This is a genomic window from Streptomyces sp. NPDC056600 (assembly GCF_042792855.1).
Classification (GTDB): Bacteria; Actinomycetota; Actinomycetes; order Streptomycetales; family Streptomycetaceae; genus Streptomyces.
Genome location: NZ_JBHTVQ010000038.1, coordinates 1 through 57,671, shown reverse-complemented (window position 1 = coordinate 57,671; position 57,671 = coordinate 1). Strand labels below are relative to the sequence as shown.

At 68.2% G+C, this 57,671-nt stretch carries 48 protein-coding genes, 1 tRNA gene and 1 pseudogene (1 of these 50 running past the window's edge); 42 read left to right on the top strand and 8 right to left on the bottom strand.

Annotation, left to right across the window (positions count from 1 at the left end; genetic code table 11):
• Both ACFRAV_RS19540 and ACFRAV_RS19535 read left to right on the top strand, forming a co-directional pair.
• On the top strand, positions 1-44 hold the end of the coding sequence (locus tag ACFRAV_RS19540) for a DUF4241 domain-containing protein (protein ID WP_382557217.1). The gene continues 661 nt to the left of window position 1, outside the view; 44 of the gene's 705 nt are visible here — the last part of the coding sequence; its start codon lies beyond the left edge, outside the window; it ends in the stop codon at positions 42-44.
• Positions 41-631 (top strand): SUKH-4 family immunity protein, encoded by a 591-nt coding sequence (locus ACFRAV_RS19535; RefSeq protein WP_382557214.1) that lies wholly within the window; start codon positions 41-43, stop codon positions 629-631. The genes ACFRAV_RS19540 and ACFRAV_RS19535 overlap by 4 nt, the downstream gene beginning before the upstream one ends.
• Here the strand turns inward: ACFRAV_RS19535 and ACFRAV_RS19530 are convergent.
• Both ACFRAV_RS19530 and ACFRAV_RS19525 read right to left on the bottom strand, forming a co-directional pair.
• Complete coding sequence (locus tag ACFRAV_RS19530) at positions 577-1,101, bottom strand: hypothetical protein (RefSeq protein WP_382557212.1); 525 nt, start codon at positions 1,099-1,101, stop codon at positions 577-579. The genes ACFRAV_RS19535 and ACFRAV_RS19530 overlap by 55 nt on opposite strands.
• A 199-nt stretch (positions 1,102-1,300) precedes the next feature.
• A complete protein-coding gene (locus ACFRAV_RS19525; protein ID WP_382557210.1) occupies positions 1,301-2,059 on the bottom strand; it encodes a DeoR/GlpR family DNA-binding transcription regulator in 759 nt (252 codons plus the stop codon).
• Between the two features lie 48 nt (positions 2,060-2,107).
• On the opposite strand from ACFRAV_RS19525, the gene ACFRAV_RS19520 reads away from it, so the two are divergent.
• From ACFRAV_RS19520 to ACFRAV_RS19510, 3 genes are all read left to right on the top strand, one after another.
• Entirely contained in the window at positions 2,108-2,527 is a 420-nt protein-coding gene (locus ACFRAV_RS19520; protein ID WP_382557207.1) for a DUF4406 domain-containing protein, read from the top strand.
• Positions 2,524-3,189, top strand: a complete 666-nt coding sequence (locus tag ACFRAV_RS19515; RefSeq protein WP_382557205.1) for an NUDIX domain-containing protein — start codon at positions 2,524-2,526, stop codon at positions 3,187-3,189. The genes ACFRAV_RS19520 and ACFRAV_RS19515 overlap by 4 nt, the downstream gene beginning before the upstream one ends.
• 244 nt (positions 3,190-3,433) lie before the next feature.
• Positions 3,434-4,495 carry a peptidoglycan-binding protein gene (locus tag ACFRAV_RS19510; RefSeq protein WP_382557203.1) on the top strand — a complete coding sequence of 354 codons (1,062 nt, stop codon included), beginning with the start codon at positions 3,434-3,436 and terminating at the stop codon, positions 4,493-4,495.
• A 179-nt stretch (positions 4,496-4,674) separates the two neighbouring features.
• On the opposite strand, the gene ACFRAV_RS19505 is transcribed toward ACFRAV_RS19510, so the two are convergent.
• Both ACFRAV_RS19505 and ACFRAV_RS19500 read right to left on the bottom strand, forming a co-directional pair.
• Positions 4,675-6,573 carry a hypothetical protein gene (locus tag ACFRAV_RS19505; protein WP_382557200.1) on the bottom strand — a complete coding sequence of 633 codons (1,899 nt, stop codon included), beginning with the start codon at positions 6,571-6,573 and terminating at the stop codon, positions 4,675-4,677.
• Between the two features lie 274 nt (positions 6,574-6,847).
• Positions 6,848-7,171, bottom strand: coding sequence for a hypothetical protein (locus ACFRAV_RS19500; protein WP_382557198.1), 324 nt, complete (start codon positions 7,169-7,171; stop codon positions 6,848-6,850).
• Between the two features lie 51 nt (positions 7,172-7,222).
• Between ACFRAV_RS19500 and ACFRAV_RS19495 the strand changes: the two genes are divergently transcribed.
• On the top strand, positions 7,223-7,924 hold the full coding sequence (locus tag ACFRAV_RS19495) for a DUF6308 family protein (protein ID WP_382557196.1): 702 nt from the start codon (positions 7,223-7,225) through the stop codon (positions 7,922-7,924).
• A gap of 93 nt (positions 7,925-8,017) precedes the next feature.
• A complete protein-coding gene (locus ACFRAV_RS19490) occupies positions 8,018-9,454 on the top strand; it encodes a DNA phosphorothioation-associated putative methyltransferase (RefSeq protein ID WP_382557194.1) in 1,437 nt (478 codons plus the stop codon).
• A 6-nt stretch (positions 9,455-9,460) separates the two neighbouring features.
• On the opposite strand, the gene dndA is transcribed toward ACFRAV_RS19490, so the two are convergent.
• A complete protein-coding gene (dndA, locus tag ACFRAV_RS19485) occupies positions 9,461-10,615 on the bottom strand; it encodes a cysteine desulfurase DndA (RefSeq protein ID WP_382557191.1) in 1,155 nt (384 codons plus the stop codon).
• 244 nt (positions 10,616-10,859) lie between these two features.
• On the opposite strand from dndA, the gene dndB reads away from it, so the two are divergent.
• Genes dndB through dndE form a run of 4 tightly spaced genes read left to right on the top strand, consistent with a single transcriptional unit; the run spans position 10,860 to position 15,960 of the window.
• A complete protein-coding gene (dndB, locus tag ACFRAV_RS19480) occupies positions 10,860-11,999 on the top strand; it encodes a DNA sulfur modification protein DndB (protein ID WP_382557189.1) in 1,140 nt (379 codons plus the stop codon).
• On the top strand, positions 11,996-13,576 hold the full coding sequence (gene dndC / locus ACFRAV_RS19475; RefSeq protein ID WP_382557186.1) for a DNA phosphorothioation system sulfurtransferase DndC: 1,581 nt from the start codon (positions 11,996-11,998) through the stop codon (positions 13,574-13,576). Before dndB ends, dndC begins: the two co-directional genes overlap by 4 nt.
• Complete coding sequence (gene dndD, locus ACFRAV_RS19470; RefSeq protein WP_382557184.1) at positions 13,563-15,590, top strand: DNA sulfur modification protein DndD; 2,028 nt, start codon at positions 13,563-13,565, stop codon at positions 15,588-15,590. Before dndC ends, dndD begins: the two co-directional genes overlap by 14 nt.
• Positions 15,580-15,960, top strand: a complete 381-nt coding sequence (gene dndE, locus ACFRAV_RS19465; protein WP_382557182.1) for a DNA sulfur modification protein DndE — start codon at positions 15,580-15,582, stop codon at positions 15,958-15,960. Before dndD ends, dndE begins: the two co-directional genes overlap by 11 nt.
• A 47-nt stretch (positions 15,961-16,007) precedes the next feature.
• Here the strand turns inward: dndE and ACFRAV_RS19460 are convergent.
• A protein-coding gene (locus tag ACFRAV_RS19460; protein WP_382557181.1) for an IS3 family transposase occupies positions 16,008-17,257 on the bottom strand; the annotation gives its coding sequence in 2 pieces (ribosomal slippage) (positions 16,008-16,919 and positions 16,922-17,257; 1,248 coding nt in all).
• A 692-nt stretch (positions 17,258-17,949) separates the two neighbouring features.
• On the opposite strand from ACFRAV_RS19460, the pseudogene ACFRAV_RS19455 reads away from it, so the two are divergent.
• From ACFRAV_RS19455 to ACFRAV_RS19425, 7 genes and pseudogenes are all read left to right on the top strand, one after another.
• Positions 17,950-18,625, top strand: a pseudogene (locus tag ACFRAV_RS19455) (IS5 family transposase); the annotation flags it as partial.
• 361 nt (positions 18,626-18,986) lie between these two features.
• Positions 18,987-21,077: a hypothetical protein gene (locus ACFRAV_RS19450; RefSeq protein WP_382557178.1), complete on the top strand. Its 2,091-nt coding sequence runs from the start codon at positions 18,987-18,989 to the stop codon at positions 21,075-21,077.
• A gap of 169 nt (positions 21,078-21,246) precedes the next feature.
• Positions 21,247-24,945: a sigma factor-like helix-turn-helix DNA-binding protein gene (locus ACFRAV_RS19445; protein ID WP_382557176.1), complete on the top strand. Its 3,699-nt coding sequence runs from the start codon at positions 21,247-21,249 to the stop codon at positions 24,943-24,945.
• Complete coding sequence (locus ACFRAV_RS19440) at positions 24,942-27,077, top strand: DEAD/DEAH box helicase family protein (RefSeq protein ID WP_382557175.1); 2,136 nt, start codon at positions 24,942-24,944, stop codon at positions 27,075-27,077. The genes ACFRAV_RS19445 and ACFRAV_RS19440 overlap by 4 nt, the downstream gene beginning before the upstream one ends.
• 42 nt (positions 27,078-27,119) lie before the next feature.
• Complete coding sequence (locus tag ACFRAV_RS19435) at positions 27,120-27,284, top strand: hypothetical protein (protein ID WP_358497052.1); 165 nt, start codon at positions 27,120-27,122, stop codon at positions 27,282-27,284.
• Complete coding sequence (locus ACFRAV_RS19430) at positions 27,281-29,338, top strand: AAA family ATPase (RefSeq protein ID WP_382557172.1); 2,058 nt, start codon at positions 27,281-27,283, stop codon at positions 29,336-29,338. The genes ACFRAV_RS19435 and ACFRAV_RS19430 overlap by 4 nt, the downstream gene beginning before the upstream one ends.
• Positions 29,335-29,814 carry a hypothetical protein gene (locus ACFRAV_RS19425; RefSeq protein ID WP_358497048.1) on the top strand — a complete coding sequence of 160 codons (480 nt, stop codon included), beginning with the start codon at positions 29,335-29,337 and terminating at the stop codon, positions 29,812-29,814. The genes ACFRAV_RS19430 and ACFRAV_RS19425 overlap by 4 nt, the downstream gene beginning before the upstream one ends.
• 575 nt (positions 29,815-30,389) lie before the next feature.
• Here ACFRAV_RS19425 and ACFRAV_RS19420 read toward each other — a convergent pair.
• Together ACFRAV_RS19420 and ACFRAV_RS19415 are read right to left on the bottom strand one after the other, a co-directional pair.
• A complete protein-coding gene (locus tag ACFRAV_RS19420; protein ID WP_382557170.1) occupies positions 30,390-30,596 on the bottom strand; it encodes a hypothetical protein in 207 nt (68 codons plus the stop codon).
• A gap of 337 nt (positions 30,597-30,933) precedes the next feature.
• Positions 30,934-31,005, bottom strand: a tRNA-Arg gene (locus ACFRAV_RS19415).
• A gap of 134 nt (positions 31,006-31,139) precedes the next feature.
• Here ACFRAV_RS19415 and ACFRAV_RS19410 point away from each other — a divergent pair.
• The 24 genes from ACFRAV_RS19410 to ACFRAV_RS19295 all read left to right on the top strand — a co-directional run bounded on the left by ACFRAV_RS19410 (position 31,140) and on the right by ACFRAV_RS19295 (position 57,599).
• Complete coding sequence (locus tag ACFRAV_RS19410; protein WP_382557288.1) at positions 31,140-31,604, top strand: response regulator; 465 nt, start codon at positions 31,140-31,142, stop codon at positions 31,602-31,604.
• 102 nt (positions 31,605-31,706) lie between these two features.
• Entirely contained in the window at positions 31,707-32,705 is a 999-nt protein-coding gene (gene nrtL / locus ACFRAV_RS19405) for an ArgS-related anticodon-binding protein NrtL (RefSeq protein WP_382557168.1), read from the top strand.
• Between the two features lie 71 nt (positions 32,706-32,776).
• Positions 32,777-34,168, top strand: a complete 1,392-nt coding sequence (gene lysA / locus ACFRAV_RS19400; RefSeq protein ID WP_382557166.1) for a diaminopimelate decarboxylase — start codon at positions 32,777-32,779, stop codon at positions 34,166-34,168.
• Positions 34,169-34,418: 250 nt separating this feature from the next.
• A complete protein-coding gene (locus ACFRAV_RS19395; RefSeq protein WP_382557164.1) occupies positions 34,419-35,711 on the top strand; it encodes a homoserine dehydrogenase in 1,293 nt (430 codons plus the stop codon).
• Between the two features lie 8 nt (positions 35,712-35,719).
• Positions 35,720-36,796 carry a threonine synthase gene (thrC, locus tag ACFRAV_RS19390; protein ID WP_382557162.1) on the top strand — a complete coding sequence of 359 codons (1,077 nt, stop codon included), beginning with the start codon at positions 35,720-35,722 and terminating at the stop codon, positions 36,794-36,796.
• A gap of 264 nt (positions 36,797-37,060) precedes the next feature.
• A complete protein-coding gene (gene thrB, locus ACFRAV_RS19385) occupies positions 37,061-37,984 on the top strand; it encodes a homoserine kinase (protein ID WP_351111744.1) in 924 nt (307 codons plus the stop codon).
• A 488-nt stretch (positions 37,985-38,472) separates the two neighbouring features.
• Positions 38,473-40,560 carry a transcription termination factor Rho gene (gene rho, locus ACFRAV_RS19380; RefSeq protein WP_382557157.1) on the top strand — a complete coding sequence of 696 codons (2,088 nt, stop codon included), beginning with the start codon at positions 38,473-38,475 and terminating at the stop codon, positions 40,558-40,560.
• A 295-nt stretch (positions 40,561-40,855) separates the two neighbouring features.
• On the top strand, positions 40,856-42,040 hold the full coding sequence (locus tag ACFRAV_RS19375) for an LCP family protein (protein ID WP_382557154.1): 1,185 nt from the start codon (positions 40,856-40,858) through the stop codon (positions 42,038-42,040).
• 222 nt (positions 42,041-42,262) lie between these two features.
• Positions 42,263-42,487 (top strand): 50S ribosomal protein L31, encoded by a 225-nt coding sequence (rpmE, locus tag ACFRAV_RS19370; RefSeq protein ID WP_108954369.1) that lies wholly within the window; start codon positions 42,263-42,265, stop codon positions 42,485-42,487.
• A 110-nt stretch (positions 42,488-42,597) separates the two neighbouring features.
• Positions 42,598-43,674 carry a peptide chain release factor 1 gene (gene prfA, locus ACFRAV_RS19365; protein ID WP_382557151.1) on the top strand — a complete coding sequence of 359 codons (1,077 nt, stop codon included), beginning with the start codon at positions 42,598-42,600 and terminating at the stop codon, positions 43,672-43,674.
• Between the two features lie 85 nt (positions 43,675-43,759).
• Positions 43,760-44,599: a peptide chain release factor N(5)-glutamine methyltransferase gene (prmC, locus tag ACFRAV_RS19360; RefSeq protein WP_382557285.1), complete on the top strand. Its 840-nt coding sequence runs from the start codon at positions 43,760-43,762 to the stop codon at positions 44,597-44,599.
• A 123-nt stretch (positions 44,600-44,722) separates the two neighbouring features.
• Positions 44,723-45,370, top strand: coding sequence for an L-threonylcarbamoyladenylate synthase (locus ACFRAV_RS19355; protein ID WP_382557148.1), 648 nt, complete (start codon positions 44,723-44,725; stop codon positions 45,368-45,370).
• Positions 45,367-46,014 (top strand): protein-tyrosine-phosphatase, encoded by a 648-nt coding sequence (locus ACFRAV_RS19350; protein WP_382557145.1) that lies wholly within the window; start codon positions 45,367-45,369, stop codon positions 46,012-46,014. Before ACFRAV_RS19355 ends, ACFRAV_RS19350 begins: the two co-directional genes overlap by 4 nt.
• A 594-nt stretch (positions 46,015-46,608) precedes the next feature.
• Entirely contained in the window at positions 46,609-47,853 is a 1,245-nt protein-coding gene (gene glyA / locus ACFRAV_RS19345; RefSeq protein ID WP_382557143.1) for a serine hydroxymethyltransferase, read from the top strand.
• Positions 47,854-47,943: 90 nt separating this feature from the next.
• Positions 47,944-49,380 (top strand): MraY family glycosyltransferase, encoded by a 1,437-nt coding sequence (locus tag ACFRAV_RS19340; protein ID WP_382557140.1) that lies wholly within the window; start codon positions 47,944-47,946, stop codon positions 49,378-49,380.
• 354 nt (positions 49,381-49,734) lie between these two features.
• Positions 49,735-50,172: a hypothetical protein gene (locus ACFRAV_RS19335; protein WP_351111760.1), complete on the top strand. Its 438-nt coding sequence runs from the start codon at positions 49,735-49,737 to the stop codon at positions 50,170-50,172.
• Positions 50,173-50,397: 225 nt separating this feature from the next.
• Positions 50,398-51,219, top strand: a complete 822-nt coding sequence (gene atpB / locus ACFRAV_RS19330) for a F0F1 ATP synthase subunit A (protein WP_351111762.1) — start codon at positions 50,398-50,400, stop codon at positions 51,217-51,219.
• A 79-nt stretch (positions 51,220-51,298) separates the two neighbouring features.
• Positions 51,299-51,526 (top strand): ATP synthase F0 subunit C, encoded by a 228-nt coding sequence (gene atpE, locus ACFRAV_RS19325; protein ID WP_108954361.1) that lies wholly within the window; start codon positions 51,299-51,301, stop codon positions 51,524-51,526.
• 41 nt (positions 51,527-51,567) lie between these two features.
• Positions 51,568-52,113, top strand: a complete 546-nt coding sequence (locus ACFRAV_RS19320; protein WP_351111764.1) for a F0F1 ATP synthase subunit B — start codon at positions 51,568-51,570, stop codon at positions 52,111-52,113.
• The gene (locus tag ACFRAV_RS19315; RefSeq protein ID WP_382557135.1) at positions 52,110-52,925 is read left to right on the top strand and encodes a F0F1 ATP synthase subunit delta; all 816 of its coding nucleotides are present in this window, start codon (positions 52,110-52,112) and stop codon (positions 52,923-52,925) included. Before ACFRAV_RS19320 ends, ACFRAV_RS19315 begins: the two co-directional genes overlap by 4 nt.
• Positions 52,926-53,070: 145 nt before the next feature.
• Positions 53,071-54,663, top strand: a complete 1,593-nt coding sequence (atpA, locus tag ACFRAV_RS19310) for a F0F1 ATP synthase subunit alpha (RefSeq protein WP_382557132.1) — start codon at positions 53,071-53,073, stop codon at positions 54,661-54,663.
• 21 nt (positions 54,664-54,684) lie between these two features.
• Positions 54,685-55,602, top strand: a complete 918-nt coding sequence (locus ACFRAV_RS19305; protein WP_351111770.1) for a F0F1 ATP synthase subunit gamma — start codon at positions 54,685-54,687, stop codon at positions 55,600-55,602.
• Positions 55,602-57,050 (top strand): F0F1 ATP synthase subunit beta, encoded by a 1,449-nt coding sequence (gene atpD / locus ACFRAV_RS19300; protein WP_382557129.1) that lies wholly within the window; start codon positions 55,602-55,604, stop codon positions 57,048-57,050. Before ACFRAV_RS19305 ends, atpD begins: the two co-directional genes overlap by 1 nt.
• A 174-nt stretch (positions 57,051-57,224) precedes the next feature.
• Positions 57,225-57,599 carry a F0F1 ATP synthase subunit epsilon gene (locus ACFRAV_RS19295; protein ID WP_351111774.1) on the top strand — a complete coding sequence of 125 codons (375 nt, stop codon included), beginning with the start codon at positions 57,225-57,227 and terminating at the stop codon, positions 57,597-57,599.
• Positions 57,600-57,671 lie beyond the last annotated feature (72 nt).

The window sequence follows — 57,671 nt, the reverse complement described above, 5'->3', positions numbered from 1 at the left end:
TGGCGACTGTGACCGTTGCCCCGTACCTCTCCTGGCTGGCATGAAGGCAGCCCTGCCGCAGTTGCCGAAGCCCAAGTTCGTCCTGCTTCGCATCGGGGTCCCACCCGAGGCGCCCACCTGGATCGCTGTCCACCTCGGGGACACCGGTATCCCCGTCGGGCTGATCGAATACGAGTACCGGCCGCTGCGCGAGGCGGTGTACCTCGGGGGGATCGGCGCGCGGGGACTGGTCGCCATCGCGACGAGTGGCCTGTTCGGACGTATCGGCGTCGACGTGGCCAGTGGTCACGTGGTGCGGGTCCCCATGATCGAGTCAGCGACGGCCACGCACGTGAACAGAGACCTTGACTCGTTCAGCCGATGCGCCGCGGCCGTGATCGCACGCTTTCCGTTCTACGCGGAGGACGACGAGGAGAGGTTCGCGGAGGCGGCGGAAGAGCTGCGCGATCTCGTCTCCGGCATCGACGAGACCGCTCTCGTGCGCGACGGGTTCTGGGAGACCTTCTGCGACGACGTGGCGATCGGGGACTACGCGGATTGCGGGGCGGTCCCGCCACCCGACCAGGGTCGAAGCCGCTACGACGCGTCTTCTGAAACCGCCCAGGTCAAGGGCTCGGGGAACGACCTGTAGGCGGATGCCAGCAGCCAGGTCTGCACCGGAGCGTCGGGGGAGGACTCAAGAGCGTGGAACCCAAGGGCTACTCCGGCCTTCGTCCGGATGGAACGTTGGCCATCGAACGTCAAGGTGCTGTCGGGCGTCCAGGTGCATCCGCACGCTTCGAGACGGGCGGTGACCATCTCCCAGGGGAAGGGGCCGGAGGGCTGGCCGGTCACGGCGCGGCCGAAGGCCGGGGCGCAGAACCTTCGATCCGTATCCGCATCGAATCCGATGAGCTCCACCAGGCCCTCGGGGGAGGCCCACACTTCAAGGCTTCCGTCTTTGAAGCCCGTCGAGCCCTCGGCCGGTTGCCCTCCGCGTGAGACCAGCCCAGTCTCACTGCCCAGCAGACGATCGGCTTCCCCGCTCGCCATACCAGGCCAGAGCCCAGAGGTCTCACCGGTTACCGCGAAGGAAACGATCATGTCGAGCACGGTGTCCACCGCCGGAGGCTATCGGGCTGCTGTCCGTCACGAGACAGCACCCAAGTTGAGAGGGACCGGCCCTCGTGCGACGGGATCTGTGACAGCGGGCCGATATGTCTACCTGTGGAAGCGATGCATCAGTTCGTGATCCGGGAGTCCATGATCATAGCTGCGGCCCGGATCGCCGGCGCGGTCACCACCTGCCGGGCCCGCCGCCTCAGTCCGCTGCCAGCACCTCCACCCCCAACTGCCGGACCCGCTCGACCGCCGGGTCGTGCGGGTCGGCGTCGGTGATCAACCCGCTCACCTTCTCCCACCCCAGCACGCGGTACTGCGAGGCCGTGCCGATCTTCTCCGACGAGGCGAGGACGTAGGTGTCCGCGGCCCGCGCCGCCAGGGCACGCTTCATCGCCGCCTCCTCCGCGTCCCCCGTGGTCAGTCCCGCCTCGGGATGCACCCCGGTGACGCCGAGCAGGAAGAGGTCGGCCGAGACGTTCTGCGCGGCCTCCACCGCCGCGGCCCCGCAGGTCACCGCCGAGTGCTTGAAGACCCGCCCCCCGAGCAGGAAGAGCTCCGCGCGCGGATGCTCCAGCAGCGCCGCGGCGATCGTCGGACTGTGCGTGACGACCGTGCAGTCGAGGTCCTTGGGCAGGGCCCGTGCGACGGCCAGGGCGGTGGTGCCTCCGTCGAGGAGCACCGAACCGCCCGGCCGCACCAGCCCCGCGGCGACCGAGGCGACCTTCCGCTTGCCGCCCGGTGCCACCGCCTGCCGCGCGTCGTAGTCCACCACCGCGGGTGACGCGGGCAGGGCACCGCCGTAGACCCGTTGGCACAGCCCCTCAGCGGCAAGCTCCCGCAGATCACGCCGCACGCTGTCCTCGGAAATGCGCAGCTCGGCGGCCACCTCCTTGGCCACGATCTTCCCCGTGCGGGCGAGCAGCCCCAGCAGGTGCTCACGCCGTTCAGCAGCCAGCATGCACGTTCCTTCCTGTTCCTTCTCGTTTCTGCATGTATCTTAGCCGTCATGACCGACAACCCCTTGCTCATCCTCATCGCGGGCCCCTACCGCTCCGGAACCGACGGCGACCCGCAGGCCATGGCCGCCAACCTGGCGCGCCTCGAAGCCGCGGCCTGGCCCGTCTTCGCGGCCGGCCACGTCCCCGTGATCGGCGAGTGGATCGCCCTGCCCGTCCTCCGGTCCGCCGGCGCCGGCCCCACCGACCCCCTCGCCGACCAGGTGCTGTACCCGACCGCCGACCGCCTGCTCGCCCACTGCGACGCCGTACTGCGCCTGCCCGGCGCATCCGCCGGCGCCGACCAGGACGTCGCCACCGCCCGCCGCCGCGGCCTGCCGGTCTTCCACGACGTCTCCGAGATCCCCCAGCTCACGGAGGCCCCCCTCCGCGCGGCGATCTCCCACGACGTCCCGCAGGAGACCGCGTGACGGGCCGCCCGGGCGTCGACCGCCCCGACCACCGGGGCCGCATCCACCTCGACCGGGCGGGCCGCGACCTCGACCGCAACCCCGACGTCGTGGTCCGCGACGTCGCGCTCACCTCCCAGGGCTGGCACGTCCTGCGCCGCACGACCTTCGACTTCCGCCGACGCGACGGACGGTGGGAGACCCAGCAGCGCGAGACCTACGACCGCGGCAACGGCGCCGTCGTCCTGCCCTACGACACCGAGCGGGGCTGCGTGCTGCTCACCCGGCAGTTCCGCTACCCGGCCTACGTCAACGACCATCCGAACGGCATGCTCATCGAGGCCGCCGCCGGCCTGCTCGACGCCGACGACCCGCCCAGCGCCATCCGGCGCGAAGCGGCCGAGGAGCTCGGTGTCACCCTCGGCCCGCTCACCCACGTGCTCGACGCCTACATGAGCCCCGGCTCGGTCACCGAACGCCTCCACTTCTTCGCCGCCCCCTACACCCCGGCGGACCGCACCGGCGCCGGCGGCGGACTCGAGGAGGACGGAGAGGACATCGAGGTCCTCGAACTCCCCTTCGCCGAGGCGCTCGTGATGACCCGCGACGGCCGCATCATCGACGGCAAGACCGTCCTGCTCCTGCAGTGGGCAGCCCTGAACGGCCCCTTCGCCCGCTCCTAGGACCGGCGGGCGCCCCCGTACCTCGGTCCCGTCGGCGGACGTACGAGGACTTGTCGTATCTCGGCAACGACACCCACCAACCCGTCATGCACACGCCATGTTCGAGCTCTGGTGCCAGCCCGGGTCGTACGCCAAGGTGATGGCCACTGGAGGCTGCCACCAGCCCTCAGGGCCCGGACGGCCCGTCGCACCCCGACGTGCCGCCCGGACGTCACGCCCGGCTCGTGGATGCATCGGAGGACTCATGCGGCTCGTGCGGCTCACCCGGTTACTCACCAGGCTCTCCCGCAGTGCCCGGCTCACCCTGGTCGCCGTGACGGCGGCAGGCGCGGCGGCCACGACGCTCACAGGTCTCCAGTCCGGCGGCCCGACCCCCACGGCCGACACCCAACTCGTCGCCGACGCCCGCGCGCTGCAGGCCGAGGCCGCGGCCACCCTCACCCCCGACGAGATGATCGGACGGGCGAAGACCTGGCTGACCGCCGACAACGGCGGACCCGTCCCGTACAGCATGGAAACCGTCTGGAAGGACGGCTACCGCCAGGACTGCTCGGGCTACGTCTCCATGACGCTCGGACTGAGCACGCCCGGCCTGAACACGGTCGGCCTCGCCACCACCAGCAGCGTCACCCAGCGCCTCAGCGGCGTCAGCCAGCTGCGGATGGGGGACCTGCTGATCGACTACAGCACCACCGACGGCGACTTCCGCCACGTCGTGATCTTCGAGAAGTGGGCCGACTCCGCGCACACCGCCTACTGGGCGTACGAGCAGCGCGGCACCTACGGCACCACCTACCGCCAGCTCAGGTACGGCATCGGCGCCGACAACTACGATCCCTTCCGCCCCGTGAAGCTCGGCGACCCCGGCGGCTCGACCCCGACTCCGACCCCGTCGCCCAGCGTGGCCTGGCCGGTCCTGAAGTCAGGCTCCCAGGGCGACGACGTCCGCGCCGCCCAGTACCTGCTGAACGCCGCCGGCCACCCGCTGACCGCCGACGGCAGCTTCGGCCCCGCCACCCAGGCCGCGGTCGTCGGCTTCCAGCAGTCCCAGTCCCTCACGGCGGACGGCGTCATCGGCGCGAACACCTGGTCCGCCCTCGTCCCCACCGTGAAGTACGGCTCCGAGGGCGACGCGGTGAAGGCGGCCCAGACCCAGCTCAACGTCTACGGCCACGGCCTCACCGTCGACGGCGCCTTCGGCTCCGGCACCCGGTCGGCGACCGTCGCCTTCCAGCAGGCCCACGGCCTCACGGCCGACGGCGTCATCGGGACCCAGACCTGGCGGACCCTCCTCGGGGCCCGCTGACGGTCCCGTCGACGGCTCACCTGGCCCGACCGGGCCGGCCTCCGACGTTGCCGACCCGGACCCGGAGGGGCACGAGGTCCGCTTCCGCTTCATCCGACTCCGAGTGGCCCGGGGGAATGCCGTTCCGCCCTCCGTGGCGCGAACGGAGACCCGATTGCACACGGAGGGCGGGGCACAGCTCAGCCGACGGGCTGTCCCAAGGGTGGGGCGTCGGAGGCCGCCGGGGGCGGTACCGGGCGATCGGTCGTGTGGGCGTCGAGCTCCTGACGGGTGCGGCGGATGATCTCGTCGCGGGTGCCACGGTGGTCTGCCAGGGTCACATCGATGGCCAGTCGGATGCGACGGGCTTCCGAGAGGGAGTAGGCGATACCGGAGACCTTCGCGCGGTTGCTCACCCTCATGAGGGTGATGCCCTGAGGCCGGTGCTCGTGGGTGAGCCAGCGCCCGTAGTCCCATTCCCTGCGCTTGGACAGGCCGACGAAGAGGACCCGGCGGTCGGTGACGGCCACCTCGCCACGGTCCGTCTCCTCCAGACTGGCGAGGCCCTGCTTGGTCCGGACCTCGACCAGTCGGGCGGTCGCCACCAGCAGGACCCGCTCGTCCTTCTTCCGGCGCCCCCAGCGGAACTGCTCCGCCGGGTAGACCTCGCCCGTGAGGTCGCGTGCCAGGTCGTGCAGCTCGGCCAGCCGGTCGTGCTCGGCCTCCCACACGGCCAGGTCCCGTTCGTAGCGCTCCTGCTCGCGCTGGAGCTGCTCCTGCCGGCGTGCGATCGCCCGCAGCTCGGCGGCCATGCGCGCGGCTTCGCGGCGACGTGCCCACCACCTGATGACCCGGCGTCGCCTGCGCCACAGCAGCAGCACCGTCACGCCGACGGCCAGGACGATGCCCACGGTCCACAACACGGCTCGGACGATCTCGGCCGTCGTCATGTCGTCCTGGACGGTGATCACGAGGGCGTAGGCGCGTTCGTTGCCGGCGCGGTCCTGCGCCGAGACGGTGAGCTCATGACGCCCCGGCGCCAGGTCCGGGGAGAGCCGCAGACTTCTCCGGTCCTGGTCCAGACGGCCGGACGCCACTGTTTCGGCCCCTTCGCTGAGCGTGACCTCCGTCCCCGGCTCGCTGGTGATCGTGATGGCGACCGCACCGTAGCGGGCGGCTTCCTCGTCGTAGCCCGCCTTCACCGCGGGCGCCTGCGTGTCCACGGTGACGGTGTCGCCGGTCAGCGTGCCGCGACGTCCGAAGCTGTCGACAAGCTCGACCTCTGGCCGGTAAGTACCGTCCGGCAGTTCGAAGGAGAGGTCTGCCGAGCCCTGTTCGCCCAGGGTGACCTTCTCGCTATCCGGCCCCATGCGTGCCGTGACCTTCGCCTCAGGCGGCCCCGAGACGGTCAGCGACACCGACGACGAGCGGGACATGTCCTCCTGCGTCAGCTCCGGTTCCAACGAGTCCAACTCGACGCTGAACGTCTCGGTACGCCGGGACACGTTGCCCACGGCGTCCTCGACAGTGACGGTGATCTCGTGGTCGCCGTCGGGCAGCCACAGGGCCGCCTCCACCGGCGAGCCGACACCGGCCTCCCCGGTGACCCTGTCCTTGCGGCCGGCCACGGCCACCTCGTAGTCGACCTTCTCATCCACCTCGAACGAGACCCCGACGGCCGCGGTCGTCGGGTCGGCGGAAGTGACGTCGAACGCGGCCAACTCGGGCTTGGCGCCGTCGGCCTCGACGGTGAACGACTTGCTCAGGGAGCTCTCGTTGCCGGCAGCGTCCGTCGCGGTGACCACGTAGGTCGCCCTGCCATCCTCCGTCCTGAAGGTGAGCGTCTGCGGCGACCCGGTGGCGGTCGCCTTCGCCACCTCCTCACCGTCGCCCTCGGTGCCTTCTTCGCTCTCCCCGGACACGACGATCGTGGCGCCCCGCTCGGCGGTGACCGTCACGGACACCTTCCCACCGGGCAGAGCCTTGGGGCGCTGGATCTTGGGCTTGGACGGCGCGTCGACGTCGGCGGGCTCGGCGGGCTCGACGGACGAACCTGTGCCGGAGCTGCCGGTCCCGCCGGTGCTGCCCGTCCCGCACATCGAGAAGTCGCCCAGGTCGCCACAGATGTAGGAACCCGTGTCCGAAGGGCAGGAATGCCGGGCGTGGCACCCGTGACGGTGAGCCGAAGCGGGAGCCACCGAAGTGAGCACGGCCGTCCCGGTGAGACAGGCGACGGCCAGTGCCGTCAAGGCACGCCGAAGCGGCGCAGAAATGAACACGGTAAGAAATCCCCCCACAGGACCCCGGCGTCGCGCACGCCGGAAAGGCGAAGTCTGACCCTGTGTCACGACCCTGTCAAACGTCGCGGGACGGTCATCCCACCCAGCAGTAGACACTCTGTCCCTGGCGCCGGGCACGGCGGACCAGGTCGGCCAGATCTCCCAGGATCGCGTCGGCGATCTCCGGGGTGAAATGCTCGCCCTCCTCCGCGCGCAGTCCGATCCACAGGGCCGCGACCTCGCACAACCTGTCACGCTCGGCATGCGCGAGCGCTTTCGTCAGACGCGGCGACACCGCGAAGACGAACGCACCGTCGCCGCCGCCCTGATCGGCGACCGCCCGAGGTTCACCGGCGTCGACGAGCTTCTCGGCCCTGTAGACGGCTGTTTGACGAGTACGGGTCCACACATAGTCCACAGCTCGTAGCATGCGTATGAGCATTGCTCGGGTCAGAGCGGCGGCGTTGCCGTGCGAATCGTTGAGGCCGCGGAGGGCTGTGTGAGGACCATTGGAGCACTGCGCGGTTGTGCGGGGAAGCATCTGCAGGCCTACACGGATCACCAGGGGCCCAGAGCCTTCCGCACGTATGACTGGCAGGGCGATCCGGAACGACTGAGTCCGCTGGACTGCTTGGCGCCGGCTCTGCTGAGTGTCCGCATCGACTACAAGCAGGTAGTCCCGCTGTTCCGACCTGACGGCCCAGGGGCTGAAATCCTGCAGGCCATGGAAGCGGTTCTTGCGGATAAGGCCTGTACGACAGCAGACTTTTTGGACGTGACGCTGGATCCGTCAACGGGGCCCTGGGCTCTGGTCGATCGAGCATTGGTTGCTACAGGTGAGGCCAGCGCTACGGGGCTGCGAGGCCTCAAGGCCGTTGCCGTCACTAAGATCCTCCACCGCAAGCGGCCTAACCTAGTGCCGATTTTCGACCGCAGCATCTACCAGTTCTACCTCGGCCAAAAGCCAGTTCCCGGAGCCTATAAGGACACCCCCCGCCGCTTGTGGCCGCTCCTGCAAGCAGACCTACGCCGTCACCGGGGTTGGATCCAAGACCTCATCGTCCCAATTCGTACGCCTGACGAGAGGCCTCTCAGCCTTCTTCGAGCGGCAGACATCATTATTTGGGAACACACGGCCAGCGGATGTACCTGCGTGACGGTGCCTTGCTGACACTTGAGGGACATGTTCGCCGTTGCGTGAGCACGCCGGGCGCCTGTCTTCTACCCTGCTGATCGTGTCGTTACCTGGATGCAGGTGCCTGTGATGCAGCAGATGTGGGGTAGTGAGCGTCGCCGAACAGCGATCGGGCGGATGGCGTTGTCGGTGCCCGCGCGCCAGGCTCTGGCGGACCGCCAGTTGCTACCTGAGCGGACGATCCTCGACTACGGCTGTGGTCGTGGTGACGATGTTAGGGCTTTGGAGCAATTGGACTGCCAGGTGGCTGGGTGGGATCCGTATTACCGCTCCGACACCCAGCTGGTCGCAAGCGACGTCGTGTTGCTGACCTACGTGTTGAACGTGATCGAGGATCCGGAAGAGCGTCGGCAGACGTTGGAGCAGGCGTGGGAGCTGACCTCGATGCTGCTGGTCGTCTCAGCTCGGCTGACCTGGGAGAAGTCAAAGGTCCACGGTCAACAGTTCGGTGACGGCCTGCTGACAAGTCGGCAGACATTTCAGCATCTATATGCCGCGAGTGAGTTGCGGGAGTACGTGGAGCAGGTGACCGGCGCGCGGGTGGTGGCGGCTGCGCCCGGAGTCGTCTACGCGTTCCGGGACGAGGGCGCCCGTCTGAGCTATCTGGCCCAGCGGGTGACCCCGGATGCTGAATGGCTTGCTTCCGAGGACACTGCCTCAGCGGTGAGTGCGGTGGTGGATTTCTTCGAGCGTAAGGGACGCCCGCCGCGTATCGAGGAGATGCCGCGGACCGTCGCGGAGCTGTTGGCTCACTTGCGGCCTGGCGAGGTCAAGCGCCTGGTGCGGGATGGTGCTGATCCTGAGCGAGCCACTGCGGGGGCTAAGCGATCAACGCTGAATACGTTGCTCTACCTGGCGGTGGAGCTCTTCAACGGCCGAGGACCGTTTGGCAGCTTGCCAGTGGGGCTGCAGCAGGACGTACGCACGTTCTTCAGCTCGTACAAGGAGGCCTGCCAGCGGGCTGACCGACTGTTGTTCAAGCTCCGTGACGACGGGTATGTGCGCAATGCCATGAACGCCTCCGTTGCTGGCAAGGTGACACCGACGGCGCTGTATGTGCATCGACGTGCGCTGGAGCGGATCCCGACGGTATTGCGCTTGTACGAGCACTGCGCATCGATCGCTGCCGGTCGCCCGGAGCAGTGGACCGTAGCCAAGCTCAAGCACCAAGGGCGAGTGGTGTCGTGGCTGGACTACCCGGACTTTGACAAAGACCCGCATCCGCGGATCCGGTCCTCCTACATGGTGGACCTGCAGACGCTGGAGGCTTCCCATCTCTCATACGAGAGCTCGGCCAACCGGCCGCTGCTGCACCGCAAGCACGAGTTCCTGGCACCGGATGATCCGGCCGTGCCGCGATACCGCCGGTTGACCGAGTCTGAGATGCGGGCGGGGTTGTATGAACGGCCGCACCTGATCGGGACCGAGAACGGCTGGGAGGCCGAGCTCGTCAGGTGCGGCCGGCAGCTGCGCGGGCACCGGCTGGTGCGTCGCTCGGAGGCGTAGGGCTGGTCAACCTTCCTGGGGCTGCATGCTGGCGATGGTCTCGGCGAGCGGGAGGGGATCGAAATCGGCTGCCTGGGAAGGGAACCAGGAAAGACGCAGCCCGTTGGCAGCCACCGCGTCGTCCAGGCCCATCGCCTGAAGGACATGGCTGGGGGTGTAAGAGGCGCTGGTGCAGGCCGAGCCGGTGGCGATGGCGACCTGGTCTTTGAGGCGGACGATGAGTGCTTCGGCATTCAGCTCATCGAAGCTGACGTTGAGGATGTGGGGGACGCTGTGCTCCGGGTCTCCGTTGAGGCGGAAGCGCGTCGCGCTGAGCGCAGCAAGGATCCGCTCGCGCATCGCCTTCGCCTCCCGCTCCCACGTTGCCCGGCTCTCGGTGAAGATCTTCGCGGCCTCGCACAGGCCCATGATCAATGGCACCGCGAGAGTGCCGGGGCGCAGTTTGCGCTCCTGCCCACCGCCGAACATGATCGGCTGCAGCGGCACCCTGTCCCATCCCCGTCGGCGGGTGATCAGAGCGCCGACGCCCTTCGGGGCGCCGATCTTGTGGCCCGAGATGCTGATCAGGTCGATGGGCGCCATCAGGTCGGCGGGGACCTTGCCGTAGCCCTGAGCGGCGTCGACGTGCAAATAGGTGGGCGTGACGCGCAGCTTCTCGGCGAGTTCGGCTACCGGCTGGATGACGCCGGTTTCGTTGTTGACGTGCATCAGCGACACCGCCAGGGTGTCCGGACGCAGCCGCTCCAGCACGGCGTCGGCGGTGATGCGGCCGCTGGGGCCGGGGGAGAGGAAGTCGACCTCGAAGCCGCGGGTGTCGCGTAGGTGCGTCAGCGGCTCCAGTACCGCCTTGTGCTCAATGGCGGAAGTGATGATGTGCTTGCGCCCCGTGAGCTCGCCGTGCGGCGCCAGTCCGAGCAGAGCGATGTTGTTGGACTCCGTCGCCCCGCTGGTGAAGACTACTTCTTCCGTTTTGGCGCCGACGGTGCCGGCGATGAAGGAACGCGCCTGTTGCACTGCCTTCTTGGCGCGTGCACCGTACTCGTGGGTGCGGCTGCCGGCGTTGCCGAAGTCTTCGGTCATCCAGTGCAGGACGACCTCAGCAACCCGCGGGTCCACCCGCGTCGTCGCCGCCACATCCAGATACGCCACCACGGCGCTCACCCGCCTCTTTGCACGCTTCTACAACAGGTCGTACGTCAAGTGATTAACGTACACGCTGGGACCGCAGTGCATGAAGCCGCCACCTCGGCATGTGGACACCGTCCTTGCGATGGCTGTTCCTGCCGTTCTGCAAGCTCCAGACGCACCGCGAGGGGGATGGGACGTCATTCTCCACACCTGGGTACGTCGAGACGAAGGTGACGTACGTTTCTCAGGAGACGTACGGACACGCTAGAGTGCACGGGTGCAGACTGAAGCGGCGAGTAAGGCTGCGGGGCGGGTCGTCTCGCGAGTGTCGAATGGCTTTGAGTACACCTTCCCCGCGATCCGCGGGGTGCAGGCGGGACGGGAGTTCTATGCGTCGATGTGCCCGCTGCGGCTCATCCCGAAGATCTTCCTCTTCGACGAAGACGATCTTTCTGCTGATCTGAGAGCCCAGCGCGTCCTGAACAAAGGACGCCTGCCGGCGCTCGCCCGCTACATCCTGGACAACCCCGAGGACTACGTGTTCAGTGCCCTGACCGCTTCCGTGGACGGGGACATGGTGTTCGAAAGCCAGGGCGCAGAAGGTGCCGCGCACCGTACGGGGCAACTGCGCATCCCGATGGATGCACGCTTCCTCATCAATGACGGGCAGCACCGCCGCGCCGCCATCGAGCTTGCGTTGAAGGAGAACCCCGATCTGGGGGATGAGACCATCGCCGTGGTCTTCTTCCATGACACTGGGCTCGCCCGCTCTCAACAGATGTTCGCCGACCTCAATCGGCACGCCGTCCGTCCGGCGCGCTCCATCGGTGTCCTCTACGACCACCGGGACGTCAACGCGCAGCTCACCCGGACCCTCACCGAACGCTCGGTCATCTTCAAGGGTTTTGTGGAGATGGAAAAGAGCACCTTGTCCGCCCGGTCCCGCAAGCTGTTCACCCTGAGCGCCTTGTACTTCGGCAACCAGTCCCTGCTCCAGGGACTCGAGTTGAAGCAGGAAGAGGCCAGCCGGCTGGCGCAGTCGTTCTGGGAGGCCGTGGATGCGGCGCTGCCCGAGTGGGCGATGGTGCGTGACAAGCAGCTGTCCGCTCAGGAGATGCGCCGGGACTTCATTCACAGCCACGGAATCGCCCTGCATGCGCTGGGTCGTGTCGGCAACTCCCTCCTGCGGGAGTCCACCAAGGCAACTGCGTGGAAGAAGCGTTTGGCTCCGTTGAAGCACGTGGACTGGAGCCGAACCAACGCAGACTGGGAGGGGCGCGCCATCGTCGGTGGTCGCGTCTCCAAAAGCCACCAAAACGTGACACTTACCGTTAATTACCTGCGCAAGCATCTGGGCCTGGAGCTGAGCCCAGAAGAACAGCGCGTGGAAGACGCATACCTGCGAGGCGAGGCATGACCACCATCCCCCTCAACCTCGGGCTCACCCCCGTACGTCGCAAGCCCTTCAACGGCCGTTCGCTGGCCGAGGTCGTCAACGAGCTCACCGAGGAGATCCGCGAGCTCTACACCGCCGACCAGGTGCCTTGGGTCATCGGCTACAGCGGAGGTAAGGACTCCACCGCCGTCCTGCAGCTGGTGTGGATGGCCCTCGCAGACCTGCCCGCCGAGCAGCGCACCAAGGCCGTGCACGTCATCTCCACTGACACCCTCGTGGAGAATCCCGTCGTCGCCGCCTGGGTCTCTGCTTCTCTAGGCACCATGCAGGACGCGGCGCAGGCGCAGAGCCTGCCGATCGAGCCGCACCGTCTTACGCCGGAGATAAAGGACACCTTCTGGGTGAACCTGATCGGCCGCGGCTATCCGGCCCCGCGCCCGAAGTTCCGCTGGTGCACCGAGCGACTGAAGATCAAGCCGTCGAACAGCTTCATTCGCAGCGTGGTCGCTGCCCACGGCGAAGCGATCATGGTGCTGGGCATTCGCAAGGCAGAGAGCCAAGCCCGCGCCCGCGCCATGGAGAAGCACGAGAAGCGACGCGTGCGCGACCGCCTCTCCCCCAACGCCAACCTGCCCAACTCCCTCGTCTACAGCCCCGTTGAGGACTGGACCAACGACGATGTCTGGGAGTTCCTGATGCAAAAGCCCAACCCCTGGGGCTACAACAATCAGGACCTGCTCACCATGTACCAGGGTGCATCCGGGGACGGCGAATGCCCCCTCGTGGTCGACTCCACCACCCCCTCGTGCGGCTCCAGCCGCTTCGGCTGCTGGACCTGCACCCTCGTCGAGCAGGACAAGTCCATGTCCGCCATGATCCAGAACGACGAGGAGAAGGAGTGGATGCTCCCCCTGCTGGATCTGCGCAACAAGCTCGATGCCCCCTTCGGCCACTACGAGGAGGGCGACCCCGACCTTCCGCCTGGCCGCAAGGCACCGTTCCCGCGCCCGGACAAGCCGGCCCGTGACTTCCGCCGGATGAACGGCAAGGTAATGCTGTTCAACGACGGAGCCATCCATGGCCCCTACCTGCAGTCCTACCGCGAAGAGTGGCTCAAGGAGCTGCTCCAGGCGCAAACATGGATCCGTGCCCACGCCCCCGAGCACGTGCAGAACATCGAACTCATCACGCTCGACGAACTCCATGAAATCCGCCGGATTTGGGTGTTCGACAAGCATGAGGTCGAGGACAGCTTGCCGCGGATTTACCAGGAAGCCACCGGCGAGCCGTTCCCGGGTGGACCATTGGATGAGCAGATTGTCATGGGGTCCGACGAGATGGACGTCCTCAAGCAGGTCTGCGACGGTGACGACCTGCACTACAACATGGTCCGCGAACTCCTCGCCGTCGAGCGGAAGTACCGCACCATGGCCCGCCGCTCCGGCCTCTTCCAGGCCCTCGAGCAAGCTGTGCAAAAGGGCTACTACGACAACCACGAAGACGCCGTGGAATTCGCTACGCGCAAGAAAAAGTGGCGGGACGACATCGCCGAGAACCTGACCTTCGACGACGAAAACGAACTCGATGCTCCTGCGTAAGATCACCCTCGAAGAATTCGGGGCCTACCGCGGCAAGCAGTCTCTCGACCTCACCCCCAAGAAGAACAAGCCGATCATCCTGATCGGCGGGCTGAACGGGTGCGGCAAGACGACTCTGCTCGACGCCATCCAACTGGCGCTTTACGGCAACCGTGCACGCTGCAGTGGGCGCGGAACCAAGGCGTACGAGACGTACCTGCGGGAGAGCATCAACCGCAAGGCTGACCCCAGCCGCGGCTCTGCCATCACCCTCGAGTTCACTGTCATGACCGGTGGGCAAGAGCACTACTACCGTGTCGTCCGCAGCTGGCACATCAGCGGCAAAACGCTCAAAGAGTTTCTCAACGCCTACGTCGACGAGACCTACGGCGAGCGGGTGAAGACTCAGCGCAACGCGCCGCCGGAAGGGAAGTTCAACCGGCTGCTCAGCGAGGGCTGGGCCGACCACGTCGAGTCACTGCTGCCCCTGGAAATCGCCTCCCTCGCCTTCTTCGACGGCGAGAAGATCGAGTCGCTGGCCAACCCCGAACGGGCGGCGTCCGTCATCGAGTCGGCAGTGCACTCTCTGCTGGGTGTCAGCACCGTCCAGCAGCTGCGCAACGATCTTCTGGCCCTGCAGCGGCGCCAGAAGCTTTCCGACGAAGAACAGCACCTCCTGGACAACATTCGCACGCAGGAAACCGAACGCGATGCGGTGCTGTCCCAATACGACATCGCCCACCAAGAGCTCGCCCAGTCCCGCAGCGAGCTCGGCAAGGCGCTACGCAAGCTGGAGAGCCTGGAGAAGGCGTTCGCTGACGAAGGCGGCGATCTGTTCACACGGCGCGTCGAGCTGGAGAACGACAAGAAGCAGACCTTTGCCCAGCTGACCCAAGTGCGTGCCGAGCTCACGCAGCTCGCTGCTGGACCGCTACCGCTGCTGATGGTCAAGCCTCTCCTGGACGACGTGCGCCAACAAGCCATGAGCGAGCAGGAAGCCCAACAGTCAGCTCAGGTCCTCGATGTTCTGGAGGAGCGGGACCGGTGGCTGCTGGAGCTGATGCCCGACACCGTCCGCGCCGAGGTCATCAAAAGTCTGGACGACGACCGCGCCGAGCGCGCCGCCAAGACGCGGCTGCCGGTGGATCTGCGCCTGCCACACGATGCACTGGCCCAGCTCACCGTCCTCGACGAACTGCTGCAGCGGGACACCCAGCGGTCCACACAGCTGCTGCACAGCGCCGCTGAACTCGCCGAACAGCTTGATCAGCTGGACCGGCAACTCGCCGGCGTTCCCGCCCAGGACAAGGTAGAGGCCCTACAAGTGGCCCGCGACGAGCAGATCGTGGAGGTTGCCCGTTGTGAGGCTTCCTGCGACCGCGCCGCGGCCAAGCTGGATGACCTCAAGCGACGTCGGGAGCACGTGACCACCCTGCTGGAGCGCGCTCACAAGGAGTTCGTCCGCACCAAGGTCAAGGCGGAAGAAGTCGAGCGGATCATCAAATACTCCGAGAAGGCTCGCGACACCCTCGAACGCTTCGGTTCCGCGCTCCTTGAACGGCACATCAACCGGCTTGAAGTGGCTGTCCTGCAAAGCTTCAGGGCCCTCATGCGCAAGCAATCTCTCGTCCACGACTTGCGTATCGACACCAACAAGTTCACGCTCACCCTCGCTGACGCCGAGGGCGAGGCCATCGACCCTGCGCGCCTCAGTGCGGGAGAGCGCCAGCTTCTGGCCGTCTCGCTGCTGTGGGGCCTGATGCGGGTTGCCGGCAACAGGCTGCCCAGCGTGATCGACACCCCCCTGGGGCGTCTCGATAGCCGTCACCGTGAGCACCTCGTCGACCGCTACTTCCCCAACGCCAGTGACCAGGTCCTCCTGCTCTCCACCGACGAGGAGATCGACGAGTACCTGCTAGGCCGTTTGAAGAAGTCCGTCGCCCACACCTACACACTCGTCCACGACGATACTGAGTTCACCACCAGCGTTGTCGAGGGCTACTGGTGGAACGCAGGAGTGCAGCATGTCGGTTGACAACGTCCGCCTGTCCCAGCCTGCCAAGGACCGGTTGATCTATCTCAAGCGCACCACCGGCATCACTCAATGGAACGTGCTGTGCCGCTGGGCGCTGCTGCTGTCGTTGAAAGACCCCTCCACGCCCTTGGTGAAGGACATCGTCACCGACTCCAACGTCGAGATGAGCTGGAAGACCTTCGCCGGCCAGCACGGCGATCTCTACCTGGCCCTGCTTAAACAGCGATGTGTCGCCATAGGCGAGGAACCTACCGACGAGAACATCCAGCGCATCCTGACCGTCCACCTGCACCGTGGCATCGGCTACCTCGGTGCTGACAAACAGATGGCCACGATCGAAGGAATGGTCGGCGCCGTCGTGCGCGTCTGACAACTCTCTTGGGCCTTCCCCCGTTGTGGTGGACACGCGGTCATTGATCACGCGGCGAGCGTGAGCTTAGCGGTGTGGTGTCGTCGTTCGTATTCGTTGGGGCTGAGGTGGCCGTTGGCGGAGTGCCGGCGGCGGGTGTTGTAGCGGGTCAGCCAGGCGAAGACGGTCCTTCTGCAGGTGGCGGCGTCGCCGTAGTGGCGGGCGCCCTGGAGGGTCTCGCGTTTCAGGGACGCGTGGAAGCTCTCGCAGGCCGCGTTGTCCGCGCTGGAGCCGACCGCGCCCATCGAGCGAGTCACTCCGAGCCGGTCGCAGAGGCCGGCGTAGACCCTGGCCCGGTATTGGGCTCCGTGGTCGGAGTGGAACACCGCGCCGTCCAGGCCGCCGCGGGTGCGGGCGGCCATCTTCAGGGCATCGGCGACCAGGTCAGTGCGCATGTGGTCGGCGATGGACCAACCGACGACCTTCCGGCTGAAGCAGTCCAGCACGGTCGCGAGATAGAGGAACTCCCCGTTCTCCAGGGGCAGATAGGTGATGTCTCCCATGTACTTGATCCCAGGCTCGGGGGCGGTGAAGTCCCTGCGGAACAGGTCCGGGACCCGTGCGGCGGCCGGATCGGGAACGGTGGTGCGGACCCGTCTGCGCAGGCGGACCCCGGTGATGGAGAACGTGCGCATCACCCGAGCGACCCGCTTCTCGTTGACCAGCAGGCCGTTCTCCTTCAGCTCCGCGGTGACCCGCGGGGAGCCGTAGGCGCCGCCGGACTCCGCGTGGACCTCGCGGATCCGCGCGGCCAGGCGCTCGTCGGCCCGCTGCCGGACCTGCCTGGCCTGCCGGTCGGACAGCCACTTGTAGTAGCTGGACCTGTTCAGGCCCAGGACTTCGCAGAGCCGCTTCACCTCGAAGGCGTCCCGGTGGTCGTCGACGAACTGGAAGCGGCTGATCACCAGTTCGTCTCCCCGGCGAAATACTTGGCCGCCTTGCGGAGTATGTCCCGCTCGGTCGCGAGCTTCCGCTCACTCGCCTCGAGTTCGGCCACCCGGGCCTCCAGCTGCCGGATCCGCTCGTCCGGCTCCGTGGCCGGCGCGGCCTGCTTCGACGCCGCGACCCTCCTGCCGCCTGCCGGCGGGGCGGCAGGGTCCTGGCCCCGGCGCTCGCGGTCCCGCAGCACCCAGTTCCGCAAGGTATTCCTGTCGATGCCCAGGTCAGTGGCGATGCTCTTGTAGGTTGCCCCGGGTGTGGACTCGTACAGGGCCACGGCATCGGCCTTGAACTCGTCCGAGTAGTCCTTCATCGCCATCGGCGCTGGTCTCGCTTCCTCTGGATCAAGCAGATCCAGTATCAGCGTGTCCACCACTCAGGGGGAGGCTCCCTTGCCTGATTCCCCAGGGTGATCCCTGGGGAATCGGTGTATTCGGGTTTCGGCTCTGCGTACGTCGCTCACACGGACAAGCCCTGTAGGAGCTGGCTGGCGGCCGAGATGCACTGCGTTTCCGGCCCACACCGCAGCCGAGGTCCAGTGCGGTCCGCCAGCTTGTCGACGATGTCTGGAGCGCTCCGAGGCGCTGCTGTTACCCAGTGTCCTGGCCTTGGCCGTCACCCCCGGCCAACAAGGTCCTCGGCAAGACTGCCGCCGCGGTCGGAACTACCTCCGACTGCCCCACCGCCAACGTTTTACCCTAACCAAGAGCCGCCGCCAACAGATCGCCACCGCCGCGAGCACCTGACCACCACAGCCGTCATCGGGCCGACACCACCGTCGAAACGGCCAACCGCCGCCAGGGGCGCAAGTTCGATACCACCCTCGTTTGGCACCTTCTGTCAGGCCATGTCGACGCAAGCGCCCTCCCCCCGTAACCGGCTAGCTCTACGTCCTCCTCTTCCGGCGTGGCCACGTCTGCGTGCTCGTCTGTACGCAAGCGTCCGTGAGCTCCTAGGCACTGTTTCTCGGATCTCCGTACACGAGCGCGGTGTTGGGGTCAGGCTGGCTGGATGGGACGTGGTGACCTGACGAACGCGGAATGGGATCGGCTGGAGTCGTTCTTACCTCGTGGTGGTGCTCGTGGCGGCCGATGGAGTGATCACCGGCGGGTGATCAACGGAGTGTTGTACCGGGTGCGGACCGGTGTGCAGTGGCGGGACCTACCTGAGCGGTTCGGACCGTGGGAGACGGCCTACAAGCGTCATCGCCGCTGGTCAGCGGATGGGACGTGGAAGATGCTGCTGTCGAGGGTCCAAGCCGCCGAGGACGCCGCGGGCCGGATCGCCTGGGACGTGTCGGTGGACTCCACAGCGGTACGAGCTCACCAGCACGCCGCCAGCGCGAGGAAAGCACCGCCTGCCGCGGTGCCTCAAAGGGGGCCCGCCAAAGGACGAACCACGTCGATCCGGTACTTCAGAAACTGGCCGTCCGGCTGGAGGAGGTGGTCAGATCGGCGAATGCCTGGGACGCTCCCGCGGCGGCTTCACCACCAAAATCCATCTCGCCGCCGACGGACGATGCCGGCCCCTTGCCCTCGTCCTGACACCCGGCCACTACGGCGACGGCCCCCAGCTCGAGCCCGTGCTGAAACAGGTGTCCGTGCCCCGCAGCGGAGTCGGGCGGCCACGCACCCGCCCCGACCATGTCCTGGCGGACAAGGCCTACACCTCCCGAAGTAACCGCCGCTAGACGGTCCCGGGGATGCACGGACTGGCGGATCCCAGACCTGGAAGTGGGACATGCTATGAACTGGCAGGGTCGTTGCCCATCGCGCCAAGGGTGTGGAGACGGTGGTCTCAGCTCGGATGAGGGGGCCATCCCCAAAAAGTTCGTGGTAGGTACATAATCTCTTCACGACTCGAGTGATCACGGTCACGAGTGAGGCTATGGCGGTTGGCTCTGCTGCGGTATGTCTGACTATGCGTACTGGGCACGGAGGGGAAGTAGAAAGTCTATGTATGGGATGGGCTCGCAGCCGAGGTTCCTGGATCACGTGCGGGGAACGTGGGGTAGCTTCGCAACTCCCGCCGGTCGTGTGGACTACATCATGACCAAGGCGCGCCTCGGTGAGGACGCCAACGACCCGGAGCGCCGCCTCACCAAGAGCCTCGCCCCAGTGCGCGAAGTGATGGAGGCTGCAGACCTTGATTTCAACCAGCTCCTGCAGCGGGACTTGGACGATCATCGCGTCGCCGTCCAGCTGATCCCTTACCTCATGACGGAGCAAGCGAACGGACCGGCGTTCTTCCCGCCGGTCGTTGCGGTCCTCCTGCCTTTCCGGAGCAAGCGCCCGTCGCAGTTCGCGCCTCTGGAGGTGGAGCCAACGCTCGTCATGGACGACGGTGCGCAGTGGTTGCAGCAGCGTGCGGGGGAGGCGTTTCAAGTTCAGCGGCTAGCGGCGCCGGACGGCCAGCCGCATCCGGGCAGCATCGGAAAGCTGTGGTGGAATAGCGCCGAAGCGCAACTGGTCGTCCTCGATGGCCAGCACCGGGCAATGGCGCTCCTGGCGGTGGAGCGCACCATGACCAAAAGCTGGCAGGGTTCCAGCGGTGCGAAGTACCGCTCTTTCTACGAGCACCAAGTGCAGCACCTGATCGATGAGCAAGGCGGTGACCTCGATCTGAGCAAGGTCGAGGTACCCGTGACCGTGTGTTGGTTCCCCGGGCAGACGGGCGCGGACGGCAAGCCGCATGAGGCGGCCCGCAAGCTCTTCGTCGATGTCAACAAGGAGGCGCGTCCCCCGTCGGAGTCGCGCATCATCTTGCTGTCGGACGCCGAGCTGAAAAATATCCTCACCCGTCGTCTGCTGAGTGAGCTGCGGGGAAACAACGGCGGTGACCTGATGCCGCTGTACGCCGTGGAGTACGACAACCCACAGGTCAACGCTAACCGGCCGGCGCGCTGGTCAGTGCTGACGAGCATCACCGTCCTCAAAGCCATCGTCGAACGTCTGCTGTTCGGTCCGGCCCGGCAGTTGCAGGACGTTGCTTTCAAGCAGGGCCCGGGCCGGCACAACGTTCGTGAACAGGACAAGTTCCTGCGCACTCAGCTCGGCTTCGCCAGTCTGTTCAATGAGGAGATCGACGATGGCGGCTTCCCCTACCGGAGGGACGAACTAGGCAACGCACACTTCCCGCTCGGTCAGATCGATACCATTACCGAACGCTTCGCAGCGACGTGGGGTCGGGCCGTCCTGACGCTGCTGTCGCGTACTGCTCCCTACGCCTCGCACTCCAGGGCGCTTACCGCGTTGAGAGATTCCTGGCACCGGGACGACAGCAGCCTCGCGCTTGCCTACGATGCACTGTTCAGCGGTGTCGGCGTTTTTTGGACTCTGCGGGCCAGTCACGACGACTTCCTTGTGAAGAAATCTGAGGGCCTCAACCCCAGCAAGTCGGACATCGTCGTGGCGTGGGAGTCACTGGACAAGCGGGAGCAAGACTTCGAACGGCTGCGCGCCAAGGAGTACCTCGACTCCACAACCCAGAACCACGTCAAGCGAGCGAACGCGGCGTTCGCGGTCTTCAATACCCAGGCGTGCCAGATCGGGCAGATGCTTGCTCTCGGCACGCTGTGGGAGCTTCGCAAGCAGCAGGGCTCAGGGGGACTCGAGGAGCTCCCCGCGTTTGCTGCCGCCCTGGTCGACGGCTGGAACGCGTACTTTGCCCAGGAGCACGGCAAGGGCCGGGACCGAAAGCTCGCCTTCAGCAACAGCAGGAGCGACGTCACAAATCCGCTGAACCAGATCAGCAACATGGACACGCCCCAGGCGGTCTACTTCCGCTACTTCTGGTTCCAGGCTTTGGACACCCCGGCCGCCTGGGAGCATGTGAGCCGGTGGTTTGTGGATCGGCACGCCTTCACCCAAGTCCTGCATGCTGCACGCCTGTTCTATCTCGAGTTGTTGATCAAGCAAAATGCGAATGCCCTGAAGGCCAGCCGGCCGGGCAGCCCCCAGGCCAAGCTCGAGCAGCTTGCCGCTGAGATGGCCCACAAGACGCTGATGAGGGCGCTGCGGGACTGGTTCTATCTGGATCAGGATCAGTACGACCAGTGGGCGGCGTCCTTGAAGGTGCCGACGCAGCGTTCGCAGGACAGCGGGCCGGCACCGGAAACGGTCACGGCTGCTGCGGAGTAGGGCGGCGCGGGGTGTACGGTGCCCGTTCCTCTTCCGCCAAAGCCTGTAGGAAGAACGGGTATACATCGACGGGTGCACCACTGACGGTGTGCCACGAGGATTGACCAGCATTCGGTCTCAATCGGCGGTCGCGGTTGGGCACGAAGAACTGAGCGAGTGGGACGCAGCCGTGGACAAGATATCTGCGTGGTTCAAGCACCTGGATGACGTGGAGCAGGTCATCATCCGGGATCACGTGTGCGCTGCTGATCCCGCCCCGCTGGACGCACTGGCGTCCGAACTGCGAATGTTCCGGCACGTAGTTCACAAGCGCCGTAACGACCTGCCGCAGTCCCTGCAGAACGTCATTGAGGACGACTCGGACCTGCAGCGTGCTGTCGCATGCGTCGAGCGCGAGATCGCGTGTCCGGTCTTCGAAGCGGATCTCCTCTCCCGGCACCCGTGGCTGGCGGAAGAAGTGACCCGCGAAGGCGTCACCGTGCTGGACGTCCTCAGTGGCCTCAAGTGGCCGGGTTCCCAAGTCGCCGGATGGGTCTTCGACGGAGACATCGAACGCGAGGAGCGTCGAACGTTGGCCGCCCTTGGCATGGAAGCCGGGGAGACCATGACCCTCAAGGCGGCGCAGCGGCTCGTGCAGCAGGCCGGAGTAAAGATCGCGCCCGGAGAATCCACTCTTTGCCGTTGGCTGGCCCGCTGCGGACTGGCGGTGTCAGCACGTCAGGTCACACTTCCCCTGTTTCCCGCTGCCGAGGATGACACTGATAGGACTGCACCTGTCATCACGGACGGCCGGCATGACCCTGGGGCTTCGTCCACCTTGGGGAAGACGCCCCCTGCATACAGTCACCACGACCAGTATGCATCAGGTGACCCTTCGCAGCCGGGCCTCGCAGACACGGAGCTGTCGCATGCACAGGTGGCGGCGCCCGGCGGTGTCGATGAGCTGTGGACCGCGCTGGACCGTTTTCGGATCCTGGCGGTGGAACACCAAGTGACTGCAGACCTTGGGACTTTGCTGCTCGATGTCGAACACCTGCCGGGCGACATGCGTCGCTTGGCCTTCCAGGTCCGCGGAGCTTTCCTTGGGAACGACGGGCGATGGCGCCTTGGACAGGCTCACGCCGTCAGCCCGTTGTCCGGCGCGAGCGCCACCATGCCTCTTTCTGCCCCTGCGCAGGACGCATGCGCTGCGACCCTGCTTCCTCGTGATGGGGAGGAAGCGCAGAAGCCGAAGGACCGGGCGGCACAGCGGGCATCCGCCGACCAGCTGCCTACTTCAGGCACCGACGGCCGGGCTGATCTTTGCGCTGGGCGGATGGTTCTGACAGCCGTCGAGGCAGCCCTCGTGGAATCTGAGCAGCCCATGTCGACGCTGGATCTGCTGCACAGCTGCGCACGCACCATGGATGCCACGCAGCTCGAGCGAGCGCTGGCCGTCGACACCCGTTTTTGTCACGACGCCCGCGGCCTGTGGGCGCTCGCCAAGTGGGACGTGCCGATGCTCAAGCGACCGCATTCGCTCGTGGGCAGCCCGGCGGACGCAAGTGAAGATGGAGCACCCTGCGGTGAGGCAGCCGATAAACGGATGACGGAACGTACGGGCGAAGAGGCTGACGTCGGGCAGGTCATCCCGTTGCCGTCCCACCCTGCGGGCACGGACGCCACCGAGCATCCAGCTGACCACCTCACCGATCCGCGCCCGCACCGCTGGCTGGACGTGTTCCCCTGGCTGACGTCAGGCCCTGATGCCCAGACGTGGTGGAACGACACCATCACAGGCGCCACCCCTTCCGTACGGCGTCGGCGCTTGGCCCAGGTCACCGAGGACGCGATGACGCGTCTGTCCCAGTGGACGATGGGGCAGATCTTTCCGGTTCTCGCACCCGACCTTCCCCTGAACCGAATCGATTTGCCCACTCGTGCCATGACCGCGTTCGGTCAGCGCAGTTACACCCAGGTCGGCCACTTGGCGGGCATCACTGTCGAGGAGATGCGCCGCTGGCGGCAAGTGGGTGGCGGCACGGTTGTCGCGACCCTGTGTGGGCTGGCAGACGCATCGACCGTGTATGCGGTGCCGGTGCAGGTAACAGGCCGTCACGCCGTACCTGGCGCGACGCAGCAGCAGTCGCCCCAGCCTCCACGGCCGCCGTGGACCTCGAAGATCGTGACAGACGTTTCGGAGATCGCGACGTGGTACGCCGCCGTTGGTCTTCCTAACCAACCTCTGCTCGGTGCCCCGTTGCCCCACGGTATCCCGCAAGACGTCCTGCAGACCTGTCGGCGGCTCGAAGCGCTCAAGGCTGCAGACCTTCTGACTGCCGACGAGCTCGAGCTGGATGTGGCCCGACTGCTCGATCAGGCCCTACAGACACTCGATCGTCGCACCGTTGACATCCTGTCAGCACGTTGTTTCCAGGAAGGCTCCCACACCCTGGACCAGATCGGCAGGGACCACGGGGTCAGCCGAGAACGAGTACGCCAGATTGAAGGCAAAGCGCGCACAGCAATGCGTGACCTTTTGGGCGACGGTCTGCTTGGACGGGTAGCAGAGACGACCCGCGCCCTAATCGGTACCGTTCGGCCGCTGGATAATCTACTCGCCCTGCTTCCCGCGCTCGGCAAGGTGGTCGACGCAGTCGGCCAGCCTGCCTGGCGGGTCTTGAATGGCCTCGACGATGCCTACGAGATCGAGGATGGGTGGTGCGCAGCGCTGACGATGACAGCCGCCAGGACGATCACTCAGACGCAGCTACATGAGAAGGCCGACACTTACGGCGTCGTGCGCCTCGAGGGCCTCGCCCTGATCGAAACGAGCAGCCCGGAACAGCTGCCGGAGCTGACGAAATCGTGGCTGACCCAATGCGGCTATGTCATCGACGGTGGCTTCGTCTTCACCCGGATCCAGTCGGTCAACGACTACGGTGCGGCGGTGCTCTCGATTGCCGGAACGCCGCTCACCGCCCAGGAAATTGTGGACCGCTTCATCTTCGAGCGCAGCGTTGGATCGCTGCGCAACGCCATGAGCCAGGACGATCGCTTTCAGCGCGTGGATCGTGACCGATGGGCGCTGTCGGAGTGGGACATGGACGCTTACGTCGGAGTTCGCGCGCTGATCCAGGAGCAGGTGGAGCGCGGCGGAGGGCATGTCCTCCTAGACGACCTCATCGAGTACATCACCGGCAAGTACAGCGTCACGGCCACCAGTGTGGTGACCTACGCTAGTTCGCTGCCGTTTGAGAGCCGGGACGGCGTCGTTCGCATGGCAGCCGCCGACCGAGAGATCAGGAAGTCACCCGAGCGTACCCGTCGTCTGTTCCGCCACCAGGATGCCTGGGCGTACCGGCTGCGCATCACCAAAGACCACCTCCGCGGGAGCGGCTTTCCCGCGCCCGTGGCGATCGCGGGCATCGTGGGGCTGCAGTTCGGCCAGACGCGGCAACTAGCGTCCACCCTGGGCCCACAGACCATCGGCTGGACCGGCAATCAGCCGGCGTTCGGATCGATCCGCCGATTCCTCTTGGACAGCGACATTGCGGTCGACAGCGAAGCCTTCCTGATCATGACGGACGATGGCCACTTCGCCCTAGAGCCAGTACGAGAGCCGGCGGGAGACGGCCTTGCCGAGGCACTGAGTTTGATCGGTGTCGCCGACACGCTGGACGGAAACGAGGCGCGGGAGGCGTTGACTAAGGCCATCGGCCTCTCACCCCGCTCTCCCATGGCGAGCATCATCGGCGGCTACAGCGAGCGCGGTGACAGCGACATCGCCACCCTGCTCATGGGCGTCCGTGACGTCCTCGAGAGTAACGGCGACTCGAAGTCCATCGCATCGAGCGCAGACATCGACGAAATCATGGACTTGCTATGACCGCCCCCGCCCACAGCCTGCGCCTCCTCGCGCTGAACGATCGCTACCGCAGTGATCAGGAAGACGTCGTCGCAAGCTTCTACATGCCGGCATTCTCGGCGGCGACGTCTTACAGCCGGGCCGTCGGTTACTTCACCTCGACCAGCCTTGCCCTGTTCGCCCGCGGCATCGAGAGCTTCGCCGAACGCGGCGGCGCCATGCGGCTGGTGGCCTCCCCCCACCTTGACGAGGACGACGTCACCGACATCGAGCGCGGATACGACGTCCGGCGGGTGCTTGAGAAGGCGACGATCCGTGAGCTCGACACCGAGCAGCCCGAGACGGTCCTGGACGGCCTCGGCATCCTCGGACGCCTGATCGCCCAGGGCCGCCTGGACATCAAGCTGGCCTTCGTCGAACGGGACGGACGCATCGGCATCTACCACGAAAAGATTGGCACGTTTCGTGATGCTGTCGGTGATCTGGTCAGCTTCACCGGGAGCAGCAATGAGACGTACGGCGGCCTGATGGCGAACTTCGAGTCGATCGAGGTGTACCGGGGCTGGGTCGCCGGCGACGGTGCTCGGGCGCTGCGTCTCGAGGCGGATTTTGAGAAGCTGTGGTCCGGCCAGACGCCACACCTCAGCGTGGAACCCTTCCCTGATGTCGCCCGCGACCGCCTCATCAAGCTGGGGGGCGAGCGGCCCAGGGCTTCCCTGCCCGGGTGCGATGACGCGCTCACACCTTCGCACGTCGTTGCGGCCGAGCCCGCCAGGCTGGCCCTCCCGGCATGGCTTACCGTCCGCGACTACCAGCGGGAAGCGGTGGCCTCGTGGCTGCGGCAGCAGGGCCGTGGGATCCTCAAGATGGCCACCGGAACCGGGAAGACCAAGACCGCCATGATCGCCGCGACCCAGCTGGCCAACGCCCTGCGCCAGCGTGAGGAGCCCTTGGTCGTCCTGGTCCTGGCGCCCCTGCAGCACCTCGTCGACCAGTGGGTCACGGAGATCGAGGCGTTCGGTGTTCGCCCGGTTGCGGTCTACGAGTCCGGCCAGAAGTGGTTGCACACCGTCGAGGACCAGCTCAACGAAGCACGCCTGGGACAGCGCCCGATCGTGGCGATGGTCGCAACGAACGCCTCGTTTGCCAGCGCTAGGTTCCAGTCGGTGCTCGGGAGGATCTCACAGCCGCTCCTTGTCATCGCCGACGAAGCCCACAACCTCGGCTCGTCGGCTTACCGCTCGGCGCTCCCGTTCAATGCGACCTACCGTCTTGCACTATCGGCGACCCCCGAACGCTGGTTCGACGACGAGGGCACCGATGCCCTGATCGGATACTTCGGCCCGATAGCTTTCGAGTTGGGGCTTGGCGAAGCCATCGAGATGCGAGCGCTCTGCCGCTATCTGTACCTGCCGCGTCTCGTCGAGCTGAATGACGTCGAAACCAACCTGTACGTCGATTTGACCAGCCAGATCGCTAAGAGACTTGCGGCCGGCGATAGCCTCAAGGACACCGGTTCCGACTCCCCTATCGGCTTCCTCCTCCGGCAACGCGCAGGCATCCTTGGGCATGCCAAAGGCAAGCTTGCGCAGCTCAGGTCAGATCTCGAAGCCCGACGCGATAGTTGGTTCCAACTGATCTACTGCGCCCAGGGGCGACGACCGATCGAGCCGGGTGACCCACCTGGAGCCAACCAGCTTCACGACGTGATGAACCTGGTCGGAAACCAATTGCACCTCTCTGCGCATTCCTACATCTCGGACACACCACGCGCTGAGCGGAAACGTCTGCTCCGGCGCTTCAGCGGGGGAGACGACTTGCGCGTGCTCGTCGCCATGCGCTGCCTCGACGAGGGAGTCGACATCCCCGACGCTCGCATCGGCTACCTGCTGGCCAGCAGCAGCAATCCGCGGGAATTCATCCAGCGCCGCGGACGCCTGCTGCGTCGAGCAGATGGCAAGGAGCGGGCCGAGGTTCTGGACTACCTGGCGGTGCCTCCTGCCGGCACCCCGATCAATTTCGACGTCGAACGAGCGCTACTGCGACGCGAGTTCGAGCGAGCCGACGAATTCGGCAAGCTGTCGGAAAACTACGAAAGGACCCTCGAGACGTTGCGCCCGCTCAAGGAGCGCTACCAGCTGATGGATATGTAGGCAAGGGATATGACACAGACCATACCTGAGGGAGGACATGCAGTGACCGGTGGGGGTCGGACCGAAAAACAGGTGCTCGAGGAGCTCAGCGAGGAGGAGCTGTCGCTGCTCAGGCGCGTCCTCCAGATCGAGAGGGCGAAAATGCATTTGAGTGCGTACGACGCGACGGACGACCTGCTCGCCGCGGTGAAGGAGATCCTTCCGTGAGACTGCAGTCGATCACGCTGACCAACTTTCGTCAGTTCCGCGGAGTGCAGACATTCGATCTCAGCTCCGACTCCCTCAAACCGGTCTCTCTGCTGTTCGGGGCGAACGGCGCCGGCAAGACGACCTTCCTCAACGCCTTCACCTGGGTGCTGTACGGCTCGATGTCCGACGACGTCGAGGAACAGGACCGCATAGTGACCGATAGCGTCTGGCGAGAGCTTGCGATCGGCCAGTCGACGGAAGTCGCTGTTGACCTGCGACTCGACCACGAAGGCCAGGACTACCGCGTGCTGCGCCGCGCAAGCCTGCGCAAGGAGTCGGACCTGCAGCCCAAGCCCTCACCCGAGGTCCAACTGTGGACCACCAAGGCTGACGGTTCCTCGGAGGTTGTTACTGCCCCCCAGGAAGCCATCCTCAGCATTTTGCCGCGGGGTGTCAGCCGCTTTCTCTTCTTCAACGGTGAGCGCATCGAGAAGCTGGTCAAGAAGGGCGCCTATGCGGAGGTCAAGCAGGACATCAAGGTGCTGCTCGAGATGCAGCATGTCGAGCGGGCACTCGAGCACCTGCCCAAGGTCGACCGACGCCTGACCCAGGAACTGAAGAAATACGGCGGAGACAAAGCCAGCGAGATCCAGACCGACATCGATGACCTACGCGAGCGTGAGACGACCGCTCGGGGAGAGCTAGAGGGTCTCGAAGCGGACTTGGCCACGCTGATCGAAGAACGCGAGGCAGTCACCGACCTGCTGCGTCAGCACGCAGTCGCAGCGCCCATCCAGGCGCAGCGCGATGCCGTCACCGAAGAACTCGCGGAGGCCCGCAGCGCTCGTGACGCGGCAGTGGCCGAACAGGCCAACCTGGTTGCGACACGCGGCTTCCTGGCCTTCACCGAAGCGCTCGCCGAAAAGACTTTGGCGACGGCCGACGGCCTCTACCAAAAGGGAGCTTTGCCAGCGCCGCTCAAGCGGGAGTTCGTCGACCAGCTCTTGGAGCAGGGCGCCTGCATCTGCGGTACGCCTTTGGTCGAGCACACCGTTCCGTGGGAGCACGTCAAAGACTGGCGACAGCGGGCCGGACTTCAGGCTGTCGAGACAGCTTGGCAACAGCTCAGTGGCCAGATTGTCCCACTTTCCTCCAAGCGTACAGAACTGCGTGAAGATTTCGCACAAATCACCAAGCGAATCAACGATGCGCGCGAACGGGTTGATCGCTTGGAGGCCAGCAAGTCGGAGCTCGATGGCAAGCTGCGCGACGACCGCCTGGAAGGCGCTCAGGATCTCGAAACAAAGCGGATGGACCTCGACAGCCGCATCGGTGTCAAGCAGCAGCGGATCGGCTCCATTACGAGTGAACTTGAGCGCATCAAGAACGACATTGACAAGAAGACGAAGGAACGCAGCCGTGCCGAGGTCACGGACGAACTCGCGGGCAAAGCCCGGGCACGCTCTGACCTCGTGCAGTCGGTACGGCGTGCACTGAGCGAAATCCTGTCTATCCGCGAAGACGACATGCGCGTGCGCCTGGACGCTGAGTTGAAGAAGGTGTTCCGGAGCATCACGCACCAGAACCACATCCCCACCCTCAACAAGGGATTCGAGCTGACGCTCCACAAGGATGTGAACGGTGTCGAGCTTCCCGTGCCGAAGTCGACTGGCGAGAACCAGATCTTGAGCCTCAGCTTCGTCGCCGCCGTCTCCAAGCTCGCTCGCGAGAACCACAAAGAGCGTCGCGCAGAGGGCCATGCCCCTGTAGATGCCGGTATGTATCCCATCGTGATGGACGCTGCGTTCGGCTCACTCGATCAGGACTATCAGCAGGCTGTATCGCGGGCACTCGCAAAGATGGCTCCGCAGCTTATCGTCCTCGTAAGCAAGAGCCAGGGTCTCGGGAAGGTCGTGAATGAGCTGATGCCCTACGTCAGCCATCTCGGCGTCATCCAGACGCACACCACCGCGGCGGAGAACGGCACCGACCATATCGAGCTGGAGGGGATGTCCCACCCCTACATCGTGGCGGCTGAGAGCGACTACTCCGAACTGAAGGTGATCAAGTGACCGCATTGTTCGTCGATGTCCGGGCCCGTCGCCCGCAGCAGCACGAAGCTCTCATGATCGAGTTGCGCGACGAGGCAGGTTTCCCCACCTATCGCGACATCCTGCTCTTCGCCGCTGCGCTGGGGTTCCGTCACGACCGTCACGCTGCCCTCACAGCACCCCATAGTGACCGCATCCGCTACGAAGTGCTAACCGCTCCTGCCTTCAGCGAGGCACTGATCAACATGATCGCCACCAACGTGATCACTGGAGATCCGGAGATCATGGACGCGGCGCGTCTCGAGCAGAGGATCCACATCTTCGAGACGTACGCCAACGGTGGTCTCGACTACATTCAAGAGCAGATCAACATTCGGCATCAGCCGGCCGCGCGTGTCGTCATTGACCTGGTAGCCGAGGCGTTCAGCGGAAGCAGCGGAGCCAAGCCAGCCTCGGTCGAGGAGCTGCTGAATGGATGGGCAGGGGGTTCAAACTGATGGGCTAACCCTGCAGCATCGCGCCGAACCTCTGTCACACGGGGGCCCAGCTGGGTTTGCAACGGTGGCGAGGCGGGGGCGGCCGACAGTTGTAGGCGGAGACGGCACGTGGGCCTGTGCACCGAGCCGTCTTCGCCCCCTCCAACGGGTCGGTGGCTGCCGTTTCGGCCTGGGGCGGAGCACCCGCCAGCTCCTCTGCAATGGCCGACGCAACGCGTAGTTACCGGACGGCACCTCTTCGTTGGGCTGTTGAGGTGCCCGAATCCCGAACTCACTACGAACCTGGAGTGCAAGGCAAGCATTAGCTGGCCGAGCGGGATAGGCGCGCGTAATGTCGCAGTCTTGAAATGCGAAGCCCCCTGGAAAGGTCCAGGGGGCTGAAGCCCAGCGCTGAGCTCGATCACTCGTGCGGCACGGTACAGATGAACGGTCTCGTCGTCTGAGAGTCGCACGGCAGCCCCATGACTTCCCGCCTCACGGCTGAGCCATTGGACTCTCTAGCAGTTCAGTGCCGGGGTACCTCGCCGCCAGGCCACGATGTGGTGATCCTGGTTGCGCGGCAGGCGAATGGGCAGCTACTCCAACTTTCGGGCGCGCAGCATCTCGGTGCTATGCGTGAGAGCCTGTCCCCGCAGGCTCCGATGTTTCCCGATGCGGCGGAGTTCTTTCATCGAGAAGAGCGCGATGTTGCCGCGGCCCGCAAACGTCTCGATGCTCGCAAACGTCTCGATGATGCGCACGGCTTCGGAGTCAGCGCGCAGGCGTTCAACGGCGGTTGCCATGGTCCCCCCTTGGGCATGGCAGCACTGGGCAGCCTAGAACGCAACTGGCAGGGACGCGTGGTGAACGCCCACTCAACATGGCATGGCGCGACCCTGGGCCTGCCGGTCGGCCAGACAGGCGACCCGCCTTCCGGTGCTTAGCGGCGGCGCTTCTGGGCTCGTCCGATGACCTCCCCGCGCAGCGGCTGATCAGGGGAAACGCTTCAGGATCCTGTCCACGAATAGTCCACGGACCGCGTCGCAGGGCTGCTTCGGACGGCACATGCCTGCACATACGCGAAGACCCCGCACTCAGCGTTTCCGCTGGTGACGGGGTCTTTGGGCACCTCATACAAGGTGCCCCCGGCAGGATTCGAACCTGCGCACACGGCTCCGGAGGCCGTTGCTCTATCCCCTGAGCTACGGGGGCGCGTTCGCCGCGGCGCGTTGGTCGCGGTGACGGGTAGAACACTACCAGCTCACCTGGGGTGGTCGTGAACAGGATTTCCGTGCGGTGGGGGTGGTGCGCCGGAGCGAGTGCCTGCCGTGTCCTGTCCGTTACGGGTGGAAGTGCGGAAAAGCCGGACGGGGGGTGCGCGCCGTGCCTACTCTCTAGTTGTGGCGGGCGCTTCCGGCCGGATCCTTGTCGTCGACGACAGCGAAGTGATCCGGCAGCTGATCAGGGTCAATCTCGAGCTGGAAGGGTTCGAGGTGGTGACCGCGGCCGATGGTGCCGAATGTCTGGAAGTGATCCATCGGGTGCGGCCCGACGTGGTGACGCTGGACGTGGTCATGCCCCGGCTCGACGGGCTCGGGACGGCGGCGCGGTTGCGGTCGGACCCGGGGACGCGTGATCTGCCTCTCGCCATCATCAGCGCCTGCAGCCGCCCGGAGGTCGAGGCCGGACTGGACGTGGGAGTGGACGCGTTCGTGGCCAAGCCGTTCGAGCCGGCCGAACTCGTGGGTGTGGTGCGGCGGTTGATGGAGCTCAGGCGTGGGCCGGAGGAACCGGCGCCGGTAAGTGCCTGAAACGGTGGCGCACGCACCAAAAGGGGCGCGAGCTGTCCGGATGGCGGGACCCAGCCGAAACGGGTCGACCTACCCCGCCCCGGCTCCCCTAATCTGGATCCCGTGACCCCCGTCGAGCTCTCGCACACCGTGCTGCGCGCGGTGCGTTCCGCCGTGGACGAGGGCGAGCTGGCGGTGGCCGTGCCGGAGACCGTGAAGATCGCCCCGCCCGGCCCCGGGGGCTGCGGGGACTACGCCACCAACGTCGCGATGCGCCTCGCCGGGCCGGCCGGACGGCCCGCCCCGGAGGTCGCCGAGGTGCTGCGCACCCGGTTGATGCGGGTGAGCGGGGTGCGGGACATCGCCGTCACCGGCCCGGGGTTCCTCAACATCAGTCTTGAGGGCGACGTCGACGCCGCCCTGGTGCGCAGGGTGCGTGCGGAGGGCGGCCTCGCGTACGGCAGGGGGGACGCGTTCGCCGGGCGGACGGTCACCCTGCGGGTCGCGGAGGAGGTGCGGGCCCAGGTGATCGCCGAGGTCGTCGGCCGGCTGATCGAGGGCCAGGGCGGCGTGGCGGAGGTGGTGGTCGTGGAGGACGCGCGGGACGCCGACATCCGCCCCGTGCCCGCGCCCGCCGACCCCGCACGCCTCGGCCCCGCCGCCGCACGCTGGGCGCTGCTGCACCCCGCGCCGCACGACCGGCCCACCCTCGGGGACGAGCACCTGGCGCAGCGGGAGAGCAATCCGCTGTTCCGGGTGCGGTACGCCCACGCCCGGGCCCGCGCCGCGAGCCGGAACGCCACGCAGCTTTGCCACGCCGCGGAACCCGGCCCGGTGGACCACGGAGCAGGGGAACCCCTCGCCCTCCTCCGTGAACTCGCCGACCACCCCCGCGTCCTCGCGCAGGCCGCGCGGGCCCACGCCCCGGACCGGGTCGCGCGACACCTGGTGGGGGTCGCGGACGCCACGCTGGAGTTCCTGACGTACGGGGCGGTGCTGCCGACGGGGGAGGAGAAACCCTCGGCCGCCCACCGCGCCCGGCTCGCGCTCGCCGAAGCCGCCGGGACGGTGCTGGCCGGTGGCCTGACCCTGCTCGGCATCGACGCACCCGACCATCTCTGAGCACGCGCGAACACGAGCGAACGACACGCACCGCGAGAGCCAGAGACCGAACAGAGACGCAGAGACAGACGATGAGCCGTTCCGCACACCCCGCCGGACCCCGTCACGCCGACGTCCTCCCCGAGGGGCACTACACCGCGCCGCCCGCCGACCTGAACGTCCTCGACCCCAAGGTGTGGGCGGGATCCGTCACCCGTGACGAGGACGGCGCCGTGCGCGTCGGCGGGGTCGACGTCCGGGACCTCGCCCGGGAGTACGGCACCCCGGCGTACGTGATGGACGAGGACGACTTCCGGCAGCGCGCCCGGGCCTGGCGGGAGGCGTTCGGCGAGGGCGCCGACGTGTTCTACGCCGGCAAGGCGTTCCTCTCCAAGGCCGTGGTCCGGTGGCTGCACGAGGAGGGGCTGAACCTCGACGTGTGCTCCGCCGGTGAGCTGGCGACCGCGCTGGCGGCGGGGATGCCGGCCGAGCGGATCGCGTTCCACGGCAACAACAAGTCCCTCGGCGAGATCGAGCGGGCGGTCACCGCGGGGGTCGGGCGGATCGTGCTCGACTCGTTCCAGGAGATCGTGCGGGTCGCCCACGTCGCGCAGGCGCACGGGGTGCGGCAGAAGGTGCTGGTCCGGGTGACGGTGGGCGTGGAGGCGCACACGCACGAGTTCATCGCGACCGCCCACGAGGACCAGAAGTTCGGCCTCCCGCTGGCCGGCGGCCAGGCCGCCGAGGGCGTGCGGCGGGCGCTCGGGCTGGACGGGCTCGAGCTGGTCGGCATCCACAGCCACATCGGGTCGCAGATCTTCGACATGGCCGGCTTCGAGGTCGCCGCGCGGCGCGTGGTCGGGCTCCTCGCCGAGATCCGTGACGAGCACGGCGTCGAGCTGCCGGAGATCGACCTCGGCGGCGGCCTCGGCATCGCCTACACGAGCGAGGACGACCCGCAGGGGCCGCACGAGATCGCCAAGGCGCTCGGGGAGATCGTCGCCCGCGAGTGCGAGGGCGCCGGGCTGGCCGCGCCGCGGATCTCGGTGGAGCCGGGGCGGGCCATCGTCGGTCCGACGGCGTTCACGCTGTACGAGGTCGGCACGCTGAAGCCGCTGGACGGGCTGCGGACGTACGTGTCGGTGGACGGGGGGATGTCGGACAACATCCGCACCGCGCTCTACGACGCCGAGTACTCCGTCGCGCTCGTCTCGCGGACGAGCGACGCCGAGCCGATGCTCGCCCGGGTGGTCGGGAAGCACTGCGAGAGTGGTGACATCCTGGTCAAGGACGCGTTCCTGCCCGCCGACCTGGCGCCCGGCGACCTGATCGCGGTACCCGCCACCGGCGCCTACTGCCGTTCCATGGCGAGCAACTACAACCACGTGCTGCGCCCGCCGGTGCTCGCCGTCAAGGACGGTGACACCCGGGTGATCGTCCGCCGCGAGACGGAGGAGGACCTGCTCCGTCTCGACGTCGGGTGAGGCAGGCGCCTCGGCCGCATCGGCGCCGCCCGCATCGGCGCAGGGCGCGTCGGCATCGGGCGCGTCGGCACCGGGTGCGCAGGCATCTGGTGCGGTGAGAGGCCTCCGGCGGAAAAGCCGCTGGAATCCGGGGAGGATCCCGGAAAATACATCTCAGGATCCGGACGAATCGAAGGGATTTCGTCCGGTGCCTGAGACTGGACAACCGTTGACCGGTATGAGACCGGTTGGAGAAACGAGGCGAGGTCGGATGATGCGTACGCGTCCGCTGAGGGTGGCGCTGCTGGGCTGTGGAGTCGTCGGCTCCGAGGTGGCGCGCATCATGACGACGCACGCGGCCGACCTCGCCGCGCGGATCGGCGCGCCGGTGGAGTTGGCCGGTGTCGCCGTCCGTCGTCCGGACCGGGTGCGGGCCGGGATCGACCCCTCGCTGATCACCACCGACGCGACCGCCCTGGTGAAACGGGGCGACATCGACGTGGTCGTCGAGGTGATCGGCGGGATCGAGCCGGCCCGGAACCTGATCATGACCGCGTTCCAGCACGGGGCGTCGGTCGTCTCCGCGAACAAGGCGCTGATCGCCCAGGACGGCGCCGCGCTGCACGCGGCGGCCGAGGAGCAGGGGCGGGACCTGTACTACGAGGCGGCGGTGGCGGGAGCCATCCCGCTGATCCGGCCGCTGCGCGAGTCGATGGCCGGCGACAAGGTCGACCGGGTGCTCGGCATCGTCAACGGCACCACGAACTTCATCCTCGACAAGATGGACACGACCGGCGCCGGGTACCAGGAGGCGCTGGACGAGGCCACCGCGCTCGGGTACGCCGAGGCGGACCCGACGGCCGACGTCGAGGGCTTCGACGCCGCCGCCAAGGCGGCCATCCTGGCGGGGATCGCCTTCCACTCGCGGGTGCGTCTCGACGACGTGTACCGCGAGGGCATGAGCGAGGTGACCGCCGGGGACTTCGCCTCCGCCAAGGAGATGGGCTGCACGATCAAGCTGCTCGCCATCTGTGAGCGGGCGGCGGACGGCGGCTCGGTCACGGCCCGGGTGCACCCCGCGATGATCCCGCTGACCCACCCGCTCGCCTCGGTGCGCGGTGCGTACAACGCGGTGTTCGTGGAGTCCGAGGCCGCGGGTCAGCTCATGTTCTACGGGCCGGGCGCGGGTGGTTCGCCCACCGCCTCGGCCGTCCTGGGCGACCTGGTGGCGGTGTGCCGCAACCGGCTGGCCGGGGCCACCGGTCCAGGCGACTCGGCGTACGCGGCGCTGCCGGTGTCACCGATGGGCGACGTGGTCACGCGGTACCACATCAGCCTGGACGTCGCCGACAAGCCGGGCGTCCTCGCCCAGGTCGCCACGGTTTTCGCCGAGCACGGGGTGTCGATCGACACCGTGCGCCAGCAGGGCAAGGACGGCGAGGCATCGCTCGTCGTCGTCACCCATCGTGCGTCCGACGCCTCGCTCAGCGCGGTCGTCGAGGCGCTTCGCGGCCTGGACACGGTCCGGGGCGTCGCCAGCATCATGCGGGTCGAAGGAGAGTAGGCGGAGTCATGACTCAGACTCACCAGTGGCGCGGAATCATCGAGGAGTACCGGGACCGGCTTCCGGTCTCGGACACGACGGAGGTCGTGACGCTCCGCGAGGGCGGTACGCCGCTCGTGCCCGCGCAGGTGCTCTCCGAGCGCACCGGGTGCGAGGTGCATCTCAAGGTCGAGGGGGCGAACCCGACGGGGTCGTTCAAGGACCGCGGGATGACGATGGCCATCACGCGGGCGAAGGAGGAGGGCGCCAAGGCTGTCATCTGCGCCTCCACCGGCAACACCTCGGCTTCCGCCGCCGCCTACGCGGTGCGGGCCGGGATGGTGTGCGCGGTGCTCGTCCCGCAGGGCAAGATCGCGCTGGGCAAGATGGGACAGGCGCTCGTCCACGGGGCGAAGATCCTCCAGGTCGACGGCAACTTCGACGACTGCCTGGAGCTGGCGCGCGCGCTCGCCGACAACTACCCGGTGGCGCTGGTCAATTCGGTGAACCCGGTGCGGATCGAGGGGCAGAAGACCGCCGCCTTCGAGATCGTGGACATGCTGGGTGACGCGCCGGACGTGCACGTGCTGCCGGTCGGCAACGCGGGCAACATCACCGCGTACTGGAAGGGGTACCGGGAGTACGCCGCGGACGGGCTCGCCACGCGCAAGCCGCGGATGTGGGGCTTCCAGGCCGCGGGCAGCGCGCCGCTGGTGCGGGGCGAGGTCGTGAAGGACCCGCAGACCATCGCCACGGCGATCCGGATCGGCAACCCGGCGTCCTGGGAGTACGCGGAGGCGGCCCGGGACGACTCCGGCGGCCTCATCGACGAGGTGACGGACCGCGACATCCTGCGCGCGTACCGGCTGTTGGCGTCGCAGGAGGGCGTGTTCGTCGAGCCCGCCTCGGCGGCGTCGGTGGCGGGGCTGCTGAAGGCGGCCGAGGCGGGGCTGGTGGACCCGGGGCAGCGGATCGTCTGCACGGTCACCGGCAACGGGCTGAAGGACCCGGAGTGGGCGACGATGGGGGCGCCGGCGCGACCCGAGGTCGTTCCGGTGGACGCCGCGGCCGCCGCCGCGCGCCTCGGGCTCGCCGGGCAGGACTGATCCCCGGACCGGCACCGGTTTCCGGGGCGGGGGAGCGCCCGGCGTGCTCCCCCGCCCCGGCCATGTGGCAGCGCCCGTGTTTCCCGGAAGTCGGAAGTTGGCGTGAATCGACACGCTGCGTGTGCCTCCTGTGCGCCCTATGTCGCCGGGGAAGCATCCTTCGATAGTCTGTACTGAACCAGCCCGCCGCATATGCCGTGCCGTGCTCGGTTCCGACGCGTTCGCGTCGTCTCATGTCCCGCAGTCAAGGAGAGTCATCCAGCGATGGCCGGTCCCGCCTTCCGAGCCGCCGCCGTGCGCGTGCGTGTGCCCGCCACCAGCGCGAATCTCGGTCCCGGCTTCGACGCCCTGGGTCTTTCGCTCGGGCTGTATGACGACGTTGTCGTCCGGGTGGCCGAATCGGGGCTGCACATCGACATCGCCGGCGAGGGCAGTGACAATCTGCCGCGCGACGAGAAGCATCTGCTCGTGCGCGCGATGCGCGCCGCTTTCGACGTGCTCGGCGGACAGCCCAGGGGGCTGGAAATCGTCTGTGCCAACCGCATTCCGCACGGTCGCGGACTCGGTTCCTCCTCGGCCGCGATCTGCGCCGGAATCGTCGCCGCGCGCGCGGTCACGATAGGCGGCGAGAACCGGCTCGACGACGAGGGACTGCTGGAGCTGGCCACCGAGATCGAGGGCCACCCCGACAACGTCGCCGCCTGTCTGCTCGGCGGATTCACCCTCGCGTGGATGGAGGGCGGCGTCGGCCGCGCGGTGCGCAGCGAGCCCTCCGATTCCATCGTTCCGGTGGTTTTCGTCCCCGGGAAGCCGGTGCTGACCGAGACCGCCCGCGGCCTGCTGCCGCGCAACGTCCCCCACGTCGACGCGGCCGCCAACGCGGGCCGTGCCGCGCTGCTCGTCGAGGCCCTCACCAGGCGCCCCGAGCTGCTGATGCCCGCCACCGAGGACCGTCTGCACCAGGAGTACCGCGCCCCGGCGATGCCGGAGAGCGCCGCCCTGGTGGAGCGGCTGCGGGCCGACGGAATTCCCGCGGTGATCTCCGGAGCGGGCCCCACCGTGCTGGCCCTGGCCAGTGAGGAGACGGCCCAGAAGGTGGAGATGTCCGCAGGTGACGGCTGGGCCGCGAACCGGCTGGCCCTGGATCTGTCGGGCGCGAGCGTGCTTCCGCTCGCGGCCGGTGCGTGAGCCGCCGCATGAACGGCCGCGTTCCCGGATAAGCACTGACCGGGAGCGGGTATTCAGGCGATTGCCGGATGTGGAGAGGGGGAATGTTTGTGGGATCCGGTAGTGTTAATGTCAAGTCCGCACCCGACCACCCGAGCGTGGCGAGGTGCTTCACGTCCCCGTCCGGGACAGACATTCTTCCGGGAGCCTCCCAAGCCGCACTGTGTTTCGTACGGTACGTAGTACGCGGGCAGCAACCCGTACGCGAATACTGAGCAGCTCTCCGGGCACGCTTCGGAACCGGTGCGACCGAGCCACGTGACACGCAGAAACACGGTGTCGCCGTCGCGGGGAGCGCCACCAATCACCGTTGTTTCCTCCGTCCGATGTGGCGGACCACCGCCCCGGACCGTCCGATCGATCAGAGAGATCAGATCGGGGCCGATCCGGACAGCACAACCGGTCGCCGAGCCAGACAGGCCGACGCCCGCTCCAGGGAAGGACCCTTCGTGAGCGACACCACCGATCTGATGGGCGCACGTGTCGACGAGACCGCTGCCGCGCCCGCCACGGACGCATCCACGCCTGCCAGCGGTGCCGGCTCGCGACGGCGTCGCGGTACCGGCCTCGAGGGCATGGTGCTGGCCGAACTGCAGCAGGTCGCCTCGGGCCTCGGCATCAGGGGCACGGCGCGGATGCGCAAGAGCCAGCTGATCGAGGTCATCAAGGAGGCGCAGGCCTCCGGCGGCGCCCCCGCCAAGGCGGCCGCGCCCGGCACCGACAGCGAGGCCAAGCCGAAGCGGCGTACCACGTCGCGCACCCGTACGGGTGAGGAGACGGCGGCCGAGAAGGCCCAGATCCCCGGCCAGCCCTCGCCCAAGGCCGAGCAGGCCGCGAAGGGCGAGGCCGAGCAGGCCGCCCCCGCCGCCAAGAGCGACGAGCCGCCGGCCGAGCGCCGCCGCCGTCGTGCCACCGCCGAGGCCGGCAGCCCCGAGACCGTCACCGCCGAGGCCAAGGGCGAGACCCAGGGCCAGGACAGAAGTGACAGCGGTAAGGGCGACGCACGCGGTGACAAGAACGACGTGAAGACCGACAACAAGCAGCAGGACGCCGCCGGCCAGGCGCAGGGCGAGCGTGGCGACTCCGGTGACGCGGAAGGCCGTTCGGGCCGCACCCGTGACCGCGATCGCAACCGCAACCGTGACCGCGGGGACCGCGGCGGTGACCGTGGCGAGCGCGGCGGTGACCGCGGCGAGCGCCGCAAGGGCGACGACCAGCAGGGCGGCGGCCAGGGCGGCCGACAGAACCAGCAGGGCGGCGGCCAGAACCGTGACCGCGACCGCCAGCAGCAGGACGACGACGACTTCGAGGGCGGCCGCCGTGGCCGTCGCGGCCGCTACCGCGACCGCCGGGGCCGCCGGGGCCGTGACGACGTGGCCGAGCCGCAGGTCGCCGACGACGACGTGCTGATCCCCGTCGCGGGCATCCTCGACATCCTCGACAACTACGCGTTCATCCGCACCTCCGGCTACCTGCCGGGCCCGAACGACGTGTACGTCTCGCTCGCCCAGGTCCGCAAGAACGGCCTGCGCAAGGGCGATCACGTCACCGGCGCGGTCCGTCAGCCGAAGGACGGCGAGCGGCGCGAGAAGTTCAACGCGCTGGTCCGCCTCGACTCCGTGAACGGCATGGCGCCCGAACACGGCCGCGGCCGCCCGGAGTTCAACAAGCTGACGCCGCTGTACCCGCAGGACCGCCTCCGCCTGGAGACGGACCCGGGCGTGCTGACCACGCGGATCATCGACCTCGTGTCGCCGATCGGCAAGGGCCAGCGCGGTCTGATCGTGGCCCCGCCGAAGACCGGTAAGACCATGATCATGCAGGCGGTCGCCAACGCGATCACCCGCAACAACCCCGAGTGCCACCTGATGGTCGTCCTGGTCGACGAGCGTCCGGAAGAGGTCACCGACATGCAGCGGTCGGTGAAGGGCGAGGTCATCTCCTCGACCTTCGACCGCCCGGCCGAGGACCACACGACCGTCGCCGAGCTCGCCATCGAGCGCGCCAAGCGTCTGGTCGAGCTCGGTCACGACGTGGTCGTGCTGCTGGACTCCATCACGCGACTGGGCCGCGCCTACAACCTGGCGGCGCCGGCCTCCGGCCGCATCCTGTCCGGTGGTGTCGACTCGACCGCCCTGTACCCCCCGAAGCGCTTCTTCGGCGCGGCCCGCAACATCGAGGACGGCGGTTCGCTGACCATCCTCGCCACCGCCCTGGTGGACACCGGGTCCCGCATGGACGAGGTGATCTTCGAGGAGTTCAAGGGCACCGGCAACATGGAGCTCAAGCTCGACCGGAAGCTCGCCGACAAGCGCATCTTCCCGGCCGTCGACGTCGACGCCTCCGGCACCCGTAAGGAAGAGATCCTGCTGGGCGCCGACGAGCTGGCGATCACCTGGAAGCTGCGGCGCGTGCTGCACGCCCTGGACCAGCAGCAGGCCATCGAGCTGCTCCTCGACAAGATGAAGCAGTCGAAGTCCAACGCCGAGTTCCTGATGATGATCCAGAAGAACACGCCGAACCCCAGCGGGGACTGACGGCGAAGGCGCCTCGAAGGGCCGCTCCGCGCATCGCGCGGGGCGGCCCTTCGCCTTTTCCGGAACGTGTGCGGAGTGTGGGCGCGGGGCGCGGCGGGAGAGCTTTGCCACAGGGATTGGACGGGCGGCCGTCGGACGGCGGCGCGGATCATCGCAGGTCACGCGGCGTGCGATCGCGGAGCGGGGGAGCGGGGCGGTGGCCGCTCGGGCACGGAGCGCGAACACCCCGTGTGCAAACCTTTCGGCTTCGGCCCGCACGGGTACACCGTCCAACCGAGAGGCCCTGAGGAAAGAGATGTCACCCGAGAGCACCCCCCCGCCCGGCATACCGGAGGACGACGACCCCGGCACGCCCGGTACCCGGCGCGCGAAAACGCGCGGCGGCAAGGGACGCCGCCGCAGGCCCCGCACGCCCAGGCAGCGGGCGCTGCGCGCCGCGGTCTGGAGCGCGGCCGGCGTCGTCGTGCTCGGCGGCGCGGGACTCGGCTACGTGTACACGCAGCTCAACGGGAACATCCAGAGCATCGACATCGACCACATGCTCGGCTCCGCACGCCCCGCGAACACCGCGAACGGCTCCCAGGACATCCTGGTCCTCGGCTCCGACAGCCGCTCCGGCGGCAACAAGAAGCTCGGCGGCGGCTCCGACGACGGCGTCGCCCGCGCCGACACCGCGATGCTCATCCACGTCCACAAGGGCCGCACCTCGGCCAGCGTGGTCTCCATACCGCGCGACACCCTCGTCGACCGCCCCGCCTGCGCCGACCGGTCCGGGCACCGGCAGAGCGCCGCCAAGGACGTCATGTTCAACTCGGCGTACGCCACCGGCGGCGCGGCCTGCACGGTCAAGACCGTCGAGTCGATGAGCGGCATCCGGGTCGACCACTTCGTCGAGGTCGACTTCACCGGCTTCCAGCGGATGGTCGACGCCCTCGGCGGCGTCGAGGTCACCACCCACAAGAAGATCTCCGACCCGGACAGCCACCTCAGACTCGCGGCCGGGACCCACCGCCTGAACGGCGAGCAGGCCCTCGGCCTGGTCCGCACCCGCCACGGCGTCGGCGACGGCTCCGACCTGGGCCGCATCCAGCTCCAGCAGGCGTTCGTCAAGGCGCTCGTCGAGCAGGTCAAGGAGGTCGGCGTGCTCTCCCACCCGAAGCGGCTGTACGACCTCGCGAACACCGCCACCAAGTCCGTCACCACCGACTCCGGCATCGGCTCGGTCACCTCGCTCGCCTCCTTCGCGAGCGGGCTCAAGGACATCTCGCCGTCGCACCTGTCGATGACCACGCTGCCCGTCGGCTACGACCCGGCCGACCCCAACCGCGTCGTCGTCGACAAGGACGAGGCCGCCCTGGTGTGGTCCGCGCTGCGGCACGACAAGGCCATCCCGGCCAAGGTCAAGGGATCCGCCGCCGGTCACGCCGACGCCGTCGTCGGCCCGCCCGGCCACGGCGCGGCCCGCCACCTCGCCTCCTGAGGCGGCCTGAGGCCGGTCTGAGGCGTCTCGATGCGGTCCGAGGACTCCAAGAGGACTCCTGAGGCGGCCGGGAGCCATGGGGCGCCGGCGGGGGAATAGAACAGCCCTCACCCCGGTTTTGGGGGATGCGGCCGGTACTGGCAAACTGGTACGTCGGCCCCGGTTCACGCCCCCGCATCCCGCGGCGGCGACCCGGCGCCCTCCCGAAATCTAGGAGACACCTTGAAGCGCGACATCCACCCCGAGTACGTCGAGACGCAGGTCAGCTGCACCTGCGGCGCGTCGTTCACGACTCGCAGCACCATCACCTCCGGCAACATCCGTGCCGAGGTCTGCTCCGAGTGCCACCCGTTCTACACGGGCAAGCAGAAGATCCTCGACACCGGTGGCCGCGTGGCCCGCTTCGAGGCCCGCTTCGGCAAGGCCGCGGCCGGCTCGAAGAAGTAGCGAGCCACAGCGCCGGTCCTCGGCCGCCCCACGCAGGGCGGCCGGGACCGGCGTTTTTGGTCGCCACCCCTTCGCCGCCATGCCCGCCTTCCAGGAGCCAGGAGCCCCACATGTTCGAGGCCGTCGAGGAACTCGTCGGTGAGCACGCCGATCTCGAGAAGAAGCTCGCCGATCCGTCGGTCCACGCCGACCAGGCCAACGCGCGCAAGCTGAACAAGCGCTACGCCGAGCTGACTCCGATCGTCGCCACCTACCGCTCCTGGAAGCGCACCGGGGACGACATCGAGGCGGCCAAGGAACTGGCCGCCGACGACCCGGACTTCGCGGCCGAGGTCAAGGTGCTGGACAAGCTCCGCGACGAGCTCACCGAGAAGCTGCGCCTGCTGCTGGTCCCGCGCGACCCCAGCGACGACAAGGACGTCATCCTCGAGATCAAGGCCGGCGCCGGCGGCGACGAGTCCGCGCTGTTCGCGGGCGACCTGCTGCGCATGTACCTGCGGTACGCCGAGCGCGTGGGCTGGAAGACCGAGATCATCGACGCCACCGAGTCCGAGCTGGGCGGCTACAAGGACGTCCAGGTCGCCGTGAAGACCAAGGGCGGCAACGGCGCCACCGAGCCCGGCCAGGGCGTCTGGGCGCGCCTGAAGTACGAGGGCGGCGTGCACCGCGTGCAGCGCGTGCCGGCCACCGAGTCGGCGGGCCGCATCCACACCTCGGCCGCGGGCGTACTGGTCACGCCGGAGGCCGAGGAGGTCGACGTCGAGATCAACCCGAACGACCTGCGCATCGACGTCTACCGGTCCTCCGGCCCGGGCGGGCAGTCCGTGAACACCACCGACTCCGCGGTGCGCATCACGCACATCCCCACCGGCGTCGTCGCCTCCTGCCAGAACGAGAAGAGCCAGCTGCAGAACAAGGAGCAGGCACTGCGTATCCTGCGCTCCAGGCTGCTCGCCGCGGCCCAGGAGGAGGCGGAGCGGGAGGCCGCCGACGCGCGCCGCAGCCAGGTCCGCACGGTCGACCGGTCCGAGAAGATCCGCACGTACAACTTCCCGGAGAACCGGATCTCCGACCACCGGGTCGGCTTCAAGGCCTACAACCTCGACCAGGTGCTCGACGGGGACCTGGACGCGGTGATCCAGGCCTGCGTCGACGCGGACTCGGCCGCCAAGCTCGCGGCAGCCTGACGCCCGGCGCCCACCGAGCGAAGACGTCCCGCACGACACCGGACACCGGAGGACCAGCGTGCCGCAGAACCAGAGCCCGCGCAGCGTGCTGCTCGCCGAGGTGGCCCAGGCCACCCAGCGGCTGGCGGACGCCGGCGTGCCCTCGCCGCGCAACGACGCGGAGGAGCTCGCCGCGTTCGTGCACGGCGTGAAGCGGGGCCAGCTGCACACCGTCAAGGACTCCGACTTCGACGCCCGGTACTGGGAGGTCATCGCCCGGCGGGAGGCCCGCGAACCGCTCCAGCACATCACCGGCCGCGCCTTCTTCCGGTACCTAGAGCTCCAGGTCGGGCCCGGCGTCTTCGTGCCCCGCCCGGAGACCGAGTCCGTGGTGGGCTGGGCCATAGACGCCGTGCGGGCGATGGACGTCGCCGAGCCGAGGATCGTGGACCTGTGCACCGGGTCGGGCGCCATCGCGCTGGCCATGGCGCAGGAGGTGCCCCGGTCCTCGGTGCACGCGGTGGAGCTCTCCGAGGAGGCCCTGGAATGGGCCCGCAAGAACACGGAAGGCTCCCGCGTCGACCTGCGGCACGGTGACGCGCTGACCGCCTTCCCGGACCTGGACGGCCAGGTCGACCTGGTCATCACCAACCCGCCGTACATCCCGCTCACCGAGTGGGAGTACGTCGCCCCCGAGGCCAGGGACCACGACCCGGACATGGCGCTGTTCTCCGGCCAGGACGGGCTCGAACTGATCCGCGGCCTGGAGCGCACCGCGCACCGGCTGCTGCGGCCCGGCGGGGTCGTCGTGGTCGAGCACGCCGACACCCAGGGCGGCCTGGTCCCCTGGATCTTCGCCGAGGAGCGGGGCTGGGCCGACGCGGCCGACCACCCCGACCTCAACAACCGGCCGCGGTTCGCCACGGCGCGCAAGGCGACGCCGTGAGCGCGCGGCCGGGCGGTTCCTCCGGTTCCTCCCGCTCCGCGGGCTGCGGTTCGACCGCTTCCCTACCCTCCCCTTCTTCCGAACACTTCCCCCTGCACGACCCGCACGAGGAGGCCAGCTGACATGGCACGGCGATACGACACCAACGACGCGACCGACCGCACGACGGGTCTGCGCGAGGCCGCGTCCGCCGTCCGCCGTGGCGAACTGGTCGTCCTGCCGACGGACACCGTGTACGGCATCGGCGCGGACGCCTTCTCCGCGGAGGCGGTCGGCGACCTGCTGGAGGCCAAGGGCCGCGGGCGCAACATGCCCTCGCCGGTGCTCATCGGCTCGCCCAACACGCTGCACGGTCTGGTCACCGACTTCTCCGAGACGGCCTGGGAGCTGGTCGACGCCTTCTGGCCCGGCGCGCTCACCCTGGTCGCCCGCCAGCAGCCCTCGCTGGCCTGGGACCTCGGCGACACCCGCGGCACGGTCGCGGTGCGGATGCCGCTGCACCCGGTCGCGATCGAGCTGCTGACCGAGGTCGGCCCGATGGCGGTCTCCTCCGCCAACCTCACCGGCCACCCCTCCCCGGAGGACTGCGACGCCGCGCAGCAGATGCTCGGCGACTCCGTGTCCGTGTACCTCGACGGCGGTCCGACGCCGGGCAACGTGCCCTCGTCGATCGTCGACGTCACCGGCGCGGTGCCGGTGCTGCTGCGCGAGGGCGCCATCTCCGCCGAGGAACTGCGCAAGGTGGTACCCGACCTCGAGGTGGCGAATTGACCCCCGCCCCTGACGCGGGGCTTGGCATACGAGAGGAAGACGGCGGGGAGGCCGGCTTCCGGATCCTCCACGTCAGCACCGGAAACGTGTGCCGCTCGCCGATCACCGAGCGGCTGACCCGGCATGCCCTCGCGCAGCGGCTCGGCGACCCCCGGTGGGGCGGACTGGTGGTCGAGTCCGCCGGCACGTGGGGGCACGAGGGCGCGCCCATGGAGGAGAACGCGGTCACCGTGCTCGACGAGTACGGGGCGGACGCGTCCGGCTTCACGGGGCGGGAACTGCGGGACGAGCACGTCATCCGTGCCGACCTGGTGCTGACGGCCACGCGGGACCACCGTGCCCACGTCATCTCCATGGGGCACTCGGCGGGGCTGCGGACCTTCACGCTCAAGGAGTTCACGCGGCTGGTGCGGGCGATCGACCCGGCGACGTTGCCTCCGGTCGAGGACGGGGTGTGCGCGCGGGCCAGGGCGCTGGTGCGGGCCGCGGCCGCGCTGCGGGGCTGGTTGCTCGCCCCCACGCCCGAGGCGGACGAGGTGTACGACCCGTACGGGGCGCCTCTGCCGTTCTTCCGTTCCGTGGGCGAGGAGATACACGGCGCCCTCGACCCCGTCCTCACCGCCCTCACCGGCATCCGCCGCTGACGTCCGCGGCCGGCCCGACTCCTGCCGTGCCCCCGCCTTGCCGTCCCGTCGGCTGCATGTCTGCCTGACCGCGGGTGCCCCACGGACGGTCCTTCCCGCCGCTGACCCGCCGCCCCTCCGCCCGCCCTGCGGGCGGCTGGGCCGCCAGGGGGCGGCACGGGCGGGCGCAGGCCCGAGCCTCCGCTGCGAGCGGCTCGCCCCCACCTTGCGCAAGCCGACGGCACCGTACGCGCGTGACCTTGCCGCAGCGCGGCCCAAGCTGAGCCTGGTGGACAGCACCGCTTGATCCCCCGCACCGCCCCCTTCCCAGGGGGCTTACGTCGCGTGGAGCGAGCCGTCCCGTGAGGACGTGGGCCCCTGCGCCCACCCGTGCCGCCCAGCGGCACGATTGCCCGCAGGGCGGGGGTCGGACGCCCCAGCGGCACGATTGCCCGCAGGGCGGGGGTCGGACGCCCCAGCGGCACGATTGCCCGCAGGCGAGGGGCACGTCGGCATGATCGCCGCCCGGCCCCGTGACAGGGCGGAGGCACAGCGCGCGCGGGGGTGGGGGTGGCGGCCTAGGCTGGACGGGGGCGTCCGGAGGAGGTGGGCCGTATGGGGAGCGTCGCCGAGAGGCAGGGGCGGACGCTGAGGGAGCGGGACCCCGAGATCGCGGGGATCCTGGCAGCGGAGTCGCACCGCCGCCACACCACACTCCAGCTGACCGCCGCCGAGAACTACACCTCGCCCGCCGTGATGGAGGCCCTCGCCTCACCCCTCGCGGACAAGTACGCCGAGGGCTACCCCGGCAACCGCTTCCACGGCGGCTGCGAGTTCGCGGACCTCGCCGAGCGGACGGCCGTGGAGCGCGCCCGGGACCTCTTCGGCACCGCGCACGTGAACGTGCAGCCCCACTCCGGCTCGGCCGCCGTACTGGCCGCGTACGCCGCCCTGCTGCGCCCCGGGGACCCCGTGCTCGCCCTCGGGCTCGCGTACGGCGGGCACCTCACCCACGGGTCCCCCGCCAACTTCTCCGGCCGCTGGTTCCGCTTCACCGGCTACGGCGTCGACGCCGAGTCGGGCCTGCTGGACTACGAGCAGGTGCGGGCGCTGGCCCGGACGACGAAGCCGAAGGCCGTGGTCTGCGGGTCGATCGCCTACCCCCGGCACATCGACCACGCCGCGTTCCGGGAGATCGCGGACGAGGCCGGCGCCTACCTGATCGTCGACGCCGCGCACCCCATCGGCCTGGTGGCGGGCGGCGCCGCGCCCAGCCCCGTGCCGTACGCGGACGTCGTCTGCGCGACCACGCACAAGGTGCTGCGCGGCCCGCGCGGCGGGATGCTGCTGTGCACCGAGGAGCTGGCCGAGCGGATCGACCGCGCGGTCTTCCCGTTCACGCAGGGTGGGGCCCCGATGAACGTGGTCGCCGCGAAGGCGGTGGCCTTCGGAGAGGCGGCCACCCCGGAGTACGCGCGCTACGCGCACCGCACGGTCGCCAACGCCCGCGCCATGGCGGAGCAGCTCGCCGAGGAAGGGCTGCACGTCACCACCGGCGGCACCGACACCCACTTGATCACCGCGGACCCGGCCCCGCTCGGCGGCCTCGACGGCCGCGCCGCCCGCGATCTGCTGGGCGCAGCCGGCATGGTTCTCGACACATCCGCACTGCCTCACGACAGTCGGGGTATCCGCCTGGGAACGGCTGCCGTGACGACTCTCGGGATGGGGGAGGAGGAGGCGCGGGCCATCGCGTCCCTGGTGGGGCGGGCTCTGCGCGGCGACGTCGACGGGGCGCGCGCCGGGGCACGCGAGCTGGCCGAGGCCTTCCCGCCGCCGTACCCCGACCCCCACGGGTGAAACCGTCGCGGCCACCCGGAAGTCATCACTTGTGACCGTCCCTCGCTAGGGTGGGGTCGGAGTTGGCCAGCGAGATCTGTGGGGAAGCCCGTGCGTGAATACCTGCTGACGCTCTGCATCACGGCCGCGGTGACGTACCTCCTGACGGGTCCGGTGCGGAAGTTCGCGATCGTGGCAGGCGCCATGCCCGAGGTGCGGGCGCGTGACGTGCACCGTGAACCGACCCCGCGGCTGGGCGGCATCGCGATGTTCTTCGGCATGTGCGCGGGCCTGCTGGTCGCCTCGCAGCTGACCAACCTCGGCCAGGTCTTCGAGCGGTCCAACGAGCCGCGGGCGCTGCTCTCCGGCGCGGCGCTGATCTGGATCATCGGCGTGCTGGACGACAAGTTCGAGCTGGACGCGCTGATCAAGTTGGGCGCCCAGATGATCGCGGCCGGTGTGATGGTCATGCAGGGCCTCACCATCCTGTGGCTGCCCGTGCCGGGTGTCGGCATGGTGGCGCTCACCTCGTGGCAGGGCACGCTGCTGACCGTGGCGCTGGTGGTGATCACCATCAACGCGGTGAACTTCGTCGACGGCCTCGACGGCCTGTCGTCCGGCATGGTGGCCATCGCCTCGCTGGCGTTCTTCCTGTACGGCTACCGGATCTGGTACGGCTACGGCATCGAGGCGGCCGCCCCGGCCACCCTGTTCGCCGCCATCCTGATCGGCATGTGCGTGGGCTTCCTGCCGCACAACATGCACCCGGCGCGGATCTTCATGGGCGACTCGGGATCGATGCTGATCGGCCTGGTCCTGGCGGCCGGGGCCATCTCCATCACGGGCCAGATCGACCCGGACGCGATGAGCCTGTTCGCCGGCGGCGAGCGCAGCGCGGTGCACGCGACCGTGCCGGTCTACATCCCGCTGCTGCTGCCGCTGACCATCATCGCGATCCCCGCCGCCGACCTGGTGCTGGCCATCGTGCGCCGTACCTGGCGCGGCCAGTCGCCGTTCGCCGCGGACCGCGGTCACCTGCACCACCGGCTGCTGGAGATCGGCCACTCGCACAGCCGGGCCGTGCTGATCATGTACTTCTGGTGCGGACTGATCGCCTTCGGCGCGCTGTCGTACTCGGTGACCGCGGCGTCGATGTGGATCGTGCTGAGCGTCGCCCTGCTGAGTGCCCTGGGCCTGGTGCTGCTGCTGATGCCGCGCTTCACGCCGCGCGCCCCGCGCTGGGCGGAGGCGCTGCTGCCGCCGCGCTACCGGCGCATGCGGGGCCGGCCTGCCGACGGGACCGACGAGGCCGGCACGGGCTCCGGCGGCGACCAGGAGGACCGCGTGGCGGGCCAGGAGTCCGAGCAGCGGCCCGCGGGCGCGCACGACGCCGGCCGCGACCCCGGCGGGCAGGTGGGCGCCGGGGAGCTCGAGGGACCGGACGAGCCCGTGGACGGCGGGGACCGCGAGCCGGTGGCGGTCGGCGCGGCCCGCGTGGCCAACGGCGCCTCTGCGGTGGGGCACCGCACCCGCTTCCGCCGCCCCTGACCTCCGCGACCCAAGGTAAGAATCGTCCTAGAGCTTGACCCGCCCGAGGGACGCTCTTGGGAAGTGCTTGGGTGGGCAAATCGCCCCTATACCAGGCAAGAGGTGCGGCGAATCGTTACTGACGCGCCGCTTAGCCCCCTCGTGTGACAGCAGGCACACGAAGTAGGTAAAGACCTCATCAAATAGTTTGTGATAGCGTTCACGAGTAGCCCGGACCGGAGCCGGACCAGCGCGTACGGCGGCCCCTCGGCCGCCCGGTGCGACGGTCTCCCGGCCCCAGGTTCTCTCTCGCACCCCGGGTCTACGCTCGTCCATGACGACACCCTGCCCCCCTCAGCAAGCGGAGTTGCCGCCATGCCGTCCAACGACGTTCGGATGCTCACCCACACCGCCGTGCCCACGGCCGCCGCCGGCGCGATCACCGCCGTCATCAGCGGCGTGGTCGCCGGCGGCAAGGGTGCTCTCGGCGCCGTCGTCGGGACGCTGGTGGTCATCCTCTTCATGGGGATCGGGCTCTACGTACTGCAGCGCGTCGCGAGGTCGCTTCCGCACCTGTTCCAGGCCATGGGGCTGATGCTCTACACGGCACAGATCCTGTTGCTGTTCTTCTTCGTGGCCGTGTTCAAGGACACGTCGCTGTTCCACCCCAAGACCTTCGCGATCTCGCTGGTCGTCGGCACCATCACCTGGGTCGCCGCGCAGGCACGGGCGCACATGAAGGCCAAGATCCTGTACGTCGAACCCGAGTCGACCGAGAACGAGAAGTCGCAGAAGACGGGGCGCTCGTCGTGAGGGGTGGGGGCGCGGAAATCTCAGCTGAGCGTTCCTGCTATCGTCCGTTGCCGACTGCGGCATCGCGGGCGCGGGCATGCGAGCTGACGCCTGCTCGAACGCGAGGCTTGATGCCCCCCGGCCGCCCCCACATCCGTAAGACCAGTCCCGTGCCGAACAGCGGCCTCGTGCCGCGCCGACACAACGAGGTTGCCGTACCTATGCGCCACGCTGAAGGAGCCCGCGGTGAGTGCTGACCCGACGCAGGTGCTCGCCTTCGAGACCGACTGCCACATCTTCGATGGCTGTGGCTTCCCGGCTCCGGGCCTGCACTCGTTCCTGTTCGAGCCCCTGTGGGGCGACGCGGACAGCAACCTGTACTTCAACAAGTCGATGCTCCTCGCCCTCCTGGGTTCGGTCATCGTGATCGGCTTCTTCTGGGCCGCCTTCCGCAAGCCGAAGATGGTTCCCGGCAAGCTGCAGATGGTGGCCGAGTTCGGCTACGACTTCATCCGCCGCGGTGTGGTCTACGAGACCCTCGGGCGCAAGGAGGGCGAGAAGTACGTCCCCCTGGTCGTCTCGATGTTCTTCTTCATCTGGATGATGAACCTCTGGTCGGTCATCCCGCTCGCCCAGTTCCCGGTGACGGCGATCATCGCCTACCCGGCCGTCCTGGCGCTCATCGTCTACGTCCTGTGGGTGAGCCTGACCTTCAAGCGCCACGGCTTCGTCGGCGGCTGGAAGAACATCACCGGTTACAACAAGGACCTCGGCCCGGTTCTGCCGCTGGCCATGCTGATCGAGTTCTTCTCGAACCTGCTGGTCCGCCCCTTCACCCACGCGGTGCGACTGTTCGCGAACATGTTCGCGGGCCACACGCTTCTGGTGCTCTTCACGATCGCCAGCTGGTACCTGCTGAACGGCATCGGCATCGCCTACGCCGGCGTCAGCTTCATCATGGTCATCGTGATGACGGTCTTCGAGCTGTTCATCCAGGCCCTGCAGGCGTACGTCTTCGTGCTGCTGACCTGCACCTTCATCCAGGGCGCGCTCGCAGAGCACCACTGAGTCGAACGCCCGTAGGACCCGACCCCCAGTCGTCCGGTGGCCAACCCCCACCGGTCCGTTGAGAAAAGGAAGAACTGGCATGTCCACTCTTGCCGCAGTTACCGGTTCTGTCGCCTCCATCGGCTACGGCCTCGCCGCCATCGGCCCCGGCGTCGGCGTCGGCATCATCTTCGGTAACGGCACCCAGGCGCTGGCCCGCCAGCCCGAGGCCGCCGGCCTGATCCGTGCCAACCAGATCCTCGGCTTCGCCTTCTGTGAGGCGCTCGCCCTCATCGGTCTGGTCATGCCGTTCGTCTACGGCCAGTGATCTAACGATCCCCACCAGCCGACTAGACGAAAGGCATTGACATGAGCCAGCTGCTCACGATCGCGTCCGAGGAGGTCCAGAACCCCCTCGTGCCGCCGGTCCCCGAGCTTGTCATCGGCCTGATCGCCTTCGTCATCGTCTTCGCCGTCTTCGCCTGGAAGCTCCTCCCGAACATCAACAAGGTTCTGGAAGAGCGCCGCGAGGCCATCGAGGGCGGTATCGAGAAGGCCGAGGCCGCTCAGACCGAGGCCAACAGCGTGCTCGAGCAGTACAAGGCTCAGCTCGCCGAGGCCCGCCACGAGGCCGCGCGCCTGCGCTCGGAGGCGCAGGAGCAGGGTGCCGCGCTCATCGCCGAGATGCGTGCGGAGGGCCAGCGCCAGCGCGAGGAGATCATCGCCGCCGGTCACGCGCAGATCGAGGCCGACCGCAAGGCCGCCGCGACCGCGCTGCGCCAGGACGTCGGCAAGCTCGCCACCGACCTGGCCGGCAAGCTCGTGGGTGAGTCCCTCGAGGACCACGCCCGTCAGAGCCGTGTCATCGACCGTTTCCTCGGCGAGCTCGAGGAGAAGGCCGAGGCCGCGCGATGAACGGAGCGAGCCGCGAGGCCCTGGTCGCCGCCCGTGAGCGACTCGACGCGCTGACGGACTCCACGTCCGTCGACGCGGCGCGGCTCGCCGACGAGCTGGCCGCCGTCACCACGCTGCTCGACCGCGAGGTGTCGCTGCGTCGGGTCCTCACCGACCCGGCGCAGTCCGGAGAGGCCAAGGCCGACCTGGTCCAGCGCCTGCTGGGCACCCAGATCGGCGGTCCGGCCACCGACCTGGTGTCGGGCATGGTCCGGTCCCGCTGGTCCGCCCCGCGCCACTTGGTGGACGCGGTGGAGGAGCTGGCGAACCTCGCCGACCTCACGGCGGCCCAGAAGGCCGGCGCCCTGGACGACGTCGAGGACGAGCTGTTCCGGTTCGGCCGGATCGTCGCCTCGAACGCCGGCCTGCGCGCCGCGCTGACCGACCGGTCGGCGAGCGCCGAGGCCAAGAGCGGTCTGCTGAGCAGGCTGCTCGGCGGCCGGGCGAACGCCGTCACCGAGCGTCTGGTGATCCGTCTGGTGACCGCGCCGCGTGGACGTAGCCTGGAGGCGGGACTCGAGTCCCTCGCCAAGCTCGCCGCCGGCCGCCGCAACCGGATGGTCGCCGTGGTCACCTCCGCGGTGCCGCTGAGCGAGATTCAGAAGCAGCGCCTCAGCGCCGCGCTGGTCAAGCTCTACGGCCGCGCCATGCACCTCAACCTCGACGTGGACCCCGCGGTCCTCGGCGGGATCCGGGTGCAGGTCGGCGACGAGGTCATCAACGGCTCGGTCGTGGACCGCATCGAGGACGCCAACCGGCGCCTCGCGGGCTGACCGGGTCGCGACAGCGAGCCGAACACAGCAAGCAGTACGTATTTACGGCCCTGGTTGGGCCGTGCAGAGGATGCAAAGTTTCTGGGGGAGCCCCCCAGATTCCCCCAAGAAACTTCGGGCCCAACAAGGAGAGCAGGGAACCCAGATGGCGGAGCTCACGATCCGGCCGGAGGAGATCCGGGACGCGCTGGAGAACTTTGTCCAGTCGTACAAGCCGGACGCGGCCTCGCGCGAGGAGGTCGGTACGGTCACCCTTGCCGGCGACGGCATCGCGAAGGTCGAGGGTCTTCCCTCGGCCATGGCCAACGAACTGCTGAAGTTCGAGGACGGCACCCTCGGCCTCGCCCTCAACCTCGAGGAGCGCGAGATCGGTGCCATCGTCCTCGGCGAGTTCAGCGGCATCGAGGAGGGCCAGCCGGTGCACCGCACCGGAGAGGTCCTGTCGGTCGCCGTGGGCGAGGGTTACCTCGGCCGCGTGGTCGACCCCCTCGGCAACCCCATCGACGGCCTCGGCGAGATCGCGACCGAGGGCCGCCGCGCCCTCGAGCTGCAGGCTCCCACGGTCATGCAGCGCAAGTCGGTGCACGAGCCGATGGAGACCGGCTACAAGGCCGTCGACGCGATGACCCCCGTCGGCCGTGGCCAGCGTCAGCTGGTCATCGGTGACCGCCAGACCGGCAAGACCGCCCTGGCCGTCGACACGATCATCAACCAGAAGGCCAACTGGAAGACGGGCGACCCGTCGAAGCAGGTCCGCTGCATCTACGTCGCCATCGGCCAGAAGGGCTCCACCATCGCGTCGGTCCGCCGCGCGCTGGAGGAGAACGGCGCTCTGGAGTACACGACCATCGTCGCCGCCCCGGCGTCCGACCCGGCCGGCTTCAAGTACCTGGCGCCGTACACCGGTTCGGCCATCGGCCAGCACTGGATGTACCAGGGCAAGCACGTCCTGATCATCTTCGACGACCTGTCGAAGCAGGCCGACGCCTACCGCGCCGTGTCGCTGCTGCTGCGTCGTCCGCCGGGCCGCGAGGCCTACCCGGGTGACGTCTTCTACCTGCACTCGCGTCTGCTGGAGCGCTGCGCCAAGCTCTCCGACGACATGGGCGCCGGTTCGATGACCGGTCTGCCGATCGTCGAGACCAAGGCCAACGACGTCTCGGCGTTCATCCCGACCAACGTCATCTCCATCACCGACGGCCAGTGCTTCCTGGAGTCGGACCTGTTCAACGCCGGTCAGCGCCCCGCGCTGAACGTCGGTATCTCCGTCTCCCGAGTCGGTGGTTCCGCGCAGCACAAGGCGATGAAGCAGGTCTCCGGCCGTCTGCGTGTCGACCTGGCCCAGTTCCGTGAGCTCGAGGCGTTCGCCGCCTTCGGTTCCGACCTGGACGCCGCGTCGAAGGCGCAGCTGGAGCGCGGTCAGCGCATGGTCGAGCTGCTCAAGCAGGCTCAGTACCAGCCGATGGCCACCGAGGAGCAGGTCGTCTCCGTCTGGGCCGGCACCACCGGCAAGATGGACGAGGTCCCGGTCGTGGACATCCGCCGCTTCGAGTCGGAGCTGCTGGCGTACCTGCGTCAGAACGAGTCGGGCCTGCTGCTGTCGATCCGCGAGGGCGGCAAGATGTCGGACGACACCCTGACGGCCGTCGCCGACGCCATCGCCGCGTTCAAGAAGACGTTCACGACGTCGGACGGCAAGCTGCTCGGCGAGGACGCTCCGGTTTCCGTCTCCAAGTGACGTAAGGAAGGGACCTGACTCATGGGAGCTCAGCTCCGGGTCTACAAGCGTCGCATCCGATCCGTCACCGCGACCAAGAAGATCACCAAGGCGATGGAGATGATCGCCGCCTCGCGTGTCGTCAAGGCGCAGCGCAAGGTGGCGGCCTCCACGCCGTACGCGACCGAGCTCACCCGCGCGGTCACGGCGGTGGGCACCGGCTCGAACACGCGCCACCCGCTGACCACGGAGGCGGACAACCCGACCCGTGCCGCGGTCCTGCTCCTCTCGAGCGACCGCGGCCTGGCCGGCGCGTTCAACTCCAACGCCATCAAGGCGGCGGAGCAGCTCACCGAGAAGCTCGAGGCCGCGGGCAAGCAGGTCGACACGTACATCGTCGGCCGGCGTGGTCTGGCCCACTACAACTTCCGGGAGCGCAAGGTCTCGGGACAGTGGACGGGCTTCACCGACGAGCCGACGTACGCGGACGCCAAGCTGGTCGCGGCGCCGCTGATCGAGGCGATCGAGACGGAGACGGCCGAGGGTGGTGTGGACGAGCTCCACATCGTCTACACCGAGTTCGTGTCGATGATGACGCAGACCGCCATCCAGGCTCAGCTGCTTCCGCTCAAGCTCGAAGAGGTCGCGGAGGAACTCCCCGCCAAGGGCGAGATCCTTCCGCTGTACGACTTCGAGCCGTCCGCGGAGGATGTCCTCGACGCCCTGCTGCCGCGGTACGTCGAGAGCCGTATCTACAACGCGCTGCTGCAGTCGGCCGCTTCGAAGCACGCCGCCACCCGGCGTGCGATGAAGTCGGCCACCGACAACGCCGGAGAGCTCATCGAGACGCTCTCCCGGCTTGCCAACGCGGCCCGCCAGGCCGAAATCACCCAGGAAATCAGCGAGATCGTCGGTGGCGCAGGCGCCCTGGCCGACGCGACCGCGGGGAGTGACAACTAATGACCACCACTGTTGAGCCGACCGCTGGCGCGGGCGTGGCCTCCGGCCGCGTCGCGCGGGTCATCGGCCCGGTCGTCGACGTGGAGTTCCCCGTCGACGCGATGCCGGAGATCTACAACGCCCTTCACGTCGAGGTGGCCGACCCGGCCAACGCCGGCGCGAAGAAGACGCTGACCCTCGAGGTCGCCCAGCACCTGGGCGACGGCCTGGTCCGCGCCATCTCCATGCAGCCCACCGATGGTCTGGTCCGCCAGGCCCCGGTGACCGACACGGGCACGGGCATCACCGTCCCGGTCGGCGACTTCACCAAGGGCAAGGTGTTCAACACCCTCGGTGAGGTGCTGAACTCCGACGAGTCCTACGCCGGTGAGCGCTGGTCCATCCACCGCCAGGCGCCGAACTTCGACGAGCTCGAGTCGAAGACCGAGATGTTCGAGACCGGCGTCAAGGTCATCGACCTGCTGACCCCGTACGTCAAGGGCGGCAAGATCGGTCTGTTCGGTGGTGCCGGCGTCGGCAAGACGGTGCTCATCCAGGAGATGATCTACCGCGTCGCCAACAACCACGACGGTGTCTCCGTGTTCGCCGGTGTCGGCGAGCGCACCCGTGAGGGCAACGACCTGATCGAGGAGATGTCGGACTCCGGCGTCATCGACAAGACCGCGCTGGTCTTCGGTCAGATGGACGAGCCGCCGGGCACCCGTCTGCGCGTGGCCCTGGCCGGTCTGACCATGGCGGAGTACTTCCGCGATGTGCAGAAGCAGGACGTGCTGTTCTTCATCGACAACATCTTCCGCTTCACCCAGGCCGGTTCCGAGGTGTCGACCCTGCTCGGCCGTATGCCCTCCGCGGTGGGCTACCAGCCGAACCTGGCCGACGAGATGGGTCTCCTCCAGGAGCGCATCACCTCGACCCGTGGTCACTCGATCACCTCGATGCAGGCGATCTACGTCCCCGCGGACGACCTGACCGACCCGGCCCCGGCCACCACCTTCGCCCACCTCGACGCGACGACGGTTCTCTCCCGTCCGATCTCCGAGAAGGGCATCTACCCGGCCGTGGACCCGCTGGACTCCACGTCCCGGATTCTGGACCCCCGCTACATCGCGGCGGACCACTACAACACGGCCATGCGCGTCAAGGGGATCCTGCAGAAGTACAAGGACCTCCAGGACATCATCGCGATCCTCGGTATCGACGAGCTCGGCGAGGAGGACAAGCTCGTCGTCCACCGTGCCCGTCGCGTGGAGCGCTTCCTGTCCCAGAACACCCACGTCGCCAAGCAGTTCACCGGCGTGGACGGTTCGGACGTGCCGCTGGACGAGTCGATCACGGCGTTCAACGCGATCTGTGACGGTGAGTTCGACCACTTCCCGGAGCAGGCGTTCTTCATGTGCGGTGGCCTCGAGGACCTCAAGGCCAACGCCAAGGAGCTGGGCGTCTCCTGAACCCCCGGGTTCTGAGAGCCGGTTGAGGTGAGGAGGGCCCGTCTTCGGGCGGGCCCTCCGCCTCCTCCCCGCTTCCCCTCCGGGACGACGTTCCCGGGACCCCCGTCTTCGGACGGGTCTAGACTTTGACCCAACACCCGGCATACCGCCGGGTGGTGACCCGAGGAGCCACCCTTGGCTGCTGAGCTGCACGTCGAGCTGGTCGCTGCCGACCGCCAGGTCTGGTCCGGCGAGGCCACCCTGGTCGTGGCGCGCACCACCTCCGGCGACATCGGCGTCATGCCCGGTCACCAGCCGCTGCTCGGTGTGCTGGAGTCGGGCCCCGTGACCATCCGTACGGTCGGCGGTGAGACGGTCGTGGCAGCGGTCCACGGCGGTTTCATCTCCTTCGCGGACAACAAGCTGTCGCTGCTGGCCGAGATCGCCGAGCTGTCGGACGAGATCGACGTCCAGCGCGCGGAGCGGGCGCTGGAGCGCGCGAAGTCGGACGCCGACGCCTCCGCCGAGCGCCGCGCCGACGTCCGCCTGCGGGCGGTGTCGGCTCGCTGACCCCGGCGCGCCCGGCGCGCGCTGCGCACGCGCGTGACTCAGCCGCGGCCGGTTCCGGAACACTCCGGAACC

Coding starts and splice junctions, on each gene's coding strand:
- ACFRAV_RS19535 (WP_382557214.1), top strand. CDS start 41: ATGAAGGCAGCCCTGCCGCAGTTGCCGAAGCCCAAGTTCGTCCTGCTT.
- ACFRAV_RS19525 (WP_382557210.1), bottom strand. CDS start 2,059: ATGCTGGCTGCTGAACGGCGTGAGCACCTGCTGGGGCTGCTCGCCCGC.
- ACFRAV_RS19520 (WP_382557207.1), top strand. CDS start 2,108: ATGACCGACAACCCCTTGCTCATCCTCATCGCGGGCCCCTACCGCTCC.
- ACFRAV_RS19510 (WP_382557203.1), top strand. CDS start 3,434: ATGCGGCTCGTGCGGCTCACCCGGTTACTCACCAGGCTCTCCCGCAGT.
- ACFRAV_RS19505 (WP_382557200.1), bottom strand. CDS start 6,573: ATGTGCGGGACGGGCAGCACCGGCGGGACCGGCAGCTCCGGCACAGGT.
- ACFRAV_RS19490 (WP_382557194.1), top strand. CDS start 8,018: ATGCAGCAGATGTGGGGTAGTGAGCGTCGCCGAACAGCGATCGGGCGG.
- dndC (WP_382557186.1), top strand. CDS start 11,996: ATGACCACCATCCCCCTCAACCTCGGGCTCACCCCCGTACGTCGCAAG.
- dndD (WP_382557184.1), top strand. CDS start 13,563: ATGCTCCTGCGTAAGATCACCCTCGAAGAATTCGGGGCCTACCGCGGC.
- dndE (WP_382557182.1), top strand. CDS start 15,580: ATGTCGGTTGACAACGTCCGCCTGTCCCAGCCTGCCAAGGACCGGTTG.
- ACFRAV_RS19450 (WP_382557178.1), top strand. CDS start 18,987: ATGACCAAGGCGCGCCTCGGTGAGGACGCCAACGACCCGGAGCGCCGC.
- ACFRAV_RS19440 (WP_382557175.1), top strand. CDS start 24,942: ATGACCGCCCCCGCCCACAGCCTGCGCCTCCTCGCGCTGAACGATCGC.
- ACFRAV_RS19420 (WP_382557170.1), bottom strand. CDS start 30,596: ATGGCAACCGCCGTTGAACGCCTGCGCGCTGACTCCGAAGCCGTGCGC.
- lysA (WP_382557166.1), top strand. CDS start 32,777: ATGAGCCGTTCCGCACACCCCGCCGGACCCCGTCACGCCGACGTCCTC.
- ACFRAV_RS19395 (WP_382557164.1), top strand. CDS start 34,419: ATGATGCGTACGCGTCCGCTGAGGGTGGCGCTGCTGGGCTGTGGAGTC.
- thrC (WP_382557162.1), top strand. CDS start 35,720: ATGACTCAGACTCACCAGTGGCGCGGAATCATCGAGGAGTACCGGGAC.
- thrB (WP_351111744.1), top strand. CDS start 37,061: ATGGCCGGTCCCGCCTTCCGAGCCGCCGCCGTGCGCGTGCGTGTGCCC.
- ACFRAV_RS19375 (WP_382557154.1), top strand. CDS start 40,856: ATGTCACCCGAGAGCACCCCCCCGCCCGGCATACCGGAGGACGACGAC.
- prfA (WP_382557151.1), top strand. CDS start 42,598: ATGTTCGAGGCCGTCGAGGAACTCGTCGGTGAGCACGCCGATCTCGAG.
- ACFRAV_RS19355 (WP_382557148.1), top strand. CDS start 44,723: ATGGCACGGCGATACGACACCAACGACGCGACCGACCGCACGACGGGT.
- glyA (WP_382557143.1), top strand. CDS start 46,609: ATGGGGAGCGTCGCCGAGAGGCAGGGGCGGACGCTGAGGGAGCGGGAC.
- ACFRAV_RS19335 (WP_351111760.1), top strand. CDS start 49,735: ATGCCGTCCAACGACGTTCGGATGCTCACCCACACCGCCGTGCCCACG.
- atpE (WP_108954361.1), top strand. CDS start 51,299: ATGTCCACTCTTGCCGCAGTTACCGGTTCTGTCGCCTCCATCGGCTAC.
- ACFRAV_RS19320 (WP_351111764.1), top strand. CDS start 51,568: ATGAGCCAGCTGCTCACGATCGCGTCCGAGGAGGTCCAGAACCCCCTC.
- ACFRAV_RS19315 (WP_382557135.1), top strand. CDS start 52,110: ATGAACGGAGCGAGCCGCGAGGCCCTGGTCGCCGCCCGTGAGCGACTC.
- atpA (WP_382557132.1), top strand. CDS start 53,071: ATGGCGGAGCTCACGATCCGGCCGGAGGAGATCCGGGACGCGCTGGAG.
- ACFRAV_RS19305 (WP_351111770.1), top strand. CDS start 54,685: ATGGGAGCTCAGCTCCGGGTCTACAAGCGTCGCATCCGATCCGTCACC.
- atpD (WP_382557129.1), top strand. CDS start 55,602: ATGACCACCACTGTTGAGCCGACCGCTGGCGCGGGCGTGGCCTCCGGC.